The organism is Aestuariivirga sp. (assembly GCF_037139295.1).
In the GTDB taxonomy this organism is placed as follows: Bacteria; Pseudomonadota; Alphaproteobacteria; order Rhizobiales; family Aestuariivirgaceae; genus Aestuariivirga.
Genome location: NZ_JBAXGR010000018.1, coordinates 1 through 52213, shown reverse-complemented (window position 1 = coordinate 52213; position 52213 = coordinate 1). Strand labels below are relative to the sequence as shown.

General features: G+C 59.4%; 43 protein-coding genes. 21 read left to right on the top strand and 22 right to left on the bottom strand.

The genetic code is table 11. The features are described from left to right. Positions 1 to 45: 45 nt before the first annotated feature. The 4 genes from WCJ41_RS07470 to WCJ41_RS07455 all read right to left on the bottom strand — a co-directional run bounded on the left by WCJ41_RS07470 (position 46) and on the right by WCJ41_RS07455 (position 5598). Positions 46 to 816 carry an ABC transporter permease gene (locus WCJ41_RS07470; RefSeq protein WP_336905217.1) on the bottom strand — a complete coding sequence of 257 codons (771 nt, stop codon included), beginning with the start codon at positions 814 to 816 and terminating at the stop codon, positions 46 to 48. Next, positions 803 to 1660, bottom strand: coding sequence for an ABC transporter permease (locus tag WCJ41_RS07465; protein WP_336905216.1), 858 nt, complete (start codon positions 1658 to 1660; stop codon positions 803 to 805). Before WCJ41_RS07465 ends, WCJ41_RS07470 begins: the two co-directional genes overlap by 14 nt. 49 nt (positions 1661 to 1709) lie before the next feature. Next, a complete protein-coding gene (locus WCJ41_RS07460; protein ID WP_336905215.1) occupies positions 1710 to 2759 on the bottom strand; it encodes a spermidine/putrescine ABC transporter substrate-binding protein in 1050 nt (349 codons plus the stop codon). A 568-nt stretch (positions 2760 to 3327) separates the two neighbouring features. Next, complete coding sequence (locus WCJ41_RS07455) at positions 3328 to 5598, bottom strand: sulfatase-like hydrolase/transferase (RefSeq protein WP_336905214.1); 2271 nt, start codon at positions 5596 to 5598, stop codon at positions 3328 to 3330. A 439-nt stretch (positions 5599 to 6037) separates the two neighbouring features. On the opposite strand from WCJ41_RS07455, the gene WCJ41_RS07450 reads away from it, so the two are divergent. From WCJ41_RS07450 to WCJ41_RS07420, 7 genes are all read left to right on the top strand, one after another. After that, entirely contained in the window at positions 6038 to 6181 is a 144-nt protein-coding gene (locus WCJ41_RS07450) for a hypothetical protein (protein ID WP_336905213.1), read from the top strand. Positions 6182 to 6416: 235 nt separating this feature from the next. Continuing rightward, the gene (locus WCJ41_RS07445; protein WP_336905212.1) at positions 6417 to 7571 is read left to right on the top strand and encodes an extracellular solute-binding protein; all 1155 of its coding nucleotides are present in this window, start codon (positions 6417 to 6419) and stop codon (positions 7569 to 7571) included. A 17-nt stretch (positions 7572 to 7588) separates the two neighbouring features. Then, the gene (locus tag WCJ41_RS07440) at positions 7589 to 8512 is read left to right on the top strand and encodes an ABC transporter permease (RefSeq protein WP_336905211.1); all 924 of its coding nucleotides are present in this window, start codon (positions 7589 to 7591) and stop codon (positions 8510 to 8512) included. Next, entirely contained in the window at positions 8513 to 9316 is an 804-nt protein-coding gene (locus WCJ41_RS07435) for an ABC transporter permease (protein ID WP_336905210.1), read from the top strand. It begins immediately after the preceding gene. Position 9317: 1 nt separating this feature from the next. Beyond that, on the top strand, positions 9318 to 10412 hold the full coding sequence (locus WCJ41_RS07430; protein ID WP_336905209.1) for an ABC transporter ATP-binding protein: 1095 nt from the start codon (positions 9318 to 9320) through the stop codon (positions 10410 to 10412). Positions 10413 to 10510: 98 nt separating this feature from the next. Continuing rightward, positions 10511 to 12076, top strand: coding sequence for an amidohydrolase (locus tag WCJ41_RS07425; RefSeq protein ID WP_336905208.1), 1566 nt, complete (start codon positions 10511 to 10513; stop codon positions 12074 to 12076). 305 nt (positions 12077 to 12381) lie between these two features. Next, the gene (locus WCJ41_RS07420; RefSeq protein ID WP_336905207.1) at positions 12382 to 13938 is read left to right on the top strand and encodes a D-aminopeptidase; all 1557 of its coding nucleotides are present in this window, start codon (positions 12382 to 12384) and stop codon (positions 13936 to 13938) included. A 171-nt stretch (positions 13939 to 14109) separates the two neighbouring features. Here the strand turns inward: WCJ41_RS07420 and WCJ41_RS07415 are convergent, their stop codons facing one another. From WCJ41_RS07415 to WCJ41_RS07405, 3 genes are all read right to left on the bottom strand, one after another. Continuing rightward, positions 14110 to 15219 (bottom strand): FAD-dependent oxidoreductase, encoded by a 1110-nt coding sequence (locus WCJ41_RS07415; protein ID WP_336905206.1) that lies wholly within the window; start codon positions 15217 to 15219, stop codon positions 14110 to 14112. Positions 15220 to 15367: 148 nt separating this feature from the next. Further along, positions 15368 to 16276, bottom strand: coding sequence for a metallophosphoesterase (locus tag WCJ41_RS07410; protein WP_336905205.1), 909 nt, complete (start codon positions 16274 to 16276; stop codon positions 15368 to 15370). A 1505-nt stretch (positions 16277 to 17781) separates the two neighbouring features. Then, positions 17782 to 18831, bottom strand: coding sequence for a fatty acid desaturase (locus WCJ41_RS07405; RefSeq protein WP_336905204.1), 1050 nt, complete (start codon positions 18829 to 18831; stop codon positions 17782 to 17784). Between the two features lie 293 nt (positions 18832 to 19124). On the opposite strand from WCJ41_RS07405, the gene WCJ41_RS07400 reads away from it, so the two are divergent. From WCJ41_RS07400 to WCJ41_RS07365, 8 genes are all read left to right on the top strand, one after another. Next, the gene (locus WCJ41_RS07400; RefSeq protein WP_336905203.1) at positions 19125 to 20102 is read left to right on the top strand and encodes a quinone oxidoreductase; all 978 of its coding nucleotides are present in this window, start codon (positions 19125 to 19127) and stop codon (positions 20100 to 20102) included. 36 nt (positions 20103 to 20138) lie between these two features. Further along, on the top strand, positions 20139 to 20990 hold the full coding sequence (locus WCJ41_RS07395; RefSeq protein WP_336905219.1) for a branched-chain amino acid aminotransferase: 852 nt from the start codon (positions 20139 to 20141) through the stop codon (positions 20988 to 20990). Between the two features lie 18 nt (positions 20991 to 21008). After that, positions 21009 to 21410 (top strand): carboxymuconolactone decarboxylase family protein, encoded by a 402-nt coding sequence (locus tag WCJ41_RS07390; RefSeq protein ID WP_336905202.1) that lies wholly within the window; start codon positions 21009 to 21011, stop codon positions 21408 to 21410. A 35-nt stretch (positions 21411 to 21445) separates the two neighbouring features. Then, positions 21446 to 22426, top strand: a complete 981-nt coding sequence (locus tag WCJ41_RS07385) for an ABC transporter permease (RefSeq protein WP_336905201.1) — start codon at positions 21446 to 21448, stop codon at positions 22424 to 22426. A gap of 17 nt (positions 22427 to 22443) precedes the next feature. Next, positions 22444 to 23475 carry a sugar ABC transporter substrate-binding protein gene (locus tag WCJ41_RS07380; protein ID WP_336905200.1) on the top strand — a complete coding sequence of 344 codons (1032 nt, stop codon included), beginning with the start codon at positions 22444 to 22446 and terminating at the stop codon, positions 23473 to 23475. Between the two features lie 65 nt (positions 23476 to 23540). After that, positions 23541 to 25664, top strand: a complete 2124-nt coding sequence (locus WCJ41_RS07375; protein WP_336905199.1) for an SMP-30/gluconolactonase/LRE family protein — start codon at positions 23541 to 23543, stop codon at positions 25662 to 25664. Then, positions 25661 to 26704, top strand: coding sequence for a hypothetical protein (locus WCJ41_RS07370; protein WP_336905198.1), 1044 nt, complete (start codon positions 25661 to 25663; stop codon positions 26702 to 26704). The genes WCJ41_RS07375 and WCJ41_RS07370 overlap by 4 nt, the downstream gene beginning before the upstream one ends. Then, on the top strand, positions 26704 to 28203 hold the full coding sequence (locus WCJ41_RS07365) for a sugar ABC transporter ATP-binding protein (RefSeq protein ID WP_336905218.1): 1500 nt from the start codon (positions 26704 to 26706) through the stop codon (positions 28201 to 28203). The genes WCJ41_RS07370 and WCJ41_RS07365 overlap by 1 nt, the downstream gene beginning before the upstream one ends. Before the next feature lie 88 nt (positions 28204 to 28291). Here the strand turns inward: WCJ41_RS07365 and WCJ41_RS07360 are convergent, their stop codons facing one another. The 5 genes from WCJ41_RS07360 to WCJ41_RS07340 all read right to left on the bottom strand — a co-directional run bounded on the left by WCJ41_RS07360 (position 28292) and on the right by WCJ41_RS07340 (position 33344). Next, positions 28292 to 29221 carry a TIM barrel protein gene (locus WCJ41_RS07360; protein ID WP_336905197.1) on the bottom strand — a complete coding sequence of 310 codons (930 nt, stop codon included), beginning with the start codon at positions 29219 to 29221 and terminating at the stop codon, positions 28292 to 28294. 21 nt (positions 29222 to 29242) lie between these two features. Beyond that, positions 29243 to 29926: an HAD family hydrolase gene (locus WCJ41_RS07355; RefSeq protein ID WP_336905196.1), complete on the bottom strand. Its 684-nt coding sequence runs from the start codon at positions 29924 to 29926 to the stop codon at positions 29243 to 29245. A 3-nt stretch (positions 29927 to 29929) separates the two neighbouring features. Beyond that, entirely contained in the window at positions 29930 to 31201 is a 1272-nt protein-coding gene (locus tag WCJ41_RS07350) for an acetoin dehydrogenase dihydrolipoyllysine-residue acetyltransferase subunit (protein ID WP_336905195.1), read from the bottom strand. 157 nt (positions 31202 to 31358) lie between these two features. Further along, a complete protein-coding gene (locus WCJ41_RS07345; RefSeq protein WP_336905194.1) occupies positions 31359 to 32363 on the bottom strand; it encodes an alpha-ketoacid dehydrogenase subunit beta in 1005 nt (334 codons plus the stop codon). A 21-nt stretch (positions 32364 to 32384) separates the two neighbouring features. Further along, complete coding sequence (locus WCJ41_RS07340) at positions 32385 to 33344, bottom strand: thiamine pyrophosphate-dependent dehydrogenase E1 component subunit alpha (protein WP_336905193.1); 960 nt, start codon at positions 33342 to 33344, stop codon at positions 32385 to 32387. A 243-nt stretch (positions 33345 to 33587) separates the two neighbouring features. Between WCJ41_RS07340 and WCJ41_RS07335 the strand changes: the two genes are divergently transcribed. After that, on the top strand, positions 33588 to 34496 hold the full coding sequence (locus WCJ41_RS07335; RefSeq protein WP_336905192.1) for a MurR/RpiR family transcriptional regulator: 909 nt from the start codon (positions 33588 to 33590) through the stop codon (positions 34494 to 34496). Between the two features lie 21 nt (positions 34497 to 34517). On the opposite strand, the gene WCJ41_RS07330 is transcribed toward WCJ41_RS07335, so the two are convergent. The 9 genes from WCJ41_RS07330 to WCJ41_RS07290 form a co-directional block, all read right to left on the bottom strand. After that, the gene (locus tag WCJ41_RS07330; protein WP_336905191.1) at positions 34518 to 35216 is read right to left on the bottom strand and encodes an HAD family hydrolase; all 699 of its coding nucleotides are present in this window, start codon (positions 35214 to 35216) and stop codon (positions 34518 to 34520) included. Next, positions 35217 to 36098 carry a class II fructose-bisphosphate aldolase gene (locus tag WCJ41_RS07325; RefSeq protein WP_336905190.1) on the bottom strand — a complete coding sequence of 294 codons (882 nt, stop codon included), beginning with the start codon at positions 36096 to 36098 and terminating at the stop codon, positions 35217 to 35219. It abuts the gene before it with no gap. A 275-nt stretch (positions 36099 to 36373) separates the two neighbouring features. Beyond that, positions 36374 to 38095 carry an ABC transporter substrate-binding protein gene (locus WCJ41_RS07320; RefSeq protein WP_336905189.1) on the bottom strand — a complete coding sequence of 574 codons (1722 nt, stop codon included), beginning with the start codon at positions 38093 to 38095 and terminating at the stop codon, positions 36374 to 36376. 71 nt (positions 38096 to 38166) lie between these two features. Beyond that, positions 38167 to 38448, bottom strand: coding sequence for a DUF2160 domain-containing protein (locus WCJ41_RS07315; protein ID WP_336905188.1), 282 nt, complete (start codon positions 38446 to 38448; stop codon positions 38167 to 38169). 11 nt (positions 38449 to 38459) lie between these two features. Then, positions 38460 to 39347 carry a carbohydrate ABC transporter permease gene (locus WCJ41_RS07310; RefSeq protein WP_336905187.1) on the bottom strand — a complete coding sequence of 296 codons (888 nt, stop codon included), beginning with the start codon at positions 39345 to 39347 and terminating at the stop codon, positions 38460 to 38462. 12 nt (positions 39348 to 39359) lie between these two features. Further along, positions 39360 to 40226, bottom strand: a complete 867-nt coding sequence (locus WCJ41_RS07305) for a sugar ABC transporter permease (protein WP_336905186.1) — start codon at positions 40224 to 40226, stop codon at positions 39360 to 39362. A gap of 2 nt (positions 40227 to 40228) precedes the next feature. Next, entirely contained in the window at positions 40229 to 41299 is a 1071-nt protein-coding gene (locus tag WCJ41_RS07300) for an ABC transporter ATP-binding protein (RefSeq protein ID WP_336905185.1), read from the bottom strand. A gap of 10 nt (positions 41300 to 41309) precedes the next feature. Then, complete coding sequence (locus tag WCJ41_RS07295) at positions 41310 to 42434, bottom strand: ABC transporter ATP-binding protein (RefSeq protein WP_336905184.1); 1125 nt, start codon at positions 42432 to 42434, stop codon at positions 41310 to 41312. Positions 42435 to 42482: 48 nt separating this feature from the next. Further along, entirely contained in the window at positions 42483 to 44048 is a 1566-nt protein-coding gene (locus WCJ41_RS07290; protein ID WP_336905183.1) for an FGGY-family carbohydrate kinase, read from the bottom strand. A 252-nt stretch (positions 44049 to 44300) separates the two neighbouring features. Between WCJ41_RS07290 and WCJ41_RS07285 the strand changes: the two genes are divergently transcribed. Next, complete coding sequence (locus tag WCJ41_RS07285; protein ID WP_336905182.1) at positions 44301 to 46037, top strand: glycerol-3-phosphate dehydrogenase/oxidase; 1737 nt, start codon at positions 44301 to 44303, stop codon at positions 46035 to 46037. On the opposite strand, the gene xylB is transcribed toward WCJ41_RS07285, so the two are convergent. After that, on the bottom strand, positions 46017 to 47495 hold the full coding sequence (gene xylB / locus WCJ41_RS07280; RefSeq protein ID WP_336905181.1) for a xylulokinase: 1479 nt from the start codon (positions 47493 to 47495) through the stop codon (positions 46017 to 46019). The two genes, WCJ41_RS07285 and xylB, sit on opposite strands and share 21 nt — an antisense overlap. A gap of 341 nt (positions 47496 to 47836) precedes the next feature. Between xylB and glpD the strand changes: the two genes are divergently transcribed. From glpD to WCJ41_RS07260, 4 genes are all read left to right on the top strand, one after another. Beyond that, positions 47837 to 49351 (top strand): glycerol-3-phosphate dehydrogenase, encoded by a 1515-nt coding sequence (gene glpD / locus WCJ41_RS07275; RefSeq protein ID WP_336905180.1) that lies wholly within the window; start codon positions 47837 to 47839, stop codon positions 49349 to 49351. A gap of 3 nt (positions 49352 to 49354) precedes the next feature. Then, positions 49355 to 50839, top strand: coding sequence for a glycerol kinase GlpK (gene glpK / locus WCJ41_RS07270; protein WP_336905179.1), 1485 nt, complete (start codon positions 49355 to 49357; stop codon positions 50837 to 50839). A gap of 235 nt (positions 50840 to 51074) precedes the next feature. After that, on the top strand, positions 51075 to 51782 hold the full coding sequence (locus WCJ41_RS07265; protein ID WP_336905178.1) for a methyltransferase domain-containing protein: 708 nt from the start codon (positions 51075 to 51077) through the stop codon (positions 51780 to 51782). Beyond that, a complete protein-coding gene (locus WCJ41_RS07260) occupies positions 51779 to 52162 on the top strand; it encodes a GtrA family protein (RefSeq protein WP_336905177.1) in 384 nt (127 codons plus the stop codon). The genes WCJ41_RS07265 and WCJ41_RS07260 overlap by 4 nt, the downstream gene beginning before the upstream one ends. Positions 52163 to 52213 lie beyond the last annotated feature (51 nt).

The window sequence follows — 52213 nt, the reverse complement described above, 5'->3', positions numbered from 1 at the left end:
CCGTCTTCGCCATTCGTCTTGCTCCCTGTTGTTCCCTTTGGTGCGTCACGTTCCCGGCAGCCGGCCCTTGTTGAGGCGCTGGGCGGCGAGGATAATGACGAAGCTCACACCCATGACCACGGTGGCCATAGCATTGATTTCGGGCGTCACGCCGAAGCGGATCATGGCATAGATCTGCATCGGCAGCGTGGTGGAAGACTGCCCGGCGCCCGCAGTGAAATAGGCGATGATAAATTCATCGATCGACAGCGTGAAGGCCAGCAACGCGCCCGCCAGCACGGATGGCCCGATGAGGGGCAGGGTGATGCGGAAAAAGGTTACGGTGGCGGTGGCTCCCAAGTCGCGCGAGGCCTCGTTGAGCGACCAGTCGTAGGACTTGAGCCGCGCCCGCACCACGGCGCAGACGAAGGCAAGGTTGAACACCACGTGCGCCATCACGATGGAGCGCAGCCCCAGCGAGAACTTGATCAGCGTGAAGAAGGAAAGAAGCGCAATCGCCAGCACGATGTCGGGAATGATCATGGGTGCGAACAGAAGCGCCTCTCGCGAGGTCGATGGCCGTGCCCGCTCGACGCCCAGCGCCAGCAGCGTGCCAAGCACGGTGGAGATTGCGGTGGCCCAGACCGCCACCACCAGCGAGTTCCAGGCCGCGCTGAGGATCTTCGGGTTCTCAGCCAGCTTGCCATACCATTCGAGCGAGAAGCCGCCCCAGGCCGTCGGCATGCCCGAGCGGTTGAAGCTCAGCACCATCAGCACAGCGATAGGCAGGTAGAGGAAGCCATAGACGGCGAGGAGCCAGCCATTAAGCGCGCGCATGGTCACCCCGTGCCCGGAGGGAGGCAATGGCCTGCGCGAAGAGAAGCAGCATCATCAGGCCGATCAGCAGGGCCGAAAGTGCAGCGCCGAATGGCCAGTCCCGTGCCGAGAGGAACTGGTCGTAGATGAGGTTGCCCACCATCTGGAACTTGCCGCCGCCCAGCAGATCCGGCGTCACGAAGTTGCCTATCGACAGCACGAAGACGAAGACGGCTCCCGCCGCCACGCCGGGTGCCGTCAAGGGCAGCGTGATGCGCAGGAAGGTCTGGAAGGCGCCCGCCCCTAAGTCGCGCGAGGCTTCCGCATAGGACGGGTCGAGCCGCTGCAGGGCGGAGTAGATCGCAAGGATGACGAAGGGCGTGTAGCTGTAGACCAGCCCCAGCACCACGGCGGGCTTGGTGTAGAGCAGCGTCATGGGTTCGCTGCGCAGGCCGAGGCCGATCACCAGGTTGTTGATCAGGCCGGCGGGGTTGAGCAGCACGATCCAGGCATAGGTGCGGATCAGGTAGTTGGTCCAGAACGGCAGGATGGCGAGGAACAGCATTGCCGTCTGCCGCGATGCCGGCGCCCTGGCGATGGCATAGGCCGCCGGATAGCCGATGAGCAGGGCGATCAGCGTGGCCGTGCCGGCAATAATGGCGCTGTCGAGAAAAATCGTGAGATAGAGCGGGTCGAAGACGCGTGTGACGTTCTCGAACGTCGGTGCACTCCAGTCGATGCCGCCATAGATGCCGCGCTCGAAGAAGATCAGCACGAAGATGAGAAGGCACGGGACGACCATCAGCAGGCCAAGCCACAACAAGCCTGGCAGCATCAGGAGCCACGTGCCGGAACGAGCGTTCATGAGGGTGATCACGTCTCTCCCGACCGGGCCGGGAGAGACGTTTCTGGCTTCACTTGGCAGCCATCACTTCGGAGACGGTCTTGGAGAAGGCCTTCATGCCGTTGCCGAGATCGCGCAGCTGCTCGTATTTCAGCAGCTCCGCCGGGGTGATCGACATGTTCGGGTATTTCTCGAACAGCGACTTGTCCACCGCCTCCATGCCCGCCTTGTTGGGCGACTTGTACATGATGTTCTCGACCACCCACTTGCCGTTCTCGGCGTTCATCACGAAGTCGATGAACTTGGCCGCGGCTTCCGGGTTCTTCGAGGCCTTGGTGACCACCATGGTGTCGACCCATAGGTCGGAGCCTTCCTTGGGGATCACGTATTTGATGTCCGGCTTGTCGGTGATGCCGTAGTTGCACCAGCCGTCCCAGGCCTGCACCATCAGCGCCTCGCCGGAGACGAGCTTCGAATAAAAAGTGGTGTCGTCATAGGCCAGCAGGTTGCGCTTGGCGGCGATCAGCTGGTCGCGCACCTTGTCGAGGTCTGCCTGGTCGGTGGTGTTGACCGACAGGCCGTCGGCGAGGAAGCCCGCCGCCATCAGCCAGCGGTCGGTCGACAGCATGGTGATCTTGCCCTTGAGATCGTCCGTGGGGCTCAGCAGGTCGTTCCAGCTCGTGGGTGCAGTCTTGACCATGTCGGAGCGGTAGCAGAGCCCGGTGGTGCCCCAGGTATAGGGCACCGAGAAGGTGTTGCCCGGGTCATGCTTGAGCTCGTTGGCCTCCGGATAGAGGTTGGCGAGGTTCGGGATCTTGGAATGGTCGATGGGGGCCAGCAGGCCCAGGTTGTTTAGCGCCTCAGCAAAGGGCGAGGATACGAAGAGCACGTCATAGCCTTCGCCGCCCGAGGCCGTGACCTTGCCCATAATCTCCTCGTTGGTGGCGTGAACCGCGATCTCGAGGTCAATGCCGGTGGCGGCCTTGAACTTCTCCGCCATGTCCTTGGGCATGTAGCCATCCCAGTTGGAGATGACGAGCTTCTCGGCAAGGGCCATCGTGGTGCCCGAGACGAGCATCACGGCGCCTGCGGCGGCGGCAAGCAAAGTCCTGAATTTCATAGTGTTTCGCTCCCTGTGACAAGGCTTGTTATTCGCCTTTAAGAAGAGTGTAGGGGCATTTCGCCATTGCTGTCGAGACCCGGCCGGACGGCGTATCCGCAGAACACGGCGCCTTGTTCAAAGCGAATGAGCGGTTTGCCCGAGGTCCGACGCTCAAGAGAGGATGATCCGGCACCAACACCCCACAAGCGCAGGAAAAATCCTCGGGCAAAGGCTTCATCCTCGCTCTCGGCCAAGCGGGCGACCCGACACCCAATCCTCACCATCAATGCGGACGACGCGCACGGTATCGGCGCTTGCCCGAGGCAGTCTCGTCACACGAGACAAACGCGGTCACCTCACACGCCTTGCCATCCTAAGCACGGTCAATGAACTGCCGTTTTGCCTTGGAACATTGTAAGTCCATATCTATAACAGGAGTTATAATATTTATTCCGCATGGTGCGCCGCCTCGGCGTATCAGTTACTTCGCTAGGCTACGACATGCAACCTGGTTAGCTACCGCTCTACAACTTGCCTACGCCCGTATTGTAACTGCAATGGCACAGTTCGATACCCTATCACACCGTCAGCTGCGGCAGTCCATTGGAATGTTCTCCATGATCACCTGCAAGTCGTTCCGATCGGTAACTGCGTTGTAGTCGAAATCGAAGGTGCTAGATCCAGTCCACGTCCTTACGGTCCGCCAGTAGTCCTTGATGTCCTTGACGTTGACAACGCGGTCTCCATTTCCGTCTCCTGGGCAAGGCGGCTGCGACGCGAACAACTCTGCAATATAGTTTTGGAGTGCCTGCATCGCTTCGGTGGCGCCATCGACTGATGCAAGGTGGTTCACAGTTACAACCCCATTTGACTTTAGGTACAGCGCGTCACCGTCCCGGTCGAGTTTCAGTTCATCTGGGTTCTTACTCTCATTTACCTCGTAGAGTTCATCGAGGTCATAAGACGTTGCAACTCCCGGCGTTGTTGGGTCGTAGTCCTTCCAGTTGCTATGGATGAACTTAAAGCGAGTGTCACGTGCCGTGTAGTAGATCTGTGGTGCTTGCCCAACTTTCGCGGAACTGTAAGTGGAAGTATCTGTCAGAGATCCGTAGATCTGCTGGTTGACCTGCCAGCATTCATCGACTGGTGTAATGACACTTGGGTCTGTGGCGCCTTCGCCCCACCAAACTCCACCGTTGTCTTCGCAAACTCCCTTGTTAATCGGAGTTTGGCTGCATGTTCCACCCGCATTGTTCGTTCGGCCGATAACGCATGGTGCATTATGCGCACCATTCTTTTGAATATTGAGACCACCCTCCGAATAGTTGAAGGTACGTATAGCCGGCTGCAGCGGGTCCCTCAAATATGGCATGAGCGGGCTCGAATCGATCGTGTTCGGTCTTGATTCTTTCTGCGGATTGAGGCCCGCCGCCTCGCCAAACAGGCCGTAAACATCGGCGGCACTCACAAGGTACGGAACGTCGCGGTTGGGCTCTCGGACCATAGGCCCAGAAACCATGAGCGGAACCCACACACCTGTCTGGTATGGCGACGCCTTTGAACGCAGCATATCGAATGGAAACTGTACCGTAATTCCAGCAGACCCATTGTCGCCGACGATCACAATCAGGGTATTGGTGCGTTCAGGTTCATAAACCAGCTGACCAGCGCTATCTCTCATTGCGAGTCCGGTTGACGTCAGCAGATGCCCCAGTTCCGAGTCCATCGCCTCTATCATGGCATCTGACAAGATGCGCTGGACTAAAGGATTGGTGCAATCGGTGCCCAAGTTTCCGGGGGACCCCAGCGTGGCGGCAAGCTTTTGTCTAGTCGCCGGTGAAAGGAGATGACCGGGCGGGGTCTGCAGTGGCGTATGATCAGCGCTGAACGATACGGTTGCCATCCACGGCGCCCCGCTTCGCTTGCTGGCGTTGATCCAGTTTATCGCCGCATTGACCTCGATCGAGGAGCGGTAGTTGCGCCCTCGCGGATCAGTGACCGGGAGTTCGCTCGCGCGCGTTCCGCGATTGATGACGAGGGGTGACACGTAGTGGGCGTTCTGTCGCTCGAAGTCGAGAGTTCCGGGGGGATTGGCTTGGCATGCGGAGTTCGGAACGAGAATTCCACCCAGATTCAGGCAGGCAAGGCCAGGCGAATCGCCCAGAGTGTCTCCACTGATCTCATGGCAACTGGTTTTGCTTTTCGATCTTTGAACATAGCAGGCGCCAGTGTTCGCGCCTTCATCACTCACTTGGCGGGCTATCGAAGGCACATATCCGCACTTGTAGGTTCCAGCCTCGGCCACTCCACCCGCCGTCGTGTCGATCGAGGCTGGGAGCCCGCCGACCCAGCCGTAGAAGTAGTCCCATCCCAAACTCCCCGGTGCCCCGTTGCCGGCTTTGTTATTCTCGGGACCACCAAGGTGATACTTGCCGAAGAAGCCGCTCCTATATCCAGCCCGTTTAAGCATGCGGGCTACCGTTACGCCGTATGGCGAAGCCTGCGAATTCGCGAGGTCACTTTGACCAATTGCCTGATAGACATTCGTCCGGAAAGGATAGCTCCCTGTCAGCAGCGCCATGCGCCCGTTGGAGCACTCGGGCATGGACCATGTATTCCTGAACCTTATTCCGCTTTCCGCAATCTCGTCGATCGTCGGGGTCTTGGGTGGCGTAACGCCGCCGTAGCCCATTGCCTTCAGCAGGTCGATGCCGACATCATCCATGATCACGAACAGCATGTTCGGCTTTCCGGCGGACATTGCCGGCATCACGCCTGAGCCGAACATCACCGTAATGACCGTAACAAGAATTCCGAGCAGCCGTCTCAACATGACCGATTTCTCCTCAACGGTCATTGGTGGGGTCAAATAGTCCCGCCAACAACCGCAGAAATACCTAATTCGTTCATATTCGGGTATCTGGACGGATGTCTCTCCCTCAGAGCATGCTCAGTGCGGGACCTGCTAGCCCTTGGCATGGCTAGCGCGATCGTGGTCGACGACCCATGATTCCGACCGCCATCTGAAATTGCGGTAAGCAGCAAGAGCCAGTCATCGCGATCCAGTAACGCCCACCAACCTAGCCCACATCGAAGGGGTATCCACGGAAAGGCTGTGCCTTGAAGCACCATGGGTTGATCGCATTCCTGCGAACCTTAGTAGCGGATACAAATCCTGATTTAGATACTGCTTTCAATGACATGGAGGTTACAGTCTTTGTTCCGAATGGTGCGCCAAAAACCCACCATCCGGAACAAGGGCGATAACCCGCGTTGCAACAAGAAGCAGCCGGGCGATGACCCGACTGCTTTCCAACTTTCGTTCCGACCGTGTATCTTCAGCTTATCAGGCCGGGCTCGGACTCTTAGCTACCCTCCCTGATCTGCTTGGCGACATCGATCTTGGTGAAACCGCCGGCCATAATGTCCTGAAGCACTGAGGAACGATGAGCGGCACAGCGGGCGAGCACCGCCGGGGTCAGCGTGTCGCCTACGTAGGCGGCTCCGATCACAACCGGACGGGACCCGTCACTGCCAGGACTGATCAATCCTCTTCAGCAGAAAACCCCAGACGGGATGCCTCCTGACAGTCTCGGGGCGGTTCTTCATTTGCAACACAGACTCTTTCCAAGAGCTCCTCTTTCATTCTAGCATCAACTCAGAAAGGTTACCGCATTGCACGGCGACCAAAAGCAAGCTGGAGGGAATGACATGCAGCGACTCAAGTTCATCGATCGGATGTCGCAAGGCAAACTGAGCCGCCGCGACATGCTCACGAAAGCCTCGGCTTTCGGTGTGGGTATGCTGACCTTACCCTCGCTCCCAAAGGCTGCCGACGTACTGACCTGCCTTGAATGGGCCGGATACGACGATCCGTCCTATTTCAAGAGCTTTTCCGACAGGAATGGCACGCCCAATTTCTCAATTTTCACCGGGGAAGAAGATGCACTGGCGAAGGTGCTCGCAGGCTTCTCCGCCGATGTGATGCACCCCTGCAACTACTCGGTCAACCGCTTCGTCAATGCGAAAGTGGCCGCCGAAATTGACGTCACAAAACTCTCAAACTGGAAAGATGTCTTCCCGGCGCTACAGACTGCAGACGGCGTTGTGATGGACGGCAAGGTTGTCATGGCGCCGACTGACTGGGGAAACGCTTCCATCGCCTACCGACCAGATCTCGTGGATGAAGACTTCAAGAAGAATGAGAGCTGGGGAATTTTCTATGACGACAAGTATGCGGGCAAGGTCGCAATGCTCGACAGTGAGCTCTGCATTACTTTTGGCCTGATGCTTGACGGCATGAGTTACAAGGAGGCAGCCTGGGCTACCGGCGACAAGCTTAAGGCAGCAGCAGACAAGTGGGGCAGGAAGTGCACTGCCAACAGCCGCTTCCTGTGGACTGATCCAACGGAAGTCAATCAGGCCCTCGCCTCCGGCGAGATTGTCGCGGCCTATGCCTGGAATGACACGGTCAAGAACCTCACAGACCAAGGCATTCCCGTTGCCTATGCGCGCCCGAAGGAAGGCTTCTTCACCTGGTACTGCGGACTTACGCTGCTCAACAGCGGCAAGGCAGACAAGGCATTGGCCTATGATTTCATTGACGCCTGGCTTTCACCTGAAACCGGCAAGACCCTCATCGAGGGCTCAGGGCTCGGTCACTCCAACACAAAGTCATTCGAGCTCGCCGACAAGCAGGCCGTGGCCAAGATGGGCTTTACAGATCCAATCCAGCACATGAAGGATGGGACGCTCTTCATCCAGGTCTCGGACCAGGTGCAGACCGAATACAACAAGGTTTGGGGAGACACCAAGGCGCTCATGCAATAGCGAGTGTCATGGCTTCGATGATGCGACACACAGAAAAGTCGACGTGGATGTCAGGCTACGCACTCCTGACGCCCGCTTTCCTGGTGATGGCAGTGATGATGGTCGCTCCGCTTCTGGCGTTGCTGGCCTTGAGTTTCTGGACCCAGAGCGGCTTCGAGATTGATCGCACGCCAACTCTTGCCAATTACTGGACCATCATCGAGCCGTCAGATGAACCATTCTTCTGGATGGGCATTCCCTTCCCGTTCAAATATCCGCCGCCAGCCGTGCTCATGCTCAAGTCGATTGTGGTTTCTCTCGTGGCCACGGTGCTTGTCATTCTTCTTGCCTATCCCATGGCCTATTTCCTTGCGTTCCGGGTCAAGCGCAACAAGACACTTTGGCTCGTTCTCCTCACCATACCATTCTGGACAAGCTATCTCCTGCGGGTGTTCTCGTGGAAGATCGTCCTGGGTTACAACGGTGCCATCAATTCAGCGCTCAAGACGCTGGGGCTCATCGATCAGCCGCTTGAATTTCTTCTCTACAATCCCGCCGCAGTGGCCATCACACTTGCGCACGCCTGGATCGCCTTCACCGTGCTGCCCATCTATGTCTCCCTCGAGAAGATCGATCCGTCGCTACTCGAGGCGGCAACCGACCTTGGCGACACGAAGTGGCGCCGCTTCTTGAGGGTCACACTGCCGCTGTCGGCACCGGGCACCATAGGCGCAGCCATGCTCGTCTTCATACCGACGGTCGGCGACTATGTAACACCAATGCTTGTCGGTGGGCCTGGCGGCACCATGATCGGCAACCTCATCCAGGAACTTTTCTTGCGTCAAAACAATGCACCACTGGGAGCCGCTGTCGCAATCATAATGATGTTCATCATTGGCGCATTGGTGGCGTTCTTCTTCTGGGTCATCGGCTTCCGCAAGCTCAGGTCACGGGTGTCCTGAGTGCGCAACACATTCAGCCCGCTGACCGTATACGCCGCCCTGTTCATGATCTTTCTCTACGGGCCTGTCTTGATGATTCCGCTCTTCTCATTCAATGACAGTCTGTTCACAACCTTTCCCTTGAAGGGCTTTACCTTCAAGCATTATGGGACCATGGCAGCCAACACCGGCATGCTGAATGCTCTCCGGAACAGTATTGTAGTGGCTGTCTGCAGTTCAATCATTGCAACGGCGATTGGTCTCCTGGCAGCGATCGCGCTCACGCGCAACAGACTGCCTGGCAACGCCATCATTCTGGCGGCATTCTCCCTGCCGCTCATCGTACCCTCAATTGTATTCGGCGTTGCCATCCTCATCATCATGCTGAAGTTCCTGGGGATTGCGCTCTCGCTGTGGACCGTTGGAGCCGCACATGTCTTCATTTGCATTCCATTTTCCATGACCGTGCTGATGTCGCGTCTGGAGGGGTTCGACAAATCACTCGAGGAAGCCTCGCGTGATCTGGGCGAGAATGCATGGATGACGTTCTATCGCGTCACCTTGCCACTGGCCCTGCCCGGCGTAATTTCAAGCCTCCTCCTTTGCTTCATCACCTCGTTTGATGAATTTGTACTCGCCTTCTTCCTGGCAGGCACGGACCCGACGCTGCCCGTTTACCTCTTTGGCCAACTCCGCTTTCCGAACAAGCTTCCCGGCATGTTGGCGCTCGGAACGAGCATCCTCATGCTCTCTACCATGCTCGTGTTGCTCGCAGAGTTCTTCCGCAAGCGCGGCGTGCAAGCAAATGTCCCGGGAGACGCCTGACGTGAAACCCATCGCCGATGCCATCATTCAGTTCAAGAATGTGTCGAAACTCTTTGGTTCCGTTCATGCCGTAGATCATGTTTCACTCGACATTCTCCGCGGTGACTTCTTTTCACTTCTCGGCCCGTCCGGCTGTGGCAAGACAACATTGCTGAGAATGCTCGCAGGGTTCGAACAACCGACCGAAGGCGAGATCTTCATTGATGGCAAGTCTGTTGCCGGCATACCCGCCAACCACCGCCCCACGAACATGGTGTTTCAGAGCTACGCCATTTTCCCCCATCTCAACGTGGAGGAAAACGTTGGATATGGTCTCCGCAACCAGAAACTGTCGAGGGACGAATCGCGCTCACGCACTGCCGCTGCACTCGAACTCGTGAAGCTTGGGGGTTACGGCGCGCGCGCCGCTCACCAGCTTTCCGGCGGCCAGCGCCAGCGCGTGGCACTGGCGCGAGCGCTCGTCTGCCGCCCCAAGGTTCTCTTGCTGGATGAGCCCTTGGGGGCTCTTGACAAGAAGTTGCGGGTAGAAATGCAGGTTGAACTCAGGCAACTGCAACGCAATGTCGGCATCACCTTTGTCTTCGTGACGCATGATCAGGAAGAGGCCCTGACGCTCTCGGATCGAATTGCCGTCATGTCAGCGGGCAAGGTGTTGCAGATTGCCCGGTCAGAAGACCTCTACGAAAATCCAAATTGCCGTGAGGTGGCCGAGTTCATTGGCAACATGAACCTGTTCCAGGGCACCGTCATATCGACTGCCCATGACGTGGTGACTGTCGATGCAGGCGAAGCAGGGCATGTTCGGGCACACTCCAGTTCGCGCATTGCGAATGGAAGCAGGGTCTTTCTCGCCGTTCGGCCGGAAAAACTTGTCCTGTCAAGCAGAGAGCCATCGCCGCAACAGAACGGACTTCAAGGAGAGGTTGTTGCAGACACATACCTTGGTGACCGCCGTCGATATCTGGTGAAAGTGAAGGGTGTCGCCACACCCATTGCGGTGCTTCAGCAAAATTCAGACGCCCCGGCGCAGACGCACATGAATGGAAAGGTCTGGATCAGCTGGAAGCCAGACCAAGGTCGACTGCTCGCGCATTGACTTTTCCGTGTGAAGCTCCAACCCACCCGATGACGAAGCAGGCATGGAGGACGAGAAGATTGACTGAGACCCTTGTGCATAACGCCCGAATTCGGACGATGAATCCAACGAACCCCTCTGCCGAATGGCTGCTGGTCAGGGATGGACGGGTTGCGGCACTCGGGCTTGGAAGTCCGCCAGATGCCGCCAACCGTGTCGACGCAGGCGGGCGGCTGATTCTGCCAGGGTTTCAGGACGCCCATATCCACCTTCTCTCCGGCGGGATCGACATTGCCACGGCGGCCTATCTTTATGATGTCAGCAGCGAGGATGAACTGGTCGCCGCCTTGCGCGCCCACGCAGCGTCCAAGCCTGATCTGCCGATCGTGTTTGGTTCAGGGTGGCAACCAGGAATTTTTGGTGACCACAATCTGACAGCTGCACTTCTCGATCGCGCAGTCAGTGACCGGCCTGTGCTCATCTATGACAGCTCCTTCCACAATGCCTGCCTGAACAGCCGCGCGGTCGACATGGCGGGTGTGCAGGGCATGGCCGACCCCCCGAACGGCCATATCCTGCGCGATGCCAAAGGTCGCGCCACGGGCATGCTGCATGAAGAAGTCATTCCGGTCGTTGCCGCCCGCCTGCCCGAACTGACCGAAGATGACTGGATGGCGGGCCTTCTTGCGGGGCAGGCGCACGCAAATCGGCACGGCATCACCGGGGTTCTGGACGCCTGTGTCAGAAAGCCCGAGGTGACGACCTATGGGCGTGCTGCAGCAGCCGGCGCGCTGACCCTTCGGGTTGCGGGCACGGCACTGGTAACCGAGGCAGACACCCCGGAAACGGCGGTGGCACGCCTCACCGCCTTGCGTGCAGCCTATCCGGGGCCCGATTTTCACGTGCATTCGGCCAAGTTCTTTCTTGATGGGGTGTATGAGAACCGCACCGCCGCCAACCTGACACCTTATGCCGACGCCAAGGGCGCTAATGCGCCCTGCATGTTCAGCCTCGAACAGACCAAGGCCCTGATGACCGCGCTTGATGCTGCGCGCTTCGCCATTCATGTACACGTCATCGGCGACGCCGCCGTCCGCCGCGCAATCGAAGGACTGGAAGCCGCGCGAGCCGCCAATGGCCCCTGGCCCGCTCAGCACCAGCTTGCCCACCTGCAACTTGTGGATCCGGCCGATTTCAGCCGCCTGCAGGGCCTGGCCACGGCGAACATCCAGTCCCTCTGGGCGAGGTTCGAGCCGCCCTATACCGGCCCCTCCCTCTCGATGATCGGCAAGGACCGCTGGCCCGACGTCTATGCCTTTCGCAAGATGCTGGATGCAGGCGCCGACTGGTGCCTGTCGTCGGACTGGGCCGTCAGCACGCTCAACCCGTTCGAAATCATCGAAACCGCGATCACCCGGCAGAAGCGGCTGGACAACAGCCCGCTTGAGCCATTCTTCATCGACCAGTCACTGACGATCGAGGAATGCGTGCAAGGCTATACCGTGAACGCCGCACGAGCCTGCTGGCGCGAACAGTATACCGGCATGCTTCGCGTGGGCTATTCTGCCGATCTCATCATACTCGACCGGGATATCTTCAGCTGCCCGGCACATGACATATCGAAAACCCGTGTGCTCACAACGCTGTTCAAGGGAAAGGAAGTCTGGCGCGCCCCTGATTGGTAGGGTCCTGCTGCTTTAGGCCACCAACGAAAAAATTGCTTCGCACTCGCTGCGAAGCCCCTCCAGCAGGATCCGGATTTTCTCCCCGGCCGAGGGATGCCTCCTCATCGCGACGAAGCTAGGCTCTGGCTCGACCAGGGCCTCTCTAATGTCACTTCGAGATGCATTACATCGATATTTCAATAGTGGACGAGTTTAAACCTTTCTTCCGCATGGTGCCCTTGGCATGAGAAGTGCCTATCTGATACTTGCTTCCCGTCCGCCAAACTCTGTGCGGACGGCTACCCGTTGTCACTTCAGGAGCCTCGATGATCTCCGTGAACACTGCCGCCCTCGACCGCGCCATCCACAGCCTCCCCGACACCTATCCGGGACCCGGCGGTGCCGTTGCCGTGGTCAAGGATGGCGTGCCCATCGTCCGCCACGGCTGGGGCTTCGCCAACCTCGAGGCCCGCGAGCCCTTCACGCCGCATACCCTTGCGCCCATCTGCTCCATCACCAAGCAGTTCACCTGCGCAACGATGCTCTCCGTCACGCCAGACGTCGCGGCGCTCGATCCGCTCACGGCAGCATGGCTGCCGCGCCTTGAGGGCGAGAAACCTTCGACCCTCGATCTCGCCAACAACCAGTCGGGTCTGCGTGACTACTGGGCCCTGACCGTCCTGTGCGGGGCGCTGCCGGAGGGTGAGTTCCGTCCGGCCGATGCCACAAGGCTGATCGGCCTGACGCGCAGCCTGCATTTCAAGCCCGGCACCGCCTACTCCTATTCCAACGGCAACTTCCGCATCCTGTCGCTGGCCATCGAACAGGCGACGGGACGCGACTTCGGCGACTTGCTGATGGAGCATGTAGTGCGACCGGCGGGGATGGAGACGGCGGTCTTCGCGCCGGAAACCTCGGCAACGCCGGGCGGTGCAATCGGGTATGAAGGCACGCTGGGCACCGGATGGCGTGCGGGCATCAACAAGATTCATTGGTCGGGGGATGCCGGCCTGTGCGCCTCAATCGACGACATGATCGCGTGGGAACGCTACATCGACAGCACCCGCGACGATCCCAGCAGCCTCTACGCCCGCCTGTCGCGCCCCCCGAGCTTTCGCAATGGCGCACCCGCCGAATATGGCTTGGGTCTGTCACACCGCAAACGGTGGGGCCGTGCCATGACGGGTCACGGCGGCGCCATCCGTGGCTGGCGGGTGCAACGCCTCTGGGTGCCTTCCGAACGCCTGTCGATATGCCTTGCCTTCAATCACGAGAGCAACGCGCGCGGCGCCGTCATGGAGGTCCTGTCCGCCGCACTGGGCGAGAGCGATCCACCGGCTACCGCAGACGCAGCCGCGGCCCAGGCCTTCGCCGGCACCTGGCTCGACGAGATCGGCCTCGTGCTGAGCGTCGAGGTCAATTCCAACGCGACTCTATCGGCGAGTTATGCCGGTGGTGCGGAGGTGCTGGGCGTCGACACCGACGGTGTGGCGCGGGGCACTGACATGACGCTCAGCCTCGTTGGTCCCCGTCTGCGCATCATGCGTCCAGGAGATGCGATCGACTCGCTTGCGGAGCGTGTGGAGCTGGGCGCACCTGACGACATTGCCGGCCGCTACCGTTCGCAGGAGCTCGAATCCGAGTTAGAGATCGTCATTGCCGGCGGAAGCTGGTTCGCCGGCTTTAGCGGCTTCCTCGGGGCCGGCCCCATGATGCCCCTCATGCCGGCAGGACCAGATGTCTGGCGCATGGCCTGCCACCGCTCGCTTGATGCGCCCGCCCCCGGCGACTGGACGATCCGCATCGCGCGCACACCGGACGGCAAGGTATCGGACATCACCGTGGGCTGCTGGCTGGCACGTAACGTAACCTTCTCAAGATAGCCGTCGCGAGAAGCCACAGAACAGCAGAAGGTGGCGCACCACCCGGCTGGATCTACAATGAGACTGTTCGCATGTTCGCCACCTTGCAATTCATGGCGGAGTATCAATAGCGCAGAGGTTGTCGTCCTTATTCCGCATGATGCAGCAACTCCCATTCTCATGGGCGCAAGATTATAGCGACTGATCAACTCCGGCGATCCTGACACAGGTCTCGCGAACCGCGCGCTCAGCAGCGTCGAGTGCGCCGGCCAGATAGCCTGGATCAGTGGAACTGGTTTCACTGCCGGCCAGCGACACTCTCTCTGTCCACGCGCCGCTAATCCACGGTCTGCCATCCGGAACCGGGTGGCTCTCCGCCACCATGTCTGCCGAGGTCGCCGTCAGCGCATCTGCCGCCCAATCCTTGAACAGGGTCGCCCGCGGTAGTCCTGCGTTGCGCCCAAAGAGGCGCACAAGTTGTGCCAGAGATGCGCGTACAAGCGCGTCCTCGCCAAGGGCCATCCGCTGCTCCCGCCCGATGCCGACAAATCCGAACAGCGCGGCTTCCCCCGACGAGGTGGTGGCGTCGTGGATCTCGACAAGCGGGCCCACGCCACTTTGCGCCATCCCGGAGAGGCCGGCCTCACGCCAGAAGGGTTCATCATACAAGGCGAAGAACTTGGCGTGCGGCGCCATCCAGGTCGCAGCCCGCTGCCAGCGCTCTCGCGTGCCCGGCTCGAGTATGGGATCAAAGGTGATTGCAGATGCAAGAAGCCGAGGCGGCGCGGCAAGAATGACGTAGCGCGCGAAACCCTCATGATCTCCTTCATCGGTCTTCAAATAGAGGACGACGCCGTCGTCCCGAAGGGCGAGGCGGGTAACACTGGCGCCTAGGTGCAAACGCTCTGGCGGACACCCATTTACGAGGGCGGCGACGATGGCCGATGTACCACCCTTGAGGCGCATCGACTGCGGCTCCTGACGAATTGTTGGAAAGCGCTGCGGCTCTCCAAGCCTCGACCGCTCCACCAGAACGTCGCCAATGGAGTATTGAGGAAAGCTGTCGAGCCCAAGCCCGTCTACTACCCGGGCCATCCGGGGGTGCATGCCGGGCCAGAACCAGGAAGGTCCAAGGTCAAAGTCACCAGTCGATGGTTCGCCTGTTGCGCCGACGGACAGGATGCGTCCCCCAAAACGCTGGCGGGCCTCAAACAGCTCGAAATCGACTTCCGCGTCTTGCAGAAGTCTTGCTGCGTAGAGGCCCGAAAGGCCTCCTCCGACAATCGCCACCGTCGTTCGCATGGGAGTGTGTTGTTCCGACTGCTCTTCGAGATCGCCGTCTGGTGATCGAGAATGGGCGATTTACCTCACTCGCCACCTACTCATTTCGGGGAAATATGACCCAGTTGTGCGCTTGGTAGCAAGTTTGACGGGCCCTGCCCACTGCCCTTTAGCGACAGGTTAGTGCTCCACGCACGCCCACCCCTTCACATGCAAGTTCTGCCTCTCCGGCAATGCCGCGGAACCGAGACACCCAGACGCCAGTCGCGCCGATCTGCTCCAGCATCACGAAACCAAACTGCGACTGGCTGACGCCATCCTCCAACAGTGCAGAGCCCGTTGTCATGCCAGCCAGTGGCTGGGAGATCTGCGGGTCCAGTGACGTCCCCCCGGTCCCCACGACCAGTTGGCTGGGGCCGTCGTGAGCAATCGCCAGCGCTTCGAAGGCGTGGATGTGGCCCGAGACGACTTGCACGACCTGCCGGAGGTCAACGCCCGCCGCCGCATCCTGAAGGGACTGCGTCAGGAGCTTGAGCGTCTTCCCGTCGAGATTGCCCCTGATCCCCCAGATCGGCATGTGCGTCACAATCCAGGCTCCCCTCGCCGAGGCTGCGGAAAGTGTCTCCAGCTGCGCATGGTAGTCCGCGACACGATCGGCGGACTCTGCGGCTCCTTCGCTGCTGTCCAGCATGAAGAGCCTCAGTGCGCCGAGCGATATCCAGTAGGGACGGGTCGAGGCGGAACAGGCTGGGGAAAGCGGGCGCGGGTCGAGAAAGCGGAAGTAGCCGCCACCTGCCCGGCTGCATAACTCGTGATCGCCGCGGACGACGACCCAGGGCGCCGCCGCCAGCAGAGGCGCCGCTGGATCGAAGAAGTCCGCACGCCACGTGCGCCAATTGTCGCCAGATGGGCTCCCCTGACATCCTGCAACTCCGTCAGGGCATGGCATCTCCCGGTACAGGTAGTCTCCGACGTGGATGACGACCTGCGGCGATGAGGCGGCGGCGGCGCGCGCGACGGCCGCGAAGGGCCAGGCCACACTGTCATTGCAGGACTGAAGTGGGTAATCCTTCTTCATCCGACAGCCGCTGTCTCCAAGGACCACCATTCGGGTGAGTGGACTGGTCGGCTGGAGGGGAAGGCGTCTACCCTCGACGGCGGCATTCCTAGCCGCCGGTGGCAAGACCGCCTCACACACGGTCACGGGGAAGTCGGCGCCGGAGGCTTCCGCACGGAGGCTCATGCTCGAGCTCTTTCCGTCAACCGTGATCGCGGGGCACTGGGCGTCCGTCGTAATCACGCGCGCCGTTCCAATGCCCCCCTCACCGAGCACCACATAGGCGGACTCAACCCCCGCACCCGCCGGAGAGTTCGCCACTGCCATGCAGAGTGCTAAGATAGGCGACACCAAGAACTTGGCCGCAGACAACGCTTTCACGACAACCCTTGATCTAAAAACAATGAGACCTCCGAAAACCTCAACCAGCTGTACCTTCTTGGAGGACTCGCAGCACAACTTCGCTTAGCGAGAAATCCTGCGCCGGCTAATGACGCGTCCATCTCTTGATCTCAGGACAACTTCGAAGCGGCTTCCGCTCCGCCAGCCGCGGTACACGAAATATCTTCCCCTGCAATCGATGCGGCGGACATCGCGGAACCCGCGGTTCCTCAATAGACGTTCACCATCACGGCAGGAAATGCCGCGTCCGTTGCTGATGGAACTGCCGACATTGATGTTGATAGTGACGGAGCTGGCCGAGACTGGCAGGGCGTTTGGCGCGGAGAGGAACAGGAGCGCAACTGTCAAGCTGACGATTATCCGCAAACGCATGTGGCTACCCTCCGCCAATCGATAGTTCATATGGCGGTATGTCTGGGCATGCAATTGGCAACACAGGTCGCCTCTAGCCATTTCCCGAGAGCCGCAATTGCGTAGGTTGCCGATAATGTCAGAAGCGATCTGCAAAAACTGGAGCAGATCAACAGTGTGTATCTGGGGTCCACTGTGTTGAACGTCGCAAGCGCAATCTTGGAGGAGCCGGCAGTCGTGCTGGATTTTGAGGATTGAACTCGCATTCGTGCCACGACTTAAGCGATAAGCCGGCCATCATCTTCATCCCGCCTGATGCGCCGGGCGATTGACTTTATCCTGTACGCTACTGCGATTGTCCGACCAAATCTGTGCGGCCACCTTAAGCGCATCGATACCCTGCGCCGCCGACCACACGCCCGTCCCCGTGCTGCTGGGGTTCCCGGTGATGCGTTGAGCAAACGTCACGGTGAACTCATCCGAGACCTTGCGCCCGAGTGGGATCGGCTGTGCGAACTTCAGGTGGTGGGTACGCGCGCGGTTCCGCCCGCAGATTTCGCTGCCGCCTGCAGTGAGCGCGGGCTCCGTTGCGCCAACACCGCGTCTGTATTGAAAAAGATATTATTACAATCATAAGGTGCAGGTTGGCAAATTGCCGGTCCCCCGGGAAATTCCGCTCCACCGAGGGCTCCGCGTCAGCGGCCGGCTTATCGCAGACGACAACGCGGGCGAGATGACTGGATACCTGAGTGACAGATACCCGGCGGGCCTCTCTAGCTCTTGGGGCACCGCGCCGTAAGGTCCTGCGCCATCAGGACGTTCCGCCTCGATGGCGTGAAGTCTCCGTAGACGTGGTCCAGCCATAACTTGACATAGCTTCTCGGATTTTCCCGGCAGAAGACGTCTGGCGCAAGCTTCCGCAGCGTCGGCAACCTGTTCCAGGGCACATTCGGGAAGGTGTGGTGCTCGTGGTGGTAGCCGGTATTGAACAGGAAGAGGTTCTGGAACCGGTAGTCCGAGAAGGTCGGGTCGACGTCATTCATGCCCTCGTGCTCGCTCAAGGACTGGCCGAGGTTCGAGACGCCCATCTTCCCGAGGAACAGGGAGAGCGACCAGTTGTGATAGAGCCAGCCCAGGAACCCGAATGCGAGGAACAGGAAGACGTTCACGGCAAGCGACACGGCCACGAAGAGGAGCGTGAGATTGCGCGGTACCTTTCGCGCGCCGATGTGGCGGCTCTTGTCCTTCACCGTGAGGCCCGAGGCCTTCTCGTAGAGCGGGATGAGGATCTTGTCCGAGAAGATGAAGCCGAACGGCAAGAGGTGAAGCACCAGCGTCAGCAGCGTCAGGAGGTGCTGCGTCGTGGGATTGGACGCCTTGATCTTGCGGCGCGCGTTGAAGCTGCAGATGTCCTCGTGCTCGTAGTCACGCTCGTAGTTGCCGAGGAATGGGTGATGGCTGGTGACGTGCTCATACTGATAGGTGAGTTGCTTGCCGAACGAGGCGAGGATGAGTTCCAAGCCCAGGTCAAATGCGAGCTTGGGGCCCGACCGGTGGAAGACAAGCCGATGCGCCGTCTCATGCAGGAGCGCTCCCGCGGAGTGGATGATGAACTGGCCAAAGAAGAATGCGCCCAGAAAGCACCAGAGCAAGTTGCTCAGCCCGACCAGGTAGGCCATGCCCCAATGGAGGGCGAGCAGGACGGGGATGGCAAGTGCAGTCCACGGATTGGGGCCTGCGAGGCTGCGAGCATCGGGGTGGCGGTTGACGACATCCTTCCGCTGCATGTTGTGGCGCAGGGCCTGCGTGGAAATGTGTTCCAATCCAATCTCCTTCACGGCGCCGGGCAATGCTTCCGGCGCTGGTGTTGAGGCATATAGAGCAGATTTCTGGCAAGTTCTCGCGGAAATCAACGGCAATTACTTGGGCACCATTCGCGGGCCCTGAGACAGGCACGACTTGCGGAGCTTAGAACAGGGAAGGGAACTCGATGTTCTGAGAATGCAGGGCTGCCAGCCGCACTCATGCAAGATTTGCAGAGCTTGGCTCGACGCCCAACGATCCATGACCTATGACACCGTCCTCACTGTGAGTGAGTAGCTCGGTGGAGACGGCAATGACAGACCTGCCCTACGCGATGGCGGCGACAAAGGCGGGCGGTCCGGAGGTTCTGCAGCGCACGGACCTGAGCCTCCCGGAACCCGGCCCGGGCGAGGTGCAGATTGCGCACCGCGCGATCGGAGTGAATTTCATCGACTGCTACTTCCGCTCCGGCCTCTACCCGTGGCCGGATCCGCAACAGCTGATACCAGGTGCCGAGGCCTCTGGGGTCGTCAGTGCGGTGGGTGCCGGCGTCACGGGGTTGAAAGAGGGTGATCGCGTCGCCTACACGCTCCCCAACAACGCCTACGCCAGCGCCCGCAACATCGCGGCCGCGCATGTCGTGAGGCTGCCGGACGGCATTTCCTTTGAGACCGCAGCCTCGGTCATGCTGAAGGGCCTCACCACCCGCTACCTCCTGAAGGACAGCTTCTCGCTGCAACCGGGGCAGAGGGTATTGTTCCACGCCGCAGCCGGGGGCGTGGGCCTGATCGCCGGGCAGTGGATGAACGCCATCGGCGTCGAGTCAGTCGGCACGGCCGGCGGTCCCGAGAAATGCGCCCTCGCGAAATCACATGGCTTTGCAGACGTCATCGACTACCGCCAGGAAGACTTCCTCGAAGCCACAAGGCAGATGGTTCCGGAGGGCTTTCATGTCGTCTACGACTCGGTCGGCAAGGATACGCTGCTCAAGTCGCTGAAGTGCCTCAAGCTCCACGGCACGCTGGTCAATTTCGGGCAATCCTCGGGCGCCGTGACGGACTTCAAAATTTCGGATCTTGCCGCCGGCTCCTTTCACATCACGCGGCCGGTGCTCTTCCACTTCACCAGCAACCGCCAGTGGCTCGAGCGGGGAACGGCTGAGCTCTTTGGCCTCATCATGGATGGCCGTATCCGGGTGCAAACCCACAGCGCGCCACTGACCACCGCCGCGAAGGTGCACGCCGACCTTGAAGGCCGCCGCACCACCGGTTCAACCGTACTCATTCCCTGATCTCCCGAGGAGGCACTCTTGGCAGTTGGCACGAATATCTGGACCTGGTGGGACGGCCGCTGGCAGCAGGGCGACATACCCGTGATGAAGGCCGCCGACCACGGCACGTGGCTCGGCACCCTCGTCTTTGATGGCGCGCGCGCATTCGAGGGGCTGATGCCGGACCTCGACCTTCATCTCGCCCGCCTCAACAACTCCGCTGTCGCCATGGGTCTCAGCCCGGTCTTTTCAGTTGATGAGATGACGGCGCTCACGGCGGAGGGCATGCGCCTCCTGGGCAAGGACCGGCCCGTATACATCCGCCCCATGGCCTGGTCGACCGGGAACGGCCCCGGCGTCGTGGCGCCCAACCCCGACTCGACGGTCTTCTGTCTCTGCCTCGAGGAACTGCCGATGGCCGCTCCAACGGCGGCGGTGACGGTGACGACGACGCAATTCACCCGCCCAACGATTACCTCCGCCCTCGTCAACGCCAAGGCAGCCTGCCTCTATCCCAACAACGCCCGCATGCTGCGCGAGGCCTTCTCCAAGGGCTTCAACAACGTCTTGGCGCTAGACCCGCTCGGCAACGTGGCAGAAACGGCAACGGCGAACGTGTTCATGGTGAAGGACGGCGTGGTGAAGACGCCCGTACCCAACGGTACCTTCCTTAACGGCATCACCCGTCAGCGCGTCATCAAACTGCTGCGGGCAGATGGCGTCGAGCTTCAGGAATGCACGCTGTCGCTGCAGGACTTCCGCCAGGCCGACGAAGTCTTCATGGCCGGCAATATTTCTAAGGTGACACGCGTCTCGCGGTTTGATGATGTTGCCTATCACAGCCACGTCCTGTCCGACAGGGCGCGGGATATCTATTGGAAGTGGGCCGCCACGGGCCACCGCCTCTGAGGACGGAAGGACCAACGAATGTCGACCGTGAAACTGATCGAGGATGCCGAGAAGGACCCGCGCGTCAAGGCTGTGTTCGACGACATCCGCACCACGCGGAAGTCTGACTTCATCAACAACTTCTGGCTCTACCTCGCCTTCGACCCGCAACTCCTCGAGGAGACGTGGTTCGGCGTCAAGTCGGTGATGGCCGTGCCTTCTGCACTCGATCCAGTCACGAAGGAACTCGTCTACATCGCGGTGTCGATCACCAATTCCTGCCGCTACTGCGTGCACTCACACACGGCAGCGGCACGCGCCAAGGGGATGACGGAGGACATGTATGCCGACCTTCTGCGTGTTGTCTCAACGGCGGGCCGCACCAACCAGTTGCTCAACGCGCTGCAGGTGCCGGTGGACGAGGCATTTGATTTCGAATGATGGGCGCTGTCTTGCCTGTCGGGAGTGAGTGAACAATGGCGGGTGGAAGTACCCACGGTCTTTGGAGCCAGGAACGCATCGTGCTTGCGCTGGCGGTAGCGCTGTTCGCCGTGGCGGCGATCTTCCTGCCGGGCTTTCGCGACATCGGCAACCTGATTTCCATCGTCCACTCCGTATCGGTGCTGGGCCTTCTCGCCGTCGGCATGGCCATCGTCATCATTGGCCGCGGCATCGACCTCTCGGCAGTCGCCATCATGGCGATGTCGGCCGCCTGGTACTTGCAGTTGCTGAACGACGGATGGAGCGAGTGGCAAGCCTTGGGAGCAACCGGCGCCGGCGTGCTCGCCATCGGCCTCGTCAACGGCTTCCTTGTCGCCTACGCGGATGTGCCTGCAATCTTTGCCACCCTCGCGACGGGCTCCTTCGTCTTCGGCTTCGTGCGTTCGCGCCTCATCACGCAGGATGCCGTTCCGGTACCTCCAGGCAACTGGCTTGAGCAGCTGAGCGGCCTCCACCCCTTGGGCATTCCGCCCGAGGTCTTCATCTTCGGTGGTGCCTGCTTTCTGGCTTATCTCTTCCTGCGCTTCACCAAGTGGGGACGTTATGTCTACTACATGGGTGACAACCTGCTGGCAGCACGCAACATGGGCATCCCGGTGCGTCCAATGAACCTGCTGCGCTATGTCATTTCAGCCTTCATCGCACTGATCGCCGGCCTGCTCACCGCCTCGAGCCTGCATTCGATGAACACCCGCATCGTCAACTCGACGCTGCTCTACGACATCATCCTCGTCGTGGTCATCGGTGGCATCGGGCTCTCGGGCGGCAAGGGCGGCATGCGCAACGTCATCGTGGGCGCCATTCTCATCGGCATCATGCAGAATGCGATGACCATCATCGACATTCCCAATCTCTACCAGAACCTCATCAAGGCGACGATCCTGCTCATCGCCATCGTCATCGACAGCCTTGTCAACCCGCGGGATGAGCAAACCGCCCAGCAGGGCGACATCTGACAAACAGGAGAGCAACAATGAAACTGAATACACTGCTTGCCACGCTTGCTGCTTCGGCGGTTCTGGCCTTCACGGCCCCTGTCACGCAGGCGTTTGCCGACGACGATCCGGGTCCCGCCGCCTACGAGGCCGCGATGAAGGGCAAGCGCGTAGCGCTCGTGCCGCTCGCCATGGGCTTCGACCTGGCGCAGGGTTGGGCTGCCATCCTGAAGCGTGAAGTGGAGGCCTTCGGCGGCACCTTGGAGACGCGTGACCCGAACTGGTCGACGGAAGCCGGCGCCCAGGCCATTACCGAGCTGATCTCGTCGGAGAACAAGCCGGACGTGCTCATTGTGATGGCTTTCGATCTCAACTCCTACTCGAAGCTGCTGAAGAAGGCCCAGGCCGAGGGTATCTACGTCATCCTCATCGACAATCCCGCGAACTTCAAGGCCGACGCATATGTCGGAGGCGATTGGACAAAGCTTGGTATGCTTGAGGCTGAAGCCGTCATCAAGGGCTGTGGCGACAAGTCGTCGAAGAAGATCGGCCTCGTGCAGGGTGACGAGGTGAATGCCACCAGTCTCTACCAGTATGCCGGCATCATGAAGGTACTGGAACAGCACAAGGACTACCAGGTCGTCGCCAAGCCCGACTCAAACTGGGACGCCACCACCTCGCGCAACGTGACCGCCACCATGCTGCAACAAAACCCCGACATCTGCGGCATCATCGACTTCTGGGACGGCGACGCAACGGGCGCGGCCGCAGCGATCCGCGACGCGGGCAAGCAGGACCAGATCTTCCTCGTCACCACGGGTGGCGGTGAAGAAACGAACACCTGCGCCAACGTGGCAAACGGAACCTTCGACGCCGTCGTCTCGACCGAGCTCTACAATGAGAGCGAGGCGATGGTGGCGATGATCAAGTACCTGCTGCAGTCCGGCCAGCCGCCCGGCACCGCCTCGCCCTATATCTACACGCTGATGAACACTGTAACGAAGGATAACCTCAACCCGCGCAGCTGCTGGAGCCTGAAGGGCCTTCAGGCCGCCGCCGAAGCGAAGTAACGAAGTGTTGTGGGCGGCCCAGGCACGGCCGCCCGTCCCTCATTCCGCTGCCCCATGGATCACGCATGACTTTCCGCGAACGGCTTCAAGCCTGGCGCTACAATTATATTCCGGACCACGTCATCGGCGAGATCCTGAGCAAGCGCTGGGCGGACAACGCCATTCCCTTCCTGGCACTGGTCACCGTCATCGCGGTGTTCGGCACGGCCATACCTGGCTTCTTCAATCCATTTTCGCTGCTCGAATCGACGCGCCAACTTGGCGAGTTTGCGATCGTCGTCATGGGCCTCACCGTGGTCATGCTGGCGGGTGGCATCGACCTCTCGGTGGGCTCGATGTTCGCGCTCTCGGCCTTCAGCGCTGTTGCCGCCTTCTTCATCTTCCACCAGCCTGTGGCCGTCGCTTTCCTTGCGGCACTTGCCACAGGGGGCCTGTTCGGAGCCGCCAATGGTTATCTCATCGGCTACATGCGTCTCCGTGCCTTCCTGACGACACTGGTAACGCTGGTCATCGGTCGTGCGATCTACGACATTCTGGTGGTCAATTACGGCTCCGTCATACAGACGTCGACCGCATCCTCCGATGTCTGGGACTTCATCGGCGATGGTGACATCCACGGCATCTCGATCCCCGTCGGCGCAGCGGCTGTTCTTGCCATCATCTTCCACGTAGCACTCACCCGCTCGCGACCCGGCTGGCACATTCTGGCGGTCGGCGGATCGCGCCGCTCGGCGCACAATTCCGGCATCCGGGTGCGCCAGTCGGTGTTCATGTCGTACGTTGTCTCCGGCCTGTGCTGCGGCCTGGCCGGCTTTCTCATCGCCTGCCGCCTGTCAGGTGCGGGTCCCGGCACCGGCCTCAACCAGGAAATCCTCGCCATCACAGCGGCGGTCGTCGGTGGCAACTCGCTGGGTGGCGGTCGCGGCTCGATAGCCAAAGCGCTGATGGGCGCCATCATCGTGCTGGTGATGAACAACGGCCTCATCCGGCTCGGTTATGGCACCGGCACCAACCAGATGGTGCTGGGCATCATGCTGGCGGCCGCCGTGATCCTGGATATCCGCTGGCTCAAGAACCGCCACAAGGTATTGAACGAAGTTTACGTCGCCCCTGTCTACCACCGCATGGGCGAGACACTCTCGGCAGAGCCCGGGTCGGAAAGCCCCTACGCGCTGAACAACCGAATTGCCAATACCGAATACATCGGCCTGGGTGAGCTCGAGGGGCCTGAGGACGTGGTCCTCGACCGCGATGACAATCTCTACTGCGGCACGCGCCACGGCGAAATCGTCCGCTTCTTCGCGCCCGACTACAGGCGTTCGGAGATATTTGCCCACACCGGCGGCTTTCCTCTTGGCCTCGCCATCGATCGTGATGGCAACATCATCTCCTGCATCGGTGCCATGGGTCTCTACTCGATTTCGCCTCGGGGCGAGGTGAAGCAACTCTCTGCGGAAACCGACCGCTCCTACACCTCGATCGTCGACGATGCCCGGTTGCGCGATCCCAACGACCTCGACATCGCACCTGACGGCAAGATCTACTTCACGGACTCGACCACCCGCTACGACGCCCATGACTGGGTGATCGACTCGATCGAGAACCGGGCTACGGGGCGCCTGCTGGTCTTCGATCCCAAGACTGGCAAGACAAAGACGCTGCTCGAGAGTTATCGCTACACCAACGGCGTCTGCATGGCGCACGACGGAAAGTCTCTGTTCTTCGCCGAGAGCTGGGCCTGCAGCGTGCACCGTTACTGGTTTGAGGGCCCGAAGGCCGGCACGGCGGAATGCGTGATCAAGGATATGCCAGGCTACCCCGACAACATCAATCGCGCTTCCGATGGCACCTACTGGATGGCCTGGCTCGGTATGCGCACGCCGAGCTTTGACCTTGCACTGCGCAGCCCCAGCTTCCGCAAGCGCATGACGCGCCGCCTGCCGCAGGATGAGTGGCTATTCCCCAACATCAATACCGGCGGTGTGGTCAAATTCAACGAGCGTGGCGAGATTATCGAGACGCTGGGCGACATGACCGGGCAGAGCCACCCGATGGTTACCTCAATGCGCGAGCACAAGGGCTATCTCTACGTCGGGGGCATCCTCAACAACCGCATCGGGCGTCTGAAGCTCGAGAATGCGGACCCTGACTGGACTGGTGCCAATTCCTACTGGGGAGCAACGTCATGAGCCTCCTCGACCCCATCCTCGATCTGTTCCGCGGCAAGGCCGTCACCATTCCGCCGATGGACGGCGCGCTGAAGCCCAACACCGCGCTCGATGATGGCGAAGTTGTCGCAGCAGCTCTGGCGCCTGACAACCTCGCAGTGCTGCGAGGCGTGCCAATCTATTCGAGCCATCGCGAGATCCGTCAACTTGGGTATGACCACGCTGTTGTTGGAACCTGCCCGGCGGATGTCTCCGCCATTGCCGTCGCGGAGGACGGAACGCTCGCCGTCGGCCTCGAGGACGGGAGCCTCAAGATAGGGGACAGGATGGTTGAAGGCTTCAACGGCATTACCGCCCTCGCTTTCCAAGGGAATAATCTCTACGTCACGAACGGATCAGACCACTTCCGGCCCAGTCAGTGGGTAAGCGACCTCATGCACCGCAATGCATCAGGCTCGGTATGGGAGGTCGACGTGAAGGGCGGCCAGCGCCGCAAGCTGGCGGGCGGGCTGGCCTATGCGAATGGCGTTGTCGTCGATGCCGCCAACAACAGGCTCATCGTCAGTGAGAGCTGGCGTCACCGCCTGTCTGCCGTGCCACTTGCCGGCGGCAACGCAACGGAAGTGCTGGGCCGGCTTCCAGCCTATCCGGGTCGCATCACCTCTGCACCGCGTGGCTACTTGCTCGCTCTCTTCGCACCGCTCAACCGCCTCGTCGAATTCGTCCTGCAGGAGCCGCAGTATCGGGCCGACATGATGCGCGAAATTGACAGCCGCTTCTGGATTGCCCCCACCCTGTCGCCGCCCCACAGCTTCCTGGAACCGCTGCAGAACGGCGGTGTTCGTAGCATGGGTGTGCACAAGCCGTGGTCGCCCAGCCGTTCATATGGCCTCGTCGCGACACTCGACAATGCGCTGCAGCCGATGACGAGTTACCACAGCCGTGCCAACGGCCGCTTCCATGGCGTGACCTCCGCCCTCGCCGTGGATGGCGCAATCCTAGCGACTTCAAAGGGTGGCAATCACATCATCAGCGTGCAGGCCGGCGAGGGAGCATCATGATGCAACCCGTCATCGAGCTGCGGAAAATGACCAAGGCCTATCGCGGCGTTCCCGCCGTGAAGGACGTTGACTTCACCTTGATGAAGGGTGAGGTGCATGCGCTCCTGGGCGAGAATGGCGCTGGCAAGTCCACGCTTACAAAGATCATGGCCGGCGTCGTCGAAGCTACCTCCGGCGAGATCCTGCACAACGGCCAGAAGGTGGCCTTTGCCAACCCTCATGAGGCCCTACAGAACGGTATTGCCATGGTATTCCAGGAGACGAGCCTCGTCCCCTCGATGACGGTGGCACAGAATATCTATTTGGGCGAGGAGAGGTTCCTCAATCGCTTGCGCGGGATTTATATCGCCGCGCAGCAGTTCCTACAGTCGCTTAACTTCAGCGTTGATCCCACGGCGTCAGTTTCGGCTCTTGGTGCTGCCAAACGCCAGATGGTGGAGATCGCCCGCGCCGTTCATCACAAGGCAGACGTCATCATCTTCGATGAACCAACAGCGACGCTGACGCCCGAGGAGAAGCGTCACTTCTTTGCTCTGATGAAGCGCCTCAAGGCCTCCGGCGTATCCATTGTCTTCATTACCCATGCGCTTGAGGAGGCACTCGCCCATGCCGATCGCATCTCGATCCTGCGCGACGGCGAGTTGATCGAGACCGGCCCTGCCGCAGACTTTGACCGCAACATGGTGGTGCGCGCCATGGTGGGCCGTGCGCTGACGGGCGAGATCTACAACAGGCGGCGCGAAGCCTCAGACCTCCGCAAGCGTGGCCGCCAGATCCTTTCAGTGCGTGACGTCTCGATGGGCAATATGGTGCGCAACAACTCCTTCTCGATCTTCGAGGGTCAGATCACTGGCGTCTTCGGGCTCGTCGGATCGGGGCGCACCGAGACATTCAAGATCGTATCTGGGATCTACAAGCGCGACTTCCTGCGCGGCGGCGAGATCGAGTTCGATGGCCGCCCGGTGCGCTACAACGTTCCCGTCCACGCCGTGCGCGATGGCATCGTCTACGTGACAGAGGACCGCAAGCTCGAAGGTTTCTTCGAGACCATGTCGATCGCCGAGAATTTCTATTCCGGGCCATTGGCAGCCGACCTCACGCGCTCAAGTGTGATATCTTTCGCCGAGATGCGCGAGATCTCAGCTGAATGGTCAAGGCGGCTGGGCGTTAAGGCGATCAATGACAATGCCCGCGTCGTGGAACTGTCCGGCGGCAATCAGCAGAAGGTCGTTATCGGCAAGGGCCTCGCGCAACGCCCGAAGCTCGTCATCTTTGATGAGCCGACGCGAGGCGTGGATGTCGGCGCCATCGCCGAGATCCACCGCTTCATCAACCAACTGGCTGACGAGGGTCTCGCGGTCGTAGTGATCTCCAGCTATCTCCCCGAGGTCATGAACCTCTCGGACCGCATCCTCGTGTGCCGTCAGGGGCGGGTGGTGGAAGAAATATCTCCTGTGGAGGCAACCGAGGAGAAAATCATGTTTGCGGCCGTCCACTAGCTCACCCTGTCGGTTCTAGTGCTAGAGTAGGAATGCGTTGCCGGGTCGACTCGGTGGTCGTCGGCAGGCAATTGGACAAGGCTCGGTGCTAAGCTGGATGATTGAACCCTGTGTCGATGTAGGGTTCCCAAAACATGACCGATTCCCGCATCATGCTGACGACATTGCTGTCGGTCGGCTCTCGCTCGCGAAATGAGAGCTCCATGCAGATCTCGGTGTTCATGCCGCCCGCCTTCTGGATTGTTTCAATGAGCTTTTGCGGCTGGATGCGGCCATCCTTGTTATGCTGCTCAGTGAACGGCCAGTGCCCGCCCTTGTTCATGGACGACTGCTTGACATGAATGATCGGCGACTCAATGGGAAACGCAGCCGCCCACGCATAAGGGTCAGTGTCCCGAGGGTCGGTTGAAGTCACGTCACCGTGATCAATGTCGACGATCATGCGGAAAGGCAGGGCAAGGCCCGCTGCGGCGAGGCGCTTGTCGAAGCTTCGGCACTCGGCAATGGTATGACCGAACTCGCGACCCACCGACATGGGCTCCCAGAATACATAGGAGAGGCCCGCTGCCTTCGCGTGTTCAGCCACTTCTGCCCAGCAGTCGATCACAATTTCAATCAGTTCCTCGCGGCGACCGACATCGTCATAGTCCTTCTGCGTGAAGATCGCGAACTGTGATCCCATGGACTCCGCGCCGATGGCACCTGCAATGTCGGCCAAGGTCTTGAACCAGTCGACATAGTAGCGCCGCACATCGGCGTCAGGGTGGCCCATATGGTTGAGACGTGTGAAGGTGCTGGTCATCACGGAGGTGGCGCGAATGCCGGTCCGTCTGAATGCGGCCTGAAACTGGCGCTCACGCTTGGCAATCGTCGCCGATGGCCACGATGGATTGAGAAACTCCGGAACAAGCTGGACGTAGCCAGCCTTGATCTTGTATGCGAGCGTGTCGCAAACGTCATCGACGTCCGCAAAGCGGTTCACGAGCGGATTGGTATTGACCGAGAGACGTAGCGTCATAACTTTCTCCATACTCTTCGGCTAGCGAGACTTGCTCATGATCTCGCTGATGGCTTGCGGCACATCTCCGAAGCTTGACAGGAGCGCATCTGGTGCCAGGGTGTCGAGCGGTATCTTGGAATATCCGTAGGTGAGTGCAATCACTGGCATCCCCGCGGCTTTCGCGGCGGCCACATCCACCTCCGAGTCACCAACAAAGAGGGCAGGATGCCGACCTCCTGCTGCCTTTACCATTTCAGAAAGCTGGCGTGGGTCAGGCTTGCCAACACCAAAGGTGTCTGGTCCGGATACGACTTCGAAGAACCTTGAAAGACCAAGGTCTTCCACGATGCTGGTAGCGAATTTCTCCCGCTTGTTGGTGCAAACACCCATGCTCCAGCCTTGGCTCTTGAGCACTTCGAGTGTTTCAACAACTCCGGGATAAGGTCGCGTCAGCCTGGTAAGGCGGGAAGCATAGATATCCATGAACCGGGCGAGGTCGATTGCTATGTCACCTTCGTCCTCGCTCTCACCCCGGAGCTTCAGGGCATTGCGCACCAGATTGGCAATGCCGTGTCCGATTAACTGCCGGCCAGTAGCGATACCAATTGGGGATAAGTCCTTCTCGGCCATCAGAGTGTCGAGCGAGCCTGAAAGGTCGCCAGCGCTATCCACCAATGTACCATCGAGGTCGAAAAGAAGTGTTCCAGGGGGATTTGCCATCATCACTCAACCCGCACTCCGGACTGTTGCCGCCACAAGCCTGGCCACGAGCGAGGCGGATTCGAACTGGGGAAGGTGGCCAACCAGCGGAAGACGATGCGAGGCAACATGGGGAGGAATCTCGTCGGCATAGGATGTCGGTATGATGCCGTCCTCCTGGCCTACGATCAAGCGGAGGGGTCCAGTATAGCGATCGAGTGCGTCCCTGATCGAGAAGAGCTGCGTGTTGCCGGCGAACAGTTTGGCGGCAAGCCTGCCCTGCGCCGCAACAAGGGGAGAGGCTTCGCGCGCCGCGATCGTAGCCCGCACAAGTGCGCCCGGCAGCATGGCGGGCCTATGCACGAGTTTCTCCAACCAAGGCTTGAGCTCTGCTTCCGAGTTCGCGGCCAAAAAGCCTGATACAAATTCACCATTGATGAGTGGGCCGAGACCCGCTGGTGAAATGAGCGCCAGAGAGCGAACATCCAGATCACCTCCACCGGCCAGGGAGGCGGCCACAGCGGCTCCCAGGGAGTGGCCCACTAGATGAAGTCTGCTTACTCCGGCGGCTCGAAGCGTATCGTTAACAGAGGCAACCAATGTGTCAAAATCGTCTGGACCGACAGCAAGGTTTGCTCCATGGCCCGGCAGATCGAGGGCGAGAACGGGGTTGGTGAGAGCGAGGTGCAGGATAAAGGGGCGCCAGGCCGACAGATCAGCACCGAATCCATGGATGAGCACGACGGGGTCGCCGGAGCCTTGCTGCAGACTACGCAGGTCGCTTCCGTCACCCTCCTTTGTGAGAGTTCTCCCGGTCGCGCGATGCTTTTCGACAACGGCCTCGATGTCCTTCTTGACGACTGCGCCATGAGGGCCTGAACCCTGAACATCTCCCACCCGCACTCCGGCTTCCTTGGCGATGCGGCGAGCGAGGGGTGATGAGCCGACAGAGCTTCCATAGCCTTGGGCTGAAGCAGCAACTTCAACCGGCGCCTTGCTGGCTGTCTCGCCTGCGGTACTGGTTGGTTGGTGAATGCCGAGGTTGGTGGAAGGAGCTTCTCCAGCTTCGCCGACCATAATCAATGGCTGAAGGACGGTAGCTGTATCACCGACCTTGTACCTCACCTCAATGACTGTTCCGGTTTCAAAAGCCTCGACTTCAAAGGTCGCCTTTTCTGACTCGACTTCGGCAACGATGTCGCCCTTCTTGATCTTGTCGCCGAGCTTGACGTTTATAGCGGTTATCTTGCCTTCTGTAAGATCCTGTCCGACCTGCGGCATGAGAATGGGACGCGCCATGATGATTCCTCTCTCAGGGGACGCGGTGCCGGACGGCTTCCGCCGACAGCGCCACGCGCTCTAAAGTCCTACGTGTTTGGCCAGTGTTCCTGACAACGGGTGCTGTGCCTTGCCGGACGGTTGGATAAGTCCGCGAGAAAGTGCGTCACTTCCGGAGTCATTGTGCTGCAGTGGCATCTGACTTAAGGTGAAGGCTGCGCCTGACGGCCGCAATGATGTTAGGCAGCTGCGGAATGCTTGCCTTCTCAAGTTCGAGGTTGAAAGGCACAGGAACATTGAGGCCTGCGACGATCTCGATGGGCGCATCCAAATGATAGAATGCCTCTTCCTGGATGATGGAGGCAATGTCTGAGGCCACGCCGCCGCGGCGCACGGCTTCCTGGACGATAACCACGCGATTGGTCTTGGCGACGGAGGCAAGAATAGCTGCCTTGTCGAGCGGTACCAGCGTGCGCGGATCGAGTACTTCGGCGTCGATCCCCTCCTCTGCCAGCTTGGCCGCAGCTTCCAGAGCTCTGGGTATCATGTTCGACCAGGCGATGATGGTCACGTCCTTTCCAGGGCGCTTTATGTCAGCTTTTCCAAACTCAATGACATGCTCGCCGTCAGGCACAAGCCCTTTGGTCATGTAGAGGTGCTTGTGCTCGAGGAACATGACCGGATCAGATTGCCGAAGCGCATACTTGAGCAGGCCCTTGGCATCGGCAGGAACCGACGGCATGACAACTTTGAGTCCGGGAATGTGGTAAAACAGCGCTTCGAGGCTCTGCGAGTGCTGCGCTGCAACGCCCCCACCGGTGCCGCCCTGTGTGCGCATGACGAATGGTACACGTCCATCACCACCCGTCATCAGTCTAAATTTTGCGGCCTGATTGACGAGCATGTCCATGCCAAGCATGGCAAAATCAACATAGAGGATCTCGACAACAGGCCGAGCGCCCGCGATGGCGGCTCCGACGCCTACGCCAATCATGCCAGCTTCGGCTATGGGCGTGTCTCGAACACGATGCGGGCCATACTTGGCGAGAAGCCCCTCCGTGACCTTGTAGGAACCACCCCTTTCGGCAATTCCCTCACCAATGATGAACACCGTCGGATCGCGTTGCATCTCTTCATCAAGAGCTTCCCTCAGCGCGTCACGGTACATGATTTCTCTGGACATATTTGTTCTTTCGATCCGGGATCAGTAGTCGGCTGCGAATTCTTCGAACTCGGCCATGGTGATCTCTCGACTGGCCTTGGAAAATTCGACGGCATCCTCGAATTCCTTGCGGATCTCGTCTTCAATCGCCTCGATCTTCGATTGCTCGATGCCCGACATCTCGGTCAGGGCATTCCTGGCGCGGTCGACCGGATCTCGTTCCTTGTAATAGGCCAGTTCATCGGCCGGCATGTACTTTCCAGGATCGTTCACGTGATGCCCCATGTGGCGGAACGTCTTGGCCTCGATCAGGATCGGACCCTTTCCTTCACGACACTTGCGCACGGCTTCTTTGGTCAACTCATAGACGGCAAGTGGATCGTTGCCATCGACCTGGTGGCTTTCCACACCGATGCTGAGACCGCGCTTGTAGAGGTCTGCATCGCGTGTCGATTCCTCGATGCGCGTCGACACGGCGTAACGATTGTTCTCGATCACCAGTACAAAAGCCAGGTTCCAAATGGCAGCGAGGTTCAGCGATTCAAGGAATGTGCCGTTGTTCGAGGCACCGTCAGTGGAAAAGGTCACCGTCACCGCGTCGGAGCCCTTGATCTGGGCCGCCAGCGCAGCACCTACGCCCAGTGGTGTGCCCGCACCCACGATGCCATTCGCACCCAGATTGCCGTTGTGAATGTCGGCGATATGCATCGAGCCGCCATAACCTCGGCAGTAGCCGGTTTCCTTCTGCAGCAACTCGGCAACCATGCGTTTCACGTCAGCGCCCCAGGCGATGCAGTGGCCATGCCCGCGGTGGGTGGATGCAATGTAGTCTCCCTCCCTTAGCGCTGCACAAACGCCAGTGGCGATGCCCTCTTGTCCAAGGTAGGGGTGAAAATATCCACGGATGAGACCTTGACGGTACAGCTTGATGCCTTCAGTTTCAAAAACGCGGATCTTGAATGCTGTTCTGAAAAGTTTCTCCAGGAGCTCCGGGTCCGGCACATTTGGTCTTTTTTTCTGTAAAGACATGGGTTTTTAGAACTCCACTGGCGGAAACAGTTGATGCTTTGAGCTCGTAACATTGACAAAATCCATTGTCGAGGGAAATTTCCTTCTTGGTGATTTGCTTTATAGGGTCACCGCCCAAGAGATCGCTGACGTCTCAGGGGAGAAACTTTTCTTCGGTCTGGATGGGTGTTAGCAGTATTGTCTGTCGGCAGGCCGCATGCGTGAGCACACAAGAAAATGACCGAGAAACCTGAGCGTACCGAGCTTCCCCAGGGCAACTTGCTGGAGCGGATTCAGGAGAGATACGGCTCCCTGCGCAAATCAGAGCGAATCGTGGCCGATTTTCTGCGCTTGAATGCTGGCACCCGGCTCGATTCTTCGATTACCGAACTCGGCCGTGCGCTTGGCGTGAGCGAAGCGACCATCAGCCGGGTGAGCCGCGCCCTGGGCTATGAAGGCTACCCCGATCTCAAGCTCTCGGTTGCGGAGGGAACGCGCAGCAAGAGTGAATACGCCAACATTCCCCTGGAGATAGATGGCAACGACAGTCTTGTAAGAACCAGCGGCAAGTTGGCGACACTGCTGATCCAGGCGTTGGAGGGCACCCAGCGGATGCTGGATGCGCATCGGTTGGAGCAGGCGGTGGAAGCCCTGCATAAGGCGCGGAGAATAGTGTTCGTAGGCGTCGGCGGCGGCGCGGCGATTTGCGATGAGGCGGCCCACTTGTTCATCAAGGCGGGCTTTGACGCGACGAGCTATCGCGACGGCTATACCCAGACCATCATCTCTGCGAACCTCTCAGCAGGGGACGTGATGGTGGGCATTTCACATACGGGCACGACGGTAACAGTGGCGGATGCCATGCTGCTGGCTCGCGAAAACGGCGCAACGACGATTGCGATCACGAGCGATGCATCGTCTGCTGTAGCGAACGCCGGAACGGTTTGCCTGACTACCTGGGGAGCGTCACAGCACGTTGTTCCACTATATGGTGACTTCCTCGAGGGACGATTGAGCCAATTGTTTCTGATCGATCTTCTCTATGTCGGGCTTCTCTTCAGGGCTGGCGAAACCACGGCGCAAAATCTGCGCAGGACGGGTGCCGCACTTGAGGACCACTATCGGCACGTTGCCAGAAGCAAATGAGAGCGGCGTCTTCTGGGCTGCTCATCCCACCAGTGACTGACAAGTACCTATGTCGATATCATGATTTAGGTCAGCCACGATCACGTCTGCTTGGGTGAAATCTTCGTCGGCAGTATAGGACGAGATCGTGACAATACAATTCATGCCCGCAGCCTTCGCCGCGCGAAGACCATTGTTGCTGTCCTCGATCACGACGCAGCGACTGGGAGATAGGCCAAGCTTCTCTGCGGCGAGATTGTAGATGTCCGGGGCAGGCTTCTTCGCAGCGACAACGTCACCGGCGAAGACAGTAATCAACTTTGAGCGCTCGGACCCGAGCAGCACGTTGACGACGGATTGGACCGCACGTTCGTTCGAGGTGGAGCAGACCGCGAGGGTGACGCCACCGGCGATCGCTTCATCGATGAGGCGTGCGACGCCGGGCCGCAAAGGTAGCCCTCCCTTGGCGATCAAATTCATGAAGATATCGGTCTTGAGTTTGTGCAGCTTCGCAATCAAGGCATCCCGGTCTGGCTGCTCGACAGGCCAGCCAGTCTCATCGAAATGCCGTCGCATGCGTTCCTTGCCACCAGCGGTTAGCAGCAACTCGCCGTAGCGCTCCACACTCCAATGGGTCGAGAGACTGGCCTGCTTGAACGCTTCGTTGAAGGCAACGCGATGGCCATCACGTTCAGTGTCGACAAGCACGCCGTCGCAGTCGAAAATCAGGGCCTGGAGCATCTAGCCCTCGAGGCCTGCAGCATGGGAAGCCTTGCCCTTGGAACCAAAGGCCGTGATCATGTCGCAAACATCGTTCTTCATGGCCTCGTATTGGCCACTCAAGAAGGGCAGCGGCTCCTCAAGCTTCGGGTTCTGCTTTCGCACATCGATGAAGCCCTCGATGAAGCGATGCTTGTGCATGGTCGAAATGTTGACCTTTGCACAACCAGCGGCGATACACTTGTCGAACTGCTCCTGGCTCAGTCCTGTGCCACCATGTAGCGCAATGGGGATGGGAATGGCTGTCGTGATGCGTTTCAAGAGATCATAGGCGATCTTCGGCTGACCCTTGTAGAAGCCGTGGGCAGTGCCGATTGCCGGCGCAAACACGGCAAGGTTCGGCATGTTCTCGACAAAATTCACGCACTCATCAAAGTTTGCAAGAATGGCCGAGTCCTCTGCGACGAATTTGTCGTCCTCAACGCCACCGATGGCGCCGATCTCTGCTTCGAGGCCAACGCCTGCAGCCTCCGTCAACTTGTAGACGGCTTCCGATTTCTGCTTGTTGTCGGCGAAAGGCAGTGATGAGCCATCGAACATCACGGACGTCCAGCCCGCGTCGATGCAGCCTTTTATGGTGTCAACATTATTGCAGTGATCAAGATGCAACGCGACTGGAACCGGCACGTCCTCCGCCAACATGCGAACCCAGGTCGCGATCGGCTTGAAGCCCCAGTGCTTGATGGTTTTGACCGATACCTGGACAATCATCGGTGCATCGAGGGCCGCAGCCGCCTCCACGATCGAGCGCGCGCTGTTGTAGTCGATCATATTGAAGGCCGCGATGCCATAGCCCGCCTTCTGCGCCCGCTTCAGCATGGGCCCCATCGTCACAAAAGTCATAAGCCTCCACCCTGTCCGTCAGTTGCGTTTCAGCAGTGGAAGCATGGCTAGCAGATGACACCATGCCTGTAAATAATTTCCGTCGGACAAGATCACATCGCTCGACACAGCTGCATTGAATGAGGACACAAGTCACTAATTAATTGATAAACATAGAAATATTGTCCGGAAATAGGCTGTGAAGTCTTGCAAATCATTTTATTACAGAAACGAAAATGCCGCCCTCGCTTTCGCGAGGGCGGCATCAGCTTCAGCGCTTGTCAGTCAGACAGGTCTTACTTCTGCCAGGACTTGATCAGCTCGTCGTAGTTGACGGTCATCGGCTTTTCCTTTTCGTTCGCAACGGGCAGCTGCGGGGCGAGGTTGCCTGCCTTCACAGCTTCAGCGTTCCAGTAGGCCAGATCATGCTCCTCAGCGAGAACTGGACCCTTGTCACCCTGCACGCCAGACTTCTCGATGCGGGCGAGCACCTTTTCCTGCTCGGCGCAAAGAGCGTCCATTGCTTCCTGCGGCGTCTTAGCGCCGGAAGAGGCGTCACCGATGTTCTGCCACCAGAGCTGAGCCAGCTTCGGATAGTCAGGAACGTTGGTGCCGGTGGGCGACCACTGCAGACGGGCCGGCGAGCGATAGAACTCGATCAGGCCGCCGAGCTTGGGCGCACGGTCGGTAAAGTGCTGGTTGTCGAGAGTCGACTGACGGATGAAGGTCAGGCCGACATCGCTCTTCTTGGAGTCCACCGTCTTCGAGACAACGAACTGCGCGTAGAGCCATGCTGCCTTTGCACGATCATCCGGGGTCGACTTCAGAATGGTCCAGGAGCCAGCGTCCTGATAACCAAGCTTCATGCCATCCTTCCAGTAGACGCCATGCGGCGAAGGAGCCATGCGCCACTTCGGGGTGCCGTCAGCATTCACGACCGGCAGGCCATCCTTCACGGTGTCTGCCGTGAAGACAGTGTACCAGAAGATCTGCTGCGCGATAGAACCCTGAGCAGGCAACGGGCCAGCTTCGCCGAAGGTCATGCCCTGCGCTTCCGGCGGGGCATACTTCTTCAGCCACTCGAGGTACTTGGTAATGGCATAGACCGAGGCAGGGCCATTGGTGTCGCCGCCGCGGGCCACGCAGGAGCCGACGGGCTGCGACTTGTCGTTGACCTTGATGCCCCACTCGTCGACAGGAAGGCCGTTCGGAATGCCCTTGTCGCCGTTGCCGGCCATCGAGAGCCATGCATCGGTGAAGCGCCAGCCAAGGGACGGATCCTTCTTGCCGTAGTCCATGTGGCCATAGACTTTCTTGCCGTCGACTTCACGGCCGGTGAAGAACTCGGCGATGTCTTCATAGGCAGACCAGTTCACCGGCACGCCAAGGTCGTAGCCATACTTGGCCTTGAAGTCGGCCTTGTTCTTCTCGTCGTTGAACCAGTCATAACGGAACCAGTAAAGGTTCGCGAACTGCTGGTCAGGCAGCTGATAGAGCTTGCCGTCCGGGGCAGTCGTGAAGGACTTGCCGATGAAGTCATCCACATCCAGCATCGGATTTGTGACGTCCTTGCCTTCATTCGCCATCCAGTCGGTGAGGCTGCGGGCCTGCTGGTAGCGCCAGTGCGTGCCGATCAGGTCCGAGTCGTTGACATAGGCGTCATAGATGTTTTCGCCCGACTGCATCTGTGTCTGCAGCTTTTCGACGACGTCACCTTCGCCGATCAGATCATGGGTGACCTTGATACCGGTGATGTCGGCAAAGGCCTTGGCGAGAACCTTGGATTCATATTCATGGGTCGGGATAGTTTCCGACACCACCTTGATTTCCATGCCGGCGAAGGGCTTGGCAGCGTCCACGAACCACTGCAATTCCTTTTCCTGGTCGGCACGCGAGAGCGATGACAGTCCGTTGATTTCGGTGTCGAGGAATGCTTTGGCCTCATCCATTCCGGCATGTGCAGGACCGCACAGAGCCATCGCAAACAAGGCACTCGATAGAAATAGTTTCTTACGCATCGTTTCCTCCAATTTGTCGTTTTTGCTTCAAGAGAGCCGCCCAGTTGGCTGGACCACCCGTCAGCTGCTTCCTAGACATACCTGAACACGAGAACCGTGTAGACAAGTGACAAGGCAACAGCCCACCACAGATTGAGGTTTGTGAACCCCAACCAAGCGATATGAATAAAGGCACTTCCAAGCAGCGATATGAACAGCCGGTCACCGCGGGTCGTTTCAAAGTGCAAGATACCGACCCTCGGATTTCCGCCGGGAGAGACATACTCCCACACACCCATGCCGATCAGCAGCAAGAAAATGGTCGCGAAAAAGAGAAAGGTTGGCAGTGTCCAGGCCATCCATGAGAAATCCATCGTCTCGCTCCTCAAACGCGGCCCAGGGCAAAGCCCTTGGCGATATAGTTGCGAACAAACCAGATCACCAGCACGCCGGGTATCAGCGTGAGCGAGCCCGCGGCTGCAAGCACGCCCCAGTCCATGCCCGAGGCCGAAACCGTCCGCGTCATGATGGCCGCAATGGGCTTTGCAACCGTCGTCGTCAGCGTGCGCGCGATCAACAATTCCACCCATGAGAACATGAAGCAGAAGAAGGCCGCAACGCCGATACCAGACGCAATCATCGGAATGAAGATCTTCAGGAAGAAGGTGGGGAAGCTGTAGCCATCGATATACGCGGTTTCATCGATTTCCTTCGGGATGCCCGACATGAAACCCTCGAGAATCCAGATCGCCAGCGGAATGTTGAACAGGCAGTGCGCAAGCGCCACAGCAAGATGTGTGTCGATCAGGCCGAAGGCCGAATAGAGCTGGAAGAAGGGCAGCGCAAACACGGCGGCCGGCGCCATTCGGTTGGTGAGAAGCCAGAAGAAGAGATGCTTGTCGCCCAGAAACCGGTAGCGCGAGAAGGCATAAGCTGCAGGCAGCGCAACAGCCACCGAGAACACCGTGTTCATGACCACGTAGATCATCGAGTTGATGTAGCCCGAGTACCACGAGGCATCGGTAAAGATGACCTTGTAATTGCGCAGCGTCGGTTCCTGGGGCAGCAGCGAGAAGCTGTTCATGATTTCCACGTTGTTCTTGAAGCTGATCACGATCAGCCAATAGACGGGGATCATCAGAAACAGGATGTAGAGTGTAGGCACCAGCCAGGCGAGCTTGCTTCGCCCCGGGCTGGCATGCGCGATGCCTTGCGGAGTTTGGGCTGTCGCATGCCCGGTTGCCGGTAGAGCTGCGGTCTGATCCATTGTCATGATGCAGTCGCCTCAGTTTTCAGCGTCGCTGCTCGTCATGACGGTATAGAATACCCATGAGAGCAGCAGGATGATCAGGAAGTAGATCAGTGACATCGCAGCGGCCGGTCCAAGGTCGAACTGGCCGATCGCCATCTTCACGAGATCGATCGAAAGGAAGGTCGTGGAAGTGCCCGGGCCACCGCCGGTAACCACGAAGGGCTCCGTATAGATCATGAAGGAGTCCATGAAGCGCAACAGGAACGCGATCAGCAGCACGCGCTTCATCTTGGGGAGTTGGATGTAGCGGAACACTGACCAGCGGGACGCTCCGTCGATGCGCGCGGCCTGGTAATAGGCGTCTGGAATGGAGACGAGGCCGGCATAGGCCAGCAACACCACCAGGCTGGTCCAGTGCCAGACATCCATGACCACAACGGTGATCCACGCATGAAGAGGATCGGAGGCATAGTTGAACTGAATGCCGATCTTGGCGAGGCTGTAGCCGAGAAGGCCGATGTCAGACCGGCAGAGCAACTGCCAGATGGTGCCCACCACGTTCCAAGGAATGAGAAGCGGCATGGCCATGGTGACGAGGCAGATCGGCACCCAGATGCCGCGGCGCGGCATGTTCAGCGCGATGAAGACGCCGAGCGGAATTTCGATCAGAAGAACGATGGCTGAGAACAGGAGGTTGCGGTACAGCGCGCCCCAGAATCGTTCAGACTCGAGGATTTCGGTGAACCACTCTGTTCCTGCCCAGAAGAACTGGTTGTTCCCGAACGTGTCTTGCACAGAGTAGTTGACCACCGTCATCAACGGAACGATGGCCGAGAAGGCGACGATCAGGAAGGCCGGCAGAACCATGAACCAGGCTTTGTTGTTCCAGGTCTTTTCCATGATCAGGCCTCCCGTCCGACGCGCCAGGAATCGGCATAGATGTTAACGCCTTCGGGACGGAACACGACATGGGGGTCCGCCGGGATCTCGGCTTCCTCCTTGACGACGATCGATACGGCCTGGCCGGCAAAATCGGCGCGGACGATCTTCAGGCGGCCGATATCTTCCACCTTGCGGATGCTGAGGGGAAAGCCAGTGCGCGAGATTTCCATGAATTCCGGCCTGATGCCGAGCTCTGCTTTCTGGCCATCCTTGATCTTCGGAGCGTAGCCGAGATCAATATGCATGCCACCCACATGGGCCTGGCTACCATCGACCTTCACCGGAAAGACATTCATGCCCGGTGATCCGATGAAATAACCTACAAAAGTGTGCTTGGGCTTCTCGAACAATTCGGCCGGCGTGCCGATCTGAACGATCTGGCCATCATACATTACCACCACCTTGTCGGCGAATGTGAGCGCCTCGGTCTGGTCATGCGTCACATAGACCATGGTAAACGCCGACTGGCGGTGAAGGCTCTTCAGCTGCGAACGAAGAACCCATTTCATGTGCGGGTCGATCACGGTCAGAGGTTCGTCGAAGAGAATTGCGTTCACATCGGCACGAACGAGGCCGCGTCCAAGCGAAATCTTCTGCTTAAGGTCCGCAGTAAGGCCTCGGGCCTTCTTCTGTGCGCGGTCTGTCAGCTCCAGCATGCCGAGAATTTCCCGCACACGCTTGTCGACCTGGTCTTCCGGAACGTGCCTGTTGCGCAGCGGAAAAGCGAGATTGTCGTAGACGGTCATCGTGTCATAGACGACGGGAAACTGGAACACCTGCGCGATGTTGCGCTCTTCAGTGGACAGTTGGGTGACATCCTGTCCGTTGAAGAGGATGCGCCCTTCCGAAGGTCGCACCAGTCCTGAAATGATGTTGAGCAGCGTGGTCTTGCCACAACCCGATGGCCCCAGCAGTGCATATGCGCCGCCATCGTTCCACTCGTGGTTCACCTCGCGCAGGGCATAATCATGCGGAGACGTCGGGCGCATCCCATAGGCGTGACGGATGTGTTCGAGATTGATCCTGGCCATTACCCTGCCCTCACCCGTCTTGCCGTGTTGTTGCAGATGCCCGGGAAGCCAAAGATCTGCCATCTTCGCCGAACGCCATCAAGTGACGGGTGTCAACGAAGACATCAATATCGAGTGATGGATCAAGGTCACGCACGCCGTGCGACAGCATCACCCAGCGCGACTTGCCGTGGCGAACGTGGATGAAGCTCTCGGATCCGGCGATTTCTGAAATCTGTGTGGTGACGGCCAGATGTGGCGCGCCGGCAAACGGCGCGGAGAGTGACAGGTGATGCGGTTGTATTGCCAAGGTGACGGGGCCGTCAGCGATCCCGGCGAGTTGCCTAGGCACCGGCAGCGTAAGGGCGGGCTGCTGCCCCTCCGCGCCTGAATCCCAGTCCACCAGGGCAAATTGCTCTCCACGCTTGATCGCCGCCACGGTGTTGAGCGGCGGATCGGCGAAAGTGCTGGCTGTGATCAGATCATGTGGATGGCGATAGACCGATATTGTCTTGCCGAACTGGCTCACCCGGCCCTCGTGGAGAGTTGCCGTATTGCCGCCCAGGAGCAGGGCCTCCGATGGTTCCGTCGTAGCATAGACGAAGATCGATCCTGAGGCAGCAAAGATCTTGGGAAGCTCCTCGCGCATTTCCTCCCGAAGCTTGTAATCGAGATTTGCGAGAGGCTCATCCAGCAACACCAGTCCGGCCTTCTTCACGATGGCACGCGCCAGCGCTGTGCGCTGCTGCTGGCCGCCCGAAAGGCTGAGCGGGAGACGTTGAAGGAAGGGTGTGAGGCGCATGAGCTCCGCCACCTTCTTCACTTCGCGGTCAATCACGTCGCGCTTTTCACCGGCAACCTTCAGCGGAGATGCGATGTTGTCGTAAACAGTCATCGACGGGTAGTTGATGAACTGCTGATAGACCATGGCCACATTGCGGTTCTGCACCGAAACGCCGGCGACATTCTTGCCATCGAAGCGGACTTCACCGGTGGTCGGTTTCTCGAGGCCTGCCATGAGCCGCAGCAGTGTCGTCTTGCCAGACAGCGTTGGTCCCAGAAGCACATTCAGGCTGCCGCGCTCCAGCACCAGGTTGGTCGGATGGATATGCGTCTGGGCGCCGGACACCTTGGTGATGTCAATAAGCTCAAGCATGGAATGCCGCACCTCTCGGCGTCTGTCGCGATATGTAGAACGATTGGTTCATGCGGCCGATGCCTTCCTGGCTGGTGTATCCGGTTGTAGCGTCGTTGCACGCTTGGTCTTCTTCCACGCAGCGACGCTTGTCTCGACCGCCGAACAGTAAAGGGCATACTTGTCGGACAGCGCCCCTGCTCGATCCGGGTCTGGCTCAAGCCTGCTCTCGACTTTCACCATGTTCTTGATGGCGCTTGGAACATCCTTGTAGGCACCGGTCGCAACGGCACCGCAGATTGCGCCGCCCTTGGCTCCAAGTTCCGTACCGCTGGCGATTTCGACGGGAAGACCAAGGCCATCGGCAAACATCTGTGACCATACTCGGCTTCGTGAAGGACCGCCCGCAAGGCGAATGACATCGGGTTGGGCAGCATCGGGGCCATTGAGGAGATAGGTGAGGTCGGTGCGATGAGCGAACACGACCCCCTCATAGATAGCCCTCAGGAGGTCAGGCATTGTTGAACTTGCGGTGAGGCCGGCAAAGCCAGCCGGTGCGCCGCGCGGCCCGTCATAAAGGAAGGGAAAAAACTGGATGCGGCTCTCACGCGGAAGCGTTCCCGCCACCATTTCATTGCAGATCTCATAGATGCTGCGGCCCTGCGCACGGGCCAGGTCAGCCTCTGCCCGCATCGCGGTCTTGCAGAACCACTCGAGATTGCTCGCAGACGTCGGTGTGGCCGTTGTTGCCAGGATCTGGCCGGCTACGGGATAGGGTGTCTGGATATGGGGAAGCGGGCTCAGTGCCGGCTTGCGGTGCAACGTGGAATGAATGCTGAAGGTGCCGGCGACAGCCGCAAGCTGGCTGGCCTGCTGCACACCGGATGCCAGCGAGCAGCCAACCACATCATAAACTCCGCGGACAACCGGCGTTCCAGCCTTGAGGCCGGTTTGTGCGGCAACGTTGTCGTTGATCTTGCCAGCCACTTCCGTGGGCGAGCCAACCGGCGGAAGCTTGCTCAGCCAGCCTTCAAGTGATGTCAGCTTGAAGACATCCGACGAAATCTCCGAACGGCTTACATTGAGTATGCCTGCGCAGCCCGCATCGGTCGGATCGGTTGAAATGTCGCCACACAGCCGAAAGCGCAGGTAATCCTTGCATGACAGCACGTGAGCCGTGCGGCCGAGGGTGCCGGGTTCATTGGCCTGCATCCAGGCCAGAATGGCAAGTGTCTGCCCCGGCCAAACTTGCTGCTCGATCACGTCCGAAACCTGTTCCCGAAGGCCGGTTTCATTCCAGTATTCGATGAGCGGAACGGAGCGCGTATCGGTTGAGACAAGCCCATTGCGCACAGGCGCGCCATCGCGATCGATCAGGTAGACGCCACCACCATAGCCCGATGGCGTGATGGCTATGATATCGGCGGGATTGGTTCCGGTCCTGTCCAGGAGGGTTCGGATGGACAGGCACGTTGCGGCCCACATGTGGTCTGCATCGCGCTCGGTCCAGCCCTGTTCGGGCAAAAGCATGACGTTCGGTTGCCGTTCGCAGGCAATTTCATTGCCCGCGACGTCAAACAGCACGACCTTGGTCATCGTACCGCCGGCATCAATGCCGATCAGGCGCTCTCGCAATATCCCTCCCTTCCGACCGGTCCGCTGTGTTTACAGTCTGACATGGGCAACAAGGCCTGCCCGATCTTGTTGGGGCTCAGGCTAGTTCAAGGAAAAGCATTGTCAATCCGCAACGGCAGAAAATTGTTTTATGGCATAAGCATTTGTTTTTAGGGGATTATGACTTTTGCCATTCTGCAGGATCGGCATTTTCCCATTTAACCAGAAATAAAATTTCCGTATTACGGCGTGAATTGAAGCCCACATGAAAGAGTGACCGTGCGCAACCGGAATGAAGTGCTCAGTTTACTGCGCGAGCAGCAGGCATCGGTCACGCCTGTGCTCATCGCAGGTGCTGGAATCAATGGCATCGGCCTCTATCGGGATCTCGCCCTGCAGGGCGTCCCGGCAGTCCTTATCGACAAGGGGGATTTTTCCTCCGGCACCAGTGCAGCACCGTCACGGCTCATCCACGGCGGTCTGCGCTATCTCGAAACCGGGGAATTTTCTCTCGTAAGGGAAAGCGTCATCGAACGAAACCACCTGCTGGTGAATGCTTCGCACCTCGTCAAGCCGCTTCCCACCTGGGTACCGGGGTTCAGCTGGTTCGGCGGTGCATCTTCGGCCGTGCTGCGTTTCCTTGGTCTGACGAAGAGCCCGGGAGCAAAGGGCATCCTCGTCGTGAAGCTCGGGCTCGTTTTCTACGACTGGTTCTCGCGCGGCACCCGCACCATGCCGAAGCATCGCATCGTATCCCGCTCGGCCAGCCTCAAGCAGATGCCGATGCTCTCCCAGTCAGTCTGTGCCGTCGCTGAGTATTATGATGCGAGGCTCGTGCATCCGGAGCGGCTTGCCCTCGAGCTCATCAAGAATGCCGAGCGAGACTGCCCGGCCTCTGTTGCCATTCCCTACCTCTCGCTCGCGGGAATGGAGGGAGACCGCGTCATACTCAAAGATGAAATCTCCCAGGAGAGCTTCACCATCCAAGCTAGCGCGGTGGTGAATTGTGCCGGAGCATGGGCCGACGTCGTCAACCGCAAGCTTGGCATCGATGAGCGGTTGATCGGCGGAACGCGCGGCTCTCACCTCGTGATGCGCAGGCCTGATCTTTCCGCCCAGCTCGGTGAGTGCATGTTGTATTTCGAGACGCACGATCATCGTGCCTGCCTGGTCTACCCCCTCGATGATGATCTCATTCTCCTCGGCACCACGGATATCCGTGATGAATCGCCAGACAGCCCTGTCTGCTCCAGCGAAGAAATCGACTATCTGTTCAAGGTTCTGGACGAGGTTCTGCCCGGCAGCAATGCAAGGCGGGACGAGATCGTCTTTGCCTATTCCGGCATCAGGCCATTGCCCCGCAGTAATGACTCCGCGACTGGCGCCATCAGCCGTGACCACGCCTTCAAGGTGTTTGAGCCTGAGGGCAGCCGCCCCTTTCCCGTGATGACGTTGGTGGGTGGAAAGTGGACAACCTACCGTGCCTGTGCGGAGGACAATTGCAAGGTGTTGCTGCAACGAATGGGCCTGCCGCATCTGCGCAGTACGCTTGACCAGCCGATCGGCGGAAGTGCCGGACTTCCAAGAGACGAGCAAGGACTTCGCGATTTCGCAGCACAAATTGCGCGGCACTCAAAAATTCAGGACAAGGTGGCTGCAGATCTTGTCAGCCGCTACGGCAGCCAGGCGGGCGATGTTGCCCACGCCGTCGCGCAGGCGCCGAGGCCACTTGCCGGAAACCCTCGTTACTTTGAAGGCGAAATCCGCTGGATCATCCGCGACGAACGTACAACGCGACTCTCTGACATCATTCTGCGGCGCACCCTGTTGCCATTCGAGGATGGCTTGTCAAAGCCCCTGATCGAGGACATCGCAGGCATTGCCGCTACCGAACTGGGGTGGAGCGATGAGCGGCTCAGCATGGAAACCGAGGAAGCATTGAGCGCCCTGACCGCGCTCCATCGCGTTCCTTCACTCAACGCAACGCAGTCAGAGCCGCTTTCCCAGTGAGGCTGACGTTCGCCTGACTTCGGGGATCGCCTGCAGCCAGTCTGCATAGGCATCGGCGTAGTGCTGCGCAAAATTGCGGTCCGGTTCAATCGTACGGCTTATCTTGGGAAGCTGCAGAACCGCCATCGGATCAGCGCCGGTATTGGCAATCAGGGCAAGGCGGGCAGCACCGAAGGCAGCGCCCAGTTCACTGGAAGCAGGAACGCGAAGCTCGACACCGAGGCAGGTGGCGATCATCGACAGCCAGAGATCGGAACGCGAGCCACCGCCGATGGCAAGCAAGCGGTCAATCGAGGTTCCGGTGGCGCGGAAGGCATCCGCACACTCGCGCAAGGCAAAGGCAACGCCCTGCATCACCGCCCGTGTCAGTGTGGCATCGTCTGTCGAGTGCTGGAGTCCGATCAGTGCGGCCCGGATCTCGGCATCGCTGCGCGGCGACCAGCAGCCATCGAGAAACGGCACGAACAGCACCTGGCTCGGGGCCCCAGGAACCGAACCAAGCTCCATCACCAATTCCACGGGGCTGCGCTTCAGCAGGCGGGCAAGCCAGTTGAGGCACGAGGTGGCGGAGAGAATGACGGACATCTGGTGCCAGACACCCGGCACCGAATGGCAAAGCGCTTCAATCGCGAAGTCGTGGCTCGTTCGGGCTTGCTGCATGGCCACGAACAGCACGCCTGATGTGCCGAGAGAGACTGTGCCCTCACCCTCGGAAATCACTCCTGTTCCACATGCCCCGCAGGCATTGTCCCCACCTCCGGCAGCGATGGTGACAGGCCCATCGATGCCCCAGCGACTCGCGAGATCCCGGCGCAACTGGCCTGTCACTTCGGTCCCCTCGTGCAGGCTCGGCATCTGGTCCAGGCGCATGTCCGTGGCGGCAAGCAGCGTGTCGGACCACTCTCGCCGGGCGACATTCATCCACATGGTACCGCTGGAATCGGCCATGTCCGACGCCTTGTCGCCGGAAAGCAGCAGGCGAACATAGTCCTTCGGCAACAAAACCTTGGCCGTCCTGCGGAACACGTCTGGCTCATGATCGCGCAGCCACGCCAGTTTGCTTGCCGTAACCCCGGGCGTTGGCTTCCGGCAAGCGATGTCGACAATGCCGGGTACCCGGTTCGTGAGATCCGCGCACTGGCGCTCAGATCGCGTGTCGTTCCAGAGTATGGCCGGGCGGAGTGGCTTGTCATCCGTGCCAAGCACGGTTGCGCCATACATCTGGCCCGAAAGCCCGATGCCCTTGATGGCAGCCGTCTCACGCGGATTGTTGGCCGCCAGGCCATCAAGCGTCTGGCAGACTGCGGCCCACCAATGTTCCGGATCTTGTTCGGACCATCCGCGATGCGGGCGTGAAACCTCGAGTGGACGGGAAGACTGTTCGGCAATGATGTGCTGGTCGGCATCAATGAGGATGGATTTGACACCGGACGTACCGAGATCGATGCCAAGAAACATGCTAGAACCTCCACGCGTGCAGGGCATGGGCACTGTCCCGCACCAGGCCGCAGACTGTTCCACATCGCTTCCATGAGCGTCAACGACCGATCAGCGAACGTCCCGGCGCACCGTGATCTTTGTCTCATGGTGCCACTGGCAATGGAAAATTCATCCTGCAAAGGCCAGCGAGGCTCGCACCCACCCAATCACGTACTTGAATCATGCGGGTAAAGCCGCATAACATAAGGCCCAAATCGGCCGGATCGACGCTTCGATCCCACACCGGAACACATCTAGCGACCGACCGAAGTACTTTCTCAGGGAACAGCCGTGATCGACAGTAAACCAGGTTCTGCCGAATGATTTATGACCTTTTCATCATCGGCGGAGGCGTCAATGGCTGCGGCATCGCGCGTGATGCCTCCGGCCGTGGCCTGAAGGTATTCCTTGCCGAGCAGGGCGACCTCGCATCCGGCACGTCGAGCGCCTCGACCAAGCTCATCCATGGCGGCCTTCGTTACCTCGAGCATTATGAGTTCCGCCTCGTGCGCGAGGCGCTGATCGAGCGTGAAGTTCTCCTCAAGGCGGCGCCGCACATCATCTGGCCGCTGCGCTTCGTGCTGCCCTATCACAACGGCCTTCGCCCATGGCCCATTCTGCGCATGGGGCTGTTCCTCTATGATCACCTGGGTGGCCGCAAGATTCTCCCGCCCACCCGCAGCGTGAACCTGCGTACCGACGTGACGGGACAGCCGCTGAAGCCGCAATATGTTCGCGGCTACGAATACTCCGACTGCTGGGTTGAAGATGCACGCCTTGTCGTTCTGAACGCCCGCGATGCACAGGCAAAGGGCGCTGTGATCCGCACACGCAGCAAGTGCACCTCCGCACGACGCGTCGGGAACCTGTGGGAGATGACAATCGAAACCGAAAGTGGCTGCCTGGAAACGATACGCGCCAAGGCGTTGATCAATTCCGCCGGCCCCTGGGTAAGCCAGGTCCTGGGCGCTGTCGTCGGCCGCAACGATCCTGACAAGATCCGCATGGTGAAGGGCAGCCACATGGTCGTGGACAAGCTCTACGATCACGACCGTTGCTACATCTTCCAGAACGCCGATAGCCGCATCTGCTTCGCGATTCCCTATGAGCGCAACTTCACGCTAATCGGCACGACGGACGAGGACCACAAGGGCGACCCTGGCAAGCCACACATCTCCGAAGCGGAATCAGCATACCTTCTCAAGGCCGTGAGCGAGTACTTCAAGAAGCCCGTCACGCAGGACATGGTTCGCTGGGCCTATTCAGGCATCCGGCCACTCTACGACGACGGTGCCTCGAAGGCGCAGGAGGCGACACGCGACTATGTGCTGAAGCTCGATCATCCCGAGGGCGGAGCACCGCTGCTTTCGGTGTTCGGCGGCAAGATCACCACCTTCCGCAGGCTTTCCGAACACGCGATGGAGAAGATCCAGCCCTTCTTCCCCCAGATGGGAAAGCCCTGGACGCATGATGCCTCGCTGCCAGGGGGCGACTTCGGATATGACGCGGTTGAGCAGCACATCGCCAGCCTCACGCGCAAATATCCTTTCCTCGACGAGGTTACTGTCCGTCGCCTGTTCCGTGCCTATGGCACGGATGCGGAACGCATGCTCGGCGATGCCAGTTCCACTGCCGACATGGGCCAGAGCTTCGGACCCTTGAGCGAGCGTGAGGTCGACTGGCTGCGCGAGAAGGAGTGGGCCTACAGCGCCGATGACGTCCTGTGGCGCCGCTCGAAGCTTGGTCTCCACACCACGAAGGCGGAGCAGGAGGCCTTGCGGTCTTACATGTCAACCGCCAACGCGGTGCAGGAACTGAAGCGCGTGGGGGGCTGAAGCATGGCGGACATGATACTTGCAATCGACCAGGGAACGACCTCGTCACGCGCAATCGTGTTTGATGCGAAGCTGAAGCCCGTCTCCGTGGGCCAGAAGGAGTTTCGCCAGTTCTATCCCAAGTCTGGCTGGGTGGAGCATGATCCTGAGGAGATTTGGTCTTCCGTGCTTGCCACCTGCAAGTCCGCGCTGCGCAAGTCCAAGGCAAAACCTTCTTCGGTGAAGGCCATCGGCATCACCAATCAGCGCGAGACTGTGGTGATCTGGAACCGCCGCACCGGCAAGCCCATCCATAAGGCGATTGTCTGGCAGGATCGGCGCACCGCGGCCTTCTGCGAGGCACTGAAGGCCAAGGGCCATGAACCTCTCTTCGGCAAGAAGACCGGCCTGCTGCTTGATCCCTACTTCTCCGGCACCAAGATTCGCTGGCTGCTCGACAATGTGAAGGGTGCGAGAGAGAAGGCCTCACGCGGCGAACTTGCCTTCGGCACGATCGACAGCTTCCTGATCTGGCGCCTCACGGGTGGCAAGGTACATGCAACAGATGCCACCAACGCTTCGCGCACCCTTCTGTTCAACATCCACACCGGCGAATGGGACGAGGAGTTGCTGCGCATTCTCGACATCCCAAGGAGCCTCCTGCCCGAAGTAAAGGACTGCGCCGCCGACTTCGGCACCACGACAGCGGAACTCTTCGGGTCCGCAATCCCGATCCGCGGCGTGGCGGGTGACCAGCAGGCCGCGAGCATCGGCCAAGCCTGCTTCGAACCGGGCATGATGAAGGCAACCTATGGCACGGGCTGCTTTGCGCTGCTCAACACGGGTACCAATGCCGTGCTATCCCGCAACCGGCTGCTAACCACTATTGCCTACCAGCTCGACGGCAAGCGCACATACGCACTCGAGGGTGCTATCTTCATTGCCGGCGCCGGCGTGCAGTGGCTGCGCGATGGCCTGAAGCTGGTGAAGACGGCGGGAGAGACAGGCAGGCTCGCCGAGGGAGCCGACCCCACACAGCATGTCTATCTGGTCCCGGCCTTCGTCGGACTTGGCGCTCCCTACTGGAATGCCGAGGCGCGCGGCGCGATCTTCGGCCTCACCCGTGCCACGACGGCAAAGGAGCTGGCCAAGGCGACGCTGGAGTCTGTCTGCTACCAGACCCGCGACCTGCTGGAGGCGATGCGCAAGGATATGGGCCAAGCCCAGAAAACCACCCTCCGCGTCGATGGAGGCATGTCAGCCTCGGACTGGACCATGCAATACCTGTCCGACATACTGGATGCGCCGGTGGACCGCCCGCCCATTCTGGAAACCACAGCTCTGGGCGTCGCCTACCTTGCGGGGCTCAAGATTGACCTCTTCCCGGAACCCTCCCGCTTCGCCAAGTCGTGGAAGAAGCAGAAGCGATTCACGCCCAAGATGAAACCCGCCGAGCGCGACGCAAGATACGCAGGCTGGAAGGATGCAGTACGGAAGCTGCTCGCCTGATCCGTTACCCTTCCGGATTTGGTGCCTAGACCAGCATCGTCGTTGTCCAGTGTGGAGGCGAAATGGATTTCGCCGCACACGCATTGAAGCAACCCGCGCATTTTCGATGCGCATCGCCGATGAGGCATGAGTGACACCAAAGTCAATCGAGCTGCCAATCTGGGATATGTCTATTATATGATGATAAAGGGTCGCTGATATACGGTGACCAACGCTTGGCAAACACTGGGACGTAATGGACCTCAAAGAACAAAATGCTCTTGGTTCTCAGGCCGACTCTCATTGGTACTATGTTTCCAAGGCAAGAATGATTGCAGGTCACTTGCCGGCAAGGCGCCGGCTCGTCTTGGACGTCGGAGCCGGTATCGGCTGGTTCGGCAAGTGGCTCATAGGAAACAGTGGCGTTGCGGAAGTTGTGTGCGTCGACCCCGGCTATGACGTTCCTGATCAAACGGTCGATTACATGGGCCATCGTCTGCGGTTCGTTCGATCAGTCAAGGAAACAGACGCCGACGTCGTTTTGCTGATGGATGTTCTGGAACACGTCGATGACGACGTAGCCGTCCTGAAGCAATACTGGGAGTTGGCGCGGCCTGGAACGACGTTCATCATTACTGTTCCTGCGTTCAATTTCCTGTGGAGTGCCCACGACGATTTTCTCGAACATCGCCGGCGCTATACAATAGGAAGTCTGCGCAAAACGATCATCCATGCGGGGGCGCAACCACAATCGATGCATTACTTTTTCGCTGCTGTTCTGCCTGTTGCTGCAGCAGTGCGATGTCTGCGTCGCGGTCGCGTTCCGGAAGGGTCTGACATGGCGGCTGTACCTAACTTCGTGAACTCATTCTTAACCATGGTGTGCGGGCTGGAAAGGCGGCTTTCACGCTTCAACAAAATCGGCGGGCTGTCGGTCGTGGCCGTTCTCAAGAAGCCTGAATGACAAATCTCGTCGAAGAATTCTTTCGAATGGCAAGGTTCGGTGCCGTAGGGTTGATTTCCACACTTGTTCATTTTCTGGTGGCAATTACCGTGGGACACTTTGTCGACACTTCATCGGTCATCTTGATGAACACCTGTGGGTTCCTGGTCGCGCTGGTCGTATCATTCTTTGGGCACTATCATGTGACCTTCTCGAGCTCGCAAATCTATAAGCATGCCTTTGCAAAGTTCTTTCTCGTTGCACTGGGCGCCTTTGCAGCCAGCTCACTTACCATCGTCTTGGCCAGCTATGCCCAGCTTCCGGACATCTGGAGATTATTCGTGGGAGCCATGATCATTCCGATCATTAGCTACATTGCAAACAAGAAGCTCGTATTCTGATGCAGAGGGATTGAGTCGTGGCGCAGAACCAGCAGACGAATGCAAAAATGG

Excerpts from the sequence above, each read along its gene's own strand:
- WCJ41_RS07400 (WP_336905203.1), top strand. The coding sequence starts at position 19,125 with ATGACAGACCTGCCCTACGCGATGGCGGCGACAAAGGCGGGCGGTCCG.
- WCJ41_RS07440 (WP_336905211.1), top strand. The coding sequence starts at position 7,589 with ATGATGCGACACACAGAAAAGTCGACGTGGATGTCAGGCTACGCACTC.
- WCJ41_RS07330 (WP_336905191.1), bottom strand. The coding sequence starts at position 35,216 with ATGCTCCAGGCCCTGATTTTCGACTGCGACGGCGTGCTTGTCGACACT.
- WCJ41_RS07415 (WP_336905206.1), bottom strand. The coding sequence starts at position 15,219 with ATGCGAACGACGGTGGCGATTGTCGGAGGAGGCCTTTCGGGCCTCTAC.
- glpK (WP_336905179.1), top strand. The coding sequence starts at position 49,355 with ATGGCGGACATGATACTTGCAATCGACCAGGGAACGACCTCGTCACGC.
- WCJ41_RS07350 (WP_336905195.1), bottom strand. The coding sequence starts at position 31,201 with ATGGCGCGTCCCATTCTCATGCCGCAGGTCGGACAGGATCTTACAGAA.
- xylB (WP_336905181.1), bottom strand. The coding sequence starts at position 47,495 with ATGTTTCTTGGCATCGATCTCGGTACGTCCGGTGTCAAATCCATCCTC.
- WCJ41_RS07300 (WP_336905185.1), bottom strand. The coding sequence starts at position 41,299 with ATGGCCAGGATCAATCTCGAACACATCCGTCACGCCTATGGGATGCGC.
- WCJ41_RS07365 (WP_336905218.1), top strand. The coding sequence starts at position 26,704 with ATGCAACCCGTCATCGAGCTGCGGAAAATGACCAAGGCCTATCGCGGC.
- WCJ41_RS07310 (WP_336905187.1), bottom strand. The coding sequence starts at position 39,347 with ATGACAATGGATCAGACCGCAGCTCTACCGGCAACCGGGCATGCGACA.
- WCJ41_RS07385 (WP_336905201.1), top strand. The coding sequence starts at position 21,446 with ATGGCGGGTGGAAGTACCCACGGTCTTTGGAGCCAGGAACGCATCGTG.
- glpD (WP_336905180.1), top strand. The coding sequence starts at position 47,837 with ATGATTTATGACCTTTTCATCATCGGCGGAGGCGTCAATGGCTGCGGC.
- WCJ41_RS07325 (WP_336905190.1), bottom strand. The coding sequence starts at position 36,098 with ATGACTTTTGTGACGATGGGGCCCATGCTGAAGCGGGCGCAGAAGGCG.
- WCJ41_RS07320 (WP_336905189.1), bottom strand. The coding sequence starts at position 38,095 with ATGCGTAAGAAACTATTTCTATCGAGTGCCTTGTTTGCGATGGCTCTG.
- WCJ41_RS07295 (WP_336905184.1), bottom strand. The coding sequence starts at position 42,434 with ATGCTTGAGCTTATTGACATCACCAAGGTGTCCGGCGCCCAGACGCAT.
- WCJ41_RS07420 (WP_336905207.1), top strand. The coding sequence starts at position 12,382 with ATGATCTCCGTGAACACTGCCGCCCTCGACCGCGCCATCCACAGCCTC.
- WCJ41_RS07450 (WP_336905213.1), top strand. The coding sequence starts at position 6,038 with ATGACCCGACTGCTTTCCAACTTTCGTTCCGACCGTGTATCTTCAGCT.
- WCJ41_RS07360 (WP_336905197.1), bottom strand. The coding sequence starts at position 29,221 with ATGACGCTACGTCTCTCGGTCAATACCAATCCGCTCGTGAACCGCTTT.
- WCJ41_RS07470 (WP_336905217.1), bottom strand. The coding sequence starts at position 816 with ATGCGCGCGCTTAATGGCTGGCTCCTCGCCGTCTATGGCTTCCTCTAC.
- WCJ41_RS07375 (WP_336905199.1), top strand. The coding sequence starts at position 23,541 with ATGACTTTCCGCGAACGGCTTCAAGCCTGGCGCTACAATTATATTCCG.
- WCJ41_RS07410 (WP_336905205.1), bottom strand. The coding sequence starts at position 16,276 with ATGAAGAAGGATTACCCACTTCAGTCCTGCAATGACAGTGTGGCCTGG.
- WCJ41_RS07305 (WP_336905186.1), bottom strand. The coding sequence starts at position 40,226 with ATGGAAAAGACCTGGAACAACAAAGCCTGGTTCATGGTTCTGCCGGCC.
- WCJ41_RS07370 (WP_336905198.1), top strand. The coding sequence starts at position 25,661 with ATGAGCCTCCTCGACCCCATCCTCGATCTGTTCCGCGGCAAGGCCGTC.
- WCJ41_RS07345 (WP_336905194.1), bottom strand. The coding sequence starts at position 32,363 with ATGTCCAGAGAAATCATGTACCGTGACGCGCTGAGGGAAGCTCTTGAT.
- WCJ41_RS07335 (WP_336905192.1), top strand. The coding sequence starts at position 33,588 with ATGACCGAGAAACCTGAGCGTACCGAGCTTCCCCAGGGCAACTTGCTG.
- WCJ41_RS07380 (WP_336905200.1), top strand. The coding sequence starts at position 22,444 with ATGAAACTGAATACACTGCTTGCCACGCTTGCTGCTTCGGCGGTTCTG.
- WCJ41_RS07460 (WP_336905215.1), bottom strand. The coding sequence starts at position 2,759 with ATGAAATTCAGGACTTTGCTTGCCGCCGCCGCAGGCGCCGTGATGCTC.
- WCJ41_RS07260 (WP_336905177.1), top strand. The coding sequence starts at position 51,779 with ATGACAAATCTCGTCGAAGAATTCTTTCGAATGGCAAGGTTCGGTGCC.
- WCJ41_RS07455 (WP_336905214.1), bottom strand. The coding sequence starts at position 5,598 with ATGACCGTTGAGGAGAAATCGGTCATGTTGAGACGGCTGCTCGGAATT.
- WCJ41_RS07265 (WP_336905178.1), top strand. The coding sequence starts at position 51,075 with ATGGACCTCAAAGAACAAAATGCTCTTGGTTCTCAGGCCGACTCTCAT.
- WCJ41_RS07425 (WP_336905208.1), top strand. The coding sequence starts at position 10,511 with ATGAATCCAACGAACCCCTCTGCCGAATGGCTGCTGGTCAGGGATGGA.
- WCJ41_RS07390 (WP_336905202.1), top strand. The coding sequence starts at position 21,009 with ATGTCGACCGTGAAACTGATCGAGGATGCCGAGAAGGACCCGCGCGTC.
- WCJ41_RS07315 (WP_336905188.1), bottom strand. The coding sequence starts at position 38,448 with ATGGATTTCTCATGGATGGCCTGGACACTGCCAACCTTTCTCTTTTTC.
- WCJ41_RS07465 (WP_336905216.1), bottom strand. The coding sequence starts at position 1,660 with ATGAACGCTCGTTCCGGCACGTGGCTCCTGATGCTGCCAGGCTTGTTG.
- WCJ41_RS07355 (WP_336905196.1), bottom strand. The coding sequence starts at position 29,926 with ATGATGGCAAATCCCCCTGGAACACTTCTTTTCGACCTCGATGGTACA.